Genomic DNA, 57,671 nt, shown 5'->3' with positions numbered 1-57,671 from the left:
TTGCGGCAGGCATGCGCTCGTCGGCCTTGGGTGGTACGTGCCGCATGCTCGCATCGTTGCCCTTTGCAGCGTGTGGAAAGACAGGTACGGCCCAGAACCGTGGTCACGACCACTCCGTCTTTATGGGTTTTGCACCTATGGACAATCCGAAGATTGCAGTGTCGGTTTATGTTGAGAATGGTGGATGGGGAGCCGATTACGGTGTTCCCATGGGAAAGGTCATCATGGAACAGTATATCATGGGTAAGTTGAGCGAGGCCGGTGAACGCCTTGCCACTGAAATGCAAAAACGTAGAATTGGATATGGAAATGCAGAACGATGACAAGCAGCAGCCCAGTGTGCTTCGCAGTCTTGACTGGTGGACGATAGGCATCTACCTTGCGTTGCTCGCGTTTGGGTGGATCAGTGTCTGCGGAGCCAGTTACACGTATGGCGAGACCGATATTTTCAGTTTCGCCACCCGTTCGGGTATGCAGATCATATGGATAGGCACGTCGCTCGTCCTGGGCTTTGTGTTGCTCATGCTCGACGACCGTTTCTACGACACCTTTGCCTATGTCATCTACGCCTTGTTGTTGCTGCTGCTCTTTGTAACCATCTTCAACCCTCATGAAATTAAGGGTTCACGGTCGTGGCTGGTGCTGGGCCCCCTTCGCCTGCAGCCTGCCGAGTTTGCCAAGTTTGCCACGGCGCTTGCTGTGGCCAAACTCATGAGCACCTACGGTTTCGACATCCATAAGCCCAAGCATCTCGCTACGGCTATGGCGCTCATACTCTTGCCCATGCTGTTCATTGTGGGGCAACGCGAAACTGGTTCCGCGTTGGTCTACCTTTCGTTCTTCCTGATGCTGTATCGTGAGGGCATGCCAGGCGGCATCCTCTTTACGGGAGTGGCCATGGTGGTTTATTTTGTGGTAGGCATCAAGTACGAACAGGTGTGGTTGTTGAATACGCCCACGTCGCTTGGTAAGTTTGTTGTGCTGCTCTTGGTGCAAATGTTCACCTCGGCCATGGTCTTTGTATATTGCAAGGAGAAGGAGCGTGCCATTCGTGTAGGTCTCATCTCGCTTTCCATCACGGTCGTAGCGTTGCTTTTCTCCCTCTATGTCATACCGTTCGATGTAGTGTGGGTCCAGTTGATCGTGTGTGCCTGCCTTGTGGGTTACTTGGTCTATGAGGGCTTGTCCACGCAAATTGTCCATTACCTGCTTATCGCTTTGTTCTCCGTGGGTTCCATCGCGTTCTTCTATAGCGCCGATTATCTGCTCAATAATGTGATGGAGCCCCACCAGCGTGTGCGCGTCAATGTGTTGTTGGGTCTCGATGAAGACTTGGCTGGAGCAGGCTATAATGTCCATCAGAGTGAGATTGCCATTGGTTCCGGAGGTCTTCGTGGTAAGGGTTTCCTCAATGGAACGCAGACCAAGTTGCGCTTTGTTCCTGAGCAAGACACCGACTTTATCTTCTGTACGGTGGGCGAGGAAGAAGGTTTTTTGGGATCAGCTGGCGTGTTGCTGCTGTTCTTGGCGCTTATCTTGAGGCTCATTCATTTGGCCGAACGGCAACCGTTCAAGTTTGGGCGGGTCTATGGTTACTGTGTGCTAAGCGTCTTCCTGTTCCATCTTTTCATCAATGTGGGCATGGTGTTGGGCCTAACGCCAGTTATTGGCATACCGTTGCCCTTCTTTAGTTACGGTGGATCGTCGTTGTGGGGTTTCACCATCCTGCTCTTCATCTTTCTACGTATAGATGCCGCTCGCAACCTTGTGCGCAGCTAAGAACGAGTGAGGGCCCCCTATCAAGTCATGAGGCCATTTGGGTTCAACCAACATGATCTTTACTAAAAGGCGACCTGCCGCATCGCAAAGTCATTCGACTTGTGGTGCGGCAGGTCGCCTTTAGTGCTATCTTTTATCCGGCTCATCCGACATTTGGAGTGATTTGAATTGCGCATCACATCTAATAGCTCTGGCCTCAGACGGCTTTCACAACGAATAGTTAATTTAGCCTCAGACGGCGTAACAACGAATTTCTCTCGAATTTTCGAATTTTTCCAAATTGCGTTAGCTAAATTCGTTCAAATTGGTAATCGTAAAACGATTATATCAATTCGTTAATTCGTTCAATTCGTTGTTACCGCGTCTGAGCGTAAATACTCACGTGTGATATTTTTCACTCCAAATGTCGGATGATCCTTTTATCCCCAATGATTGTTAGGGTTTTATTGCCTTCTCTCCAGTTCGATGCCAATGTCCGACACGCCTGGCAGTATTTCGCGCTTCATGTCGTGGCGAACGGTGATGTGCAACGAGTCGTTCTCATTGAGTTGCATGAGCGATACGGGGAAGTGGTATTGGTAATAGCTTACGCCTTTGCCCCTTACCTGTCCGTCCTTGCCCATCAGTGGGCAGTTGATGGTGTCTATTACCGTCTTGTTGGCGGGTAGCACCGTCTGCTCCACAATGAGCGTCATGCTGATGAAGGGAAATGCGTTGTTGATGCGCAGTCCCATGCTGGTGGCGTACAATCCTTGTTTGGCCAAGGGTGGAACTTCAAATTTCAGCGTGTCGATCTTCTCCCATCCGGCAATGGGCGTGTGGTTGTAGTGGTCGTAGACTTTGTTGCCCGTACACGCTACACATAGCACGCCTGCCATGAGGAATGCCATTATGTGTTTCATGCGTTCTCCTTTGGGGTAGGTTGTCCTTGTGGCTTGCTTGGCTGTGGATTGGCACCCTGCTGCGGCTTGGCACTTTGCTGGGCTTTGGCTGGTTGCTGCTGGTTGGCCGTTTGCTGTGGCTTGCCATTGGGTTGCTGTGGCTTAGCCCCCTGTTGGGGCTGCTGTTGCGCCTCGCCCTTGGGCACATTGGTACGGTTGGGCTTGTTGGTGCGGTTGGGCTTGTTGCGTCGTTTCTGTTGGTTTCCGTTGCGCGGAGCCTCGCCCTGCGGCGCATCCTGACGCGGCGCGTTTCCTTGTTGGTTGGTTTGTGCGGGTCGGTTGTCGGCTTTCGGCTTGTGGCTCTTCTGGCCGCCCTTCTTCTTTCGTTTCGACTTGTCGAATCTGCTCAGGTCTGCATCTGCCAGCAGGTCGATGGGCTTCTTGGCTTCCTTCGCCCTGTCGTCCTCTTGCAGCGAGAGCGGTTTCTCACCTTGTCGGTTCATGGCGATGACCTCCTTGGCGCGCTCGGCAGTTATTGTTTCGAGGTTTACAGCCAGGTTCTTGTCCGACGAGTAGGTGCAGAGCCCTGCCAGGATGTCGGTTTTGAAGAGGAAGAAATCGCAGTCTTGCGTTTGCAGTATAGCGTCCTTGGGCGGCAATTTGCGTCCAGCCTCCATGTAATCGTCCACCTCATAGTTGAGGCAGCATTTCAACTTGGCGCACATGCCAGCCAATTTCTGTGGGTTGAGCGAGATGTCTTGGAAGCGTGCGGCGTTGGTCGACACGCTCGAGAAGTTCTTCATCCATGTGGCGCAGCACAACTCGCGTCCGCAAGGTCCTGTTCCACCGATGCGTCCAGCCTCCTGTCGCGCTCCGATCTGCTTCATCTCAATGCGCACGTGGAATGTGGCAGCCAAGTCTTTGATGAGCTGACGGAAGTCCACACGTTCGTCGGCGATGTAGTAGAATATGGCTTTGTTTCCATCGCCTTGATATTCCACGTCGCCAATCTTCATCTGCAATCCGAGGCGTTTGGCGATCTGTCGGCTCTCGATCATGGTGTTGTGCTCGCGCGCCTTGGCCTCATGGTATTTCTCCATGTCCACAGGCTTCGCTATGCGATAGATGCGTCGTATGTCGTCGGCCGATTTGAGGTTGGCCTTTTTGATCTGCAAATGTACAAGGCGTCCGGTGAGCGTCACCACGCCGATGTCGTGTCCGGGATTGGCTTCCACAGCCACAATGTCGCCCTTTTGCAACCTGAGGTTATTGACATTGTGGTAATATCCTTTTCGCGTATTCTTGAACTGCACCTCCACCAAGTCGGTCGACTCGGCGTTGCCGGGTACATCGGCCAGCCAGTCGTAGGTGTTGAGTTGCTTGTCCTGTCGCCCCACAGCGGCGCTGCAGAGTCCACGGTCGCATCCCGTACATGTATTATTGTTCATGATAATTGTTTTTAGATGTGATAAAAGGTATCATCTCCTAAGGAGTATGATCATATTGAGAGCCAAGTTGAAGAACTGAATCTTCGCATTGGCGTTCTGTCCGATGTCGCGGTGTGTGCGTTGTAGCATTTCAGCCATTTCCACCACATTGCGCTCATTGATGAATCGCGCGAAGTGTTGGCTAAACTTTTCCTCTTCCTGCGTCATGTAGTTGAGCGCTGGTTGCTGAAAGTTGAACATGAAGTTCTCGCGCACCAAGTGCAGGAAATAGGTCAACATGCGCCGTTGCTTCTCTCGTCCCAGACCGGCCACATTGTCGCTCCAATTCTTCAGACCTTTCATTTCGCGCATGTACGCTTGTCGCATGAGGTTCACGAAGAGGTCGAAAAACTGTCGGTTTTCACTGTCGCTGTCGAGCTCCTCCATGGCTTTCAGCCAGTTGCCGCATGCCGTATGTGCCACGCGTTGCGCCATGTCGGCGTCCAGTCCGCGCCTGCTGATGAGCGCCTGCTCCATGTCGGGCGTGTCGATGCGGTGCACGTCGAATCGCTGCACGCGACTGCGAATGGTCTCCAGCAGCCGTTCAGGCTCCTCGCTCACCAAGAGAAACACCGTTTGCGAAGGCGGTTCCTCCAACAGTTTGAGCAGTTTGTTGGCACTGGTTATATTCATTCGCTCAGGCAACCATATTAGGCTTACCTTGTATCCGCCCATTGCCGACTTCATGTTCAGCACGTGTGCGAGCGCATCGCTTTCCGCCTCGAAGATCGCGGCTTGCTGGTTTTCGGCATCCATGGCCGTCATCCATTGGTCCATGGTGAAGTAGGGCGTCTTGCCGATCAGCGTTCGCCACTCCTTTGCAAAGTCGTCGCTGGTTATCTTTCGGTCGCTCGACGCGCCCTTGGGGCGTATCACGGGGTATGAGAAATGGAGGTCGGGGTGTTGCCATTTGCCCAGCATCGCCTCAGCGTTGGCCGTGGCGGCGTTGTTGGTCAGCAGCGAGTGGCCGTCGTGCCGCTCGCCCAGGAGGTAGGAGGCGAAGGCCAGGGCCAATGCCAGTTTGCCGCTTCCCGCCGGCCCGTTGAACATCAGGGCGTGTGGGACGCGTTGCTCCTCGACAAGTTGCAACAACCTGCCGATGGCTTCGCTTTGACCGATGACTTCGCTAAACTGCATATCTTATAGTAGGTTTTTGGTTATTTGTACCACGCTGTCCATGGCCGACACGGTGTAGAAGTGTATGTCTCTCACACCGTGCGCATAGAGTTCCTTACACTGTGTCGTGGTCCATTCCACTCCGAGCGCCTTGGCTTCCTCGTCGGTTTTGCACTTCACGGCTTCGGTAGCCAGCTCTTGTGGCATGTCGCAGTGGAACGTCTTGGGCACCTGTGTTATCTGTGTGAGTTTGGCAAACGGCTTAATGCCGGGCACGATAGGCATGGTGATGCCCATCTCCCTTGCCTTCTTCACAAACGCAAAGTATTTCCTGTTGTCGTAGAACAGTTGTGTCACGGCGTAATCAGCTCCGAGGTCTTGCTTCTCTTTCAGGTATTTCATGTCCATCTCGAGGTTAGGCGCCTCCTCGTGCTTCTCGGGATAAGCCGCCACGCCGTAGTGGAAGGGCTTTCCGGGGTTGCGCATCTCCGATCCGTCGATGAAGCGTCCGGCGTTGAACTCGTTCACCTGACGTATCAGGTCGGTGGTGTGCGTGTGTCCGCCGGGAGTGGCGGTAAACATGCGGTCCTCCTTGGCCTTGTCGCCACGGAGCAGCAACACGTTCGTGATGCCTAAGAATTGGAGGTCGATGAGCTCGTATTCGATCTTCTCGGCTGTCGTACCGCTGCAGATGACGTGTGGGATGACGGGCACCCCATAGCGTTTCTGAATGGCGGCGGCCACTGCGATGGTTCCCGGTCGGCGGCGCAAGCGCAACCGTTCATATTGTCCATCCTCCCGTTCACGATAAACATATTCGCTGTGATGTGTTGTGATGTTGATGTAGAGCGGGTCAAGATCGCCCAGCTTGTCGATGTTTCGAAACAGCGTTTCTGTTCCGTTGCCCTTCAGTGGGGGCAGCACCTCAAAGGAAAATCGGTGCGCATTTGTGTTGTCGTTGAGTAAGTCTATGACGCTCATGAACTTTTGTCATTGATGTATTATCCGCTACAAAGTTAACAAAAAAGTTTCATAATCATTCGTTTGTAGTCCATTTTTCCACAATTCGTCAACGCAAGCGCTCTGTGTGATTGGGTGGTTGCTCCTGTTGCTGTGGTTTTTCTCGTTGAAAAGCGGCGTAAATGTTGTGGTCTTCCGCAACTATTGCGTATCTTTGCATACACTAACCATTCCATAAATATGACAGAAGGATACAAGCAACAAGAGTATCATGGTCCGGTGAAGCGTTATTGCCAGACCATGGATTTGAAAGACAACCCCGAGTTGATTGAGCGCTATTGCAAGGCCCATAGCGAGCAAGAGTTTTGGCCCGTCATTGGCGAGGGTATCCGTGCGTGCGGCATCCTCGAGATGGAGATTTACATCTTGGGCAACCGATTGTTCATGATCGTTGAGACGCCCATCGATTTCAATTGGGACGAGGCCATGGCCAAACTGTCAACCTTGCCGCGCCAGCAGGAATGGGAAGATTTCGTGGCTGTGTTGCAAGGCTGCCAGGCCGGACAAACCAGCGATGAGAAGTGGAAGATGATGGACCGCATGTTCCATCTTTACTAAACCTCCATCCGACGTAAACACCCTTGTCTCACCCTCGTTCGGCATCCACCAGGTTGGTGAGCTGGCCGAAGTGGGTGATACGTGCGAGGCGTGGATGGTCGTACTCCTCTGTTTGCTCGTGTCGCCAGATGCTGGTGAAGGGTATATGCACGGCCCATCCTCCGAGCTGCAACACGGGCTCTATGTCCGACCGGAACGAGTTGCCCACCATGAGCATGTGGTCGATCTGCGTATCGAAGAGGCGGCATAGCTTGGCATATTCGGCCTGTGTCTTGTCGCTCACCACCACCACATCATCGAACAGCGGTGCGAGGTTCGAGCGCCTTACCTTGTTCTGTTGGTCGAGCAGGTCGCCCTTCGTAAACACCACCATGGCATAGCGCCCCGACTGCCGCAGCGCCTCCAGCGTGGGGCGCACCTCGGGCAGGGGTGTGGCGGGCAGTGTGAGCAGCGATTTTCCCAGTTCCACGATGCGCAGCACATCGGCCGCGGCAATCTGTCCGCGACTCACCTTTACCGCGTTTTCCACGAGCGATAGGGTGAACGCCTTGCTTCCGTAGCCCAGCAGTGGCATGTTGGCCGTTTCCGTTTGGAAGAGCATTTCGGCCACGGTGGGTTCATCGGCGTAGGGCGCCAGCAGTTGTGCGTATGCCTTTTCCACATTGTCGAAATGGCCTTGGCAGTCCCATAGTGTGTCGTCGGCGTCGAAGGCAAGGAGCCTGATGTCCTTGTCGGCCAATTGTTTGATATCTAAGTTGTTGTCGTTCATGTTATAGGGAGTGGAAGCGGGCGTTTGCCCAGGCTTGCTGAATGGTTATTACTTTTCCTTGTTCATCTTTGGCAGGAACACGGCGCCGATGCCTATCAGTGGCAGCAACGTGCTGATTTTCAGAACGCTGTCGATGCCCCATGCGTCGGCAATGTATCCGAAGAGGGCGCTTCCCACACCAGCCGCTCCAAACGAGAGGCCGTAGAACAGTCCGGCCACGATGCCCGTGTGATGGGGCATGAGATCGGTGGCAAATACGAGGATAGCCGAGAAGGCCGATGCCATGACCATGCCGATCACTACCGACAGCACGATGGTGGCCCAAAGGTTGGTAAGGTAGGGTAGGGCGATGGTGAACGGGGCGGCGCCGAAGATGGAGAACAGGATGACGCTCTTCCGTCCATAGTTGTCGCCTATCCATCCTCCCACCAGTGTTCCCACCACCTGCGAGGCGAGAAAGACAAACAGGCAGTATTGCGATGTTTGCACCGTCACGCCAAACTTGTCGATGAGGAAGAACGTGTAGTAGTTGGTCATGCTCGCCGTGTAGAAGTTCTTGGAAAACATGAGGATGAACAGCAGCACCACGAAGAATATCTTCCACCTCATGGTGTATGTCTTGGCGGTACTCCAGGTCACGGCGTTCACCTTGCGGTGGTTGGCCAAAGCCTTCACGTGCCACCGTCCCACGTAGTAGAGCACACTCGATGCCACCACGGCAATGATGGCAAACCAGCGCACGGCATGCAGTCCGTGGGGTATGATGATGAGTGCTGCCAAGAGCGGTCCGATGGCGTATCCGCCGTTGCCTCCCACCTGGAAGATGCTCTGCGCCAAGCCTTTCCTGCTTCCGGCTGCCACCTGTGCCACCTGCGACGCCTGGGGGTGGAATATCGATGATCCACATCCCATCAAGGCCACCGCCAGCATCACCATGGCGTAGCTCGTGGCCATCGACAGGATGAAGATGCCGGTGAAGGTGAACAGCATGCCCACGGCCAGTTGCCATGAGTGGTGGTGCTTGTCGGCATAGATGCCCACGAGGGGTTGTATCACCGATGAGGTGACTTGCAGGTTGAGCGTCAGCAGGCCGATCTCCACAAACGACAGGTTCAGTTCCTCCTTCAGCAGTGGGTAGATGGCTGGGAGCATCGACTGCATGGTGTCGTTGAGCAGATGGCAAAAGCAAACGGCGAACAGGATCATGAATGCGGTGTCGCCTGCCGTCTTGCTGGCTTGTGCTTTCGAAAAGAGCATAATCTGTTTACTGGTTGGGCTTGTTAATCTCTTGGGAAGGACCACCTTCAGGCGTTTCCCTCCCTATCTGTTTTTCACTGCAAAGTTATAAAGAAAACCCCAATGCCAAAAGTTTTCTCTCAACGAAAATGCTTGTTGTGGGCCCACCTGCAAAAGCGCGTGTCTTTCGTTTGGTGTAGCTTAAGGTAACGCCCCCAGCCTTTGTGCGATATGCTCTGTTCGATATTTTGGTGCAAAAGTTGTGTGGCGTTTTTTGTTGAACCAGCCAACGAAACGGTCGATTTTCCGTGTTCACCGTCCCTGCTCTGAGCCGTGCGCGTGCCGTTAGGCATCTTCCGTTTTGCGATACCTACCTAACCGCACCTCGAAAGGCCATGTTTCGAGGCGCGAAAGACCATGTTTCGTCCCACGGTTAGGCATGTTTCGCAAGAGAGAATGTTAAAAATAAGGCGACAAATATAATCTTGTTGAGATAACTTGTTAGCTGTCAGATTGTTATGTGATTGCGCTGAGAATGGCGTATTTCCGGTCAATCCTTCTGTCGTCGCCACCAACCATGTAGATTTCAATATAGATTGTTGCCATAATTCGCATCTCGCCCCCACCAAATGAGATCTATCCAACAATCCTGGTGATTTGAGTTTCATCTCACCTCTCATAACTTCTACCTCAGACGGCGCCGCTCGGCCTTAACAATTAAAATCTCATGACCCAATTGCGTTAAAGAGTGGGGGATAGGGCGTGGTTTCGATAAAAAGCCGTAATTTCGCAGATGGATGGAGGAAGCAATAGAATGAACGAAACAAAACCGACATGACGCCCATGAAAAAGATTACCCAATATGTTAAGAGAGCCTGTCTGCTAACGGTAGTGGCCGTGGCAGGTGGCCTATGCCTTTCCCCAGAAGGTGCCACAGTCTCAGCGCAGACTGTCGACGATGCGCCAGCGCGCTATAGCGTGGGCTATTACCGCGACAATGCCTTCCTACGCAATGACTCCAACTTCACCGTAGTCGACACCCAGTTGGAGTGGCCCGAGGCCATCGACTTTGCCGACCTCCGCCCGCTGCAAACGGCGCTCGACTCCATACTTTTCGAATCTGCCACGCCCGATGGACAACAAGCCTATACCCAATTCAAGCAGCGCATGGGCCAGCCCGTCACAGGCCAACTCGCATTTCTCCCAGACGACCGTCGCTTTTGCTATGTCACCACCACTGTTCGCGTAAAAGCCTATCAGCCCCGGCAATGGCTTTGCATGGAGCTTCATCAACGGGTGGAGCCCCAACCCTTGTCGCCTCTTGCAGCACGCGATATCTATCGCATCCTTACTTTCGACCTGCTGACCGACCGGGTGATGCAAACCGAGGATCTGCTGCGTGTGGCCCGACTTGGCAACCTCGACCAGGAGAGCTTTGCCATCCTCTTCGAGCAGCTTAGCGATCGTCAGTTCTATGGTTTGAAGAAGGCCGATGTGGATGGTGTTTGGATCGATGGCACCACGCAAACCGTGGGTATGCACATCGCTTGCGCCACCGACGATGAGGCGTTTGCCTATGAGCGTGTGCTGCCCATCCGCTCCATGACAACCCTTCTCACGCGCGACGCCAAGCGCCTTATGGGTCGCAAGCAATCGGATCGCCAGCCCGTCTTCACCCCGATGCGACTCACCTGGGAGGGCGACTCCATATATAATAAGGTGGATAAGATGCCGTCGTTCACAGGCGGGCGTGAGGCGCTCAACCATTACCTCACCACCATCAGCCTTTTTGATCGCTCCACCGACTCCACGGCACATGGTGAGGCCATTGTGGCTTTTGTGGTCGACAAGCAAGGCCACCCCTGCGATGTGCACGTGGTGGAGCCAGTCAGTCCTATGGCCGACCGCCATGCCGTAACCATCGTGAAGGGCATGCCGCGTTGGCAACCGGGTAGCCATCAGGGGCGTGCGGTGCCCGTCAGGGTCTACCAACGTTTCCAGTATTGATGAGGCTTGTGGAATTTCTTTCTCTTTATCCCAAATATAATGACCGATTTGGGCTTATTCCAACGCTAATGGCCGATTGACGTTTATTGGGTTAAGGGGAAAAAGAAAAGTGGCGAAGGTTAGAATCGACCTTCGCCACTTTTCGTTTTATGGTTCTACTTCACAACGAATTTCTTGTTTCGGGTGATATACACACCCGGCTTCAGACCTTCAAGCGATTCGCCCTCCGAGCGAACCTTCTTGCCTGTCAGGTCGTAGATATCCGATGCGCCTTCCGGCAGGATGTAGATGTTCTCAATGTTCGTCGACTCACCGCCAAAGTCGAGGCTCAGCATCAGGGCGTTGTGGCGCTCAGAGTGGAAGTATCCGCGATAACGCGTGGTGGGAACCGCAACGTCCATGTAATAGAACTTATTGCCACTGATATAGTAATAGCCCTCGTTGGCTGGCACATTATACACGCTATATGCTCCGATGAACGACACGCCGTTGTGCGTATCCGTAGGATGCTCGCCCTCGTAGTCCATGAGTTCTTGCAATCCCAGGTCGTAGAGCACCGTGGGCGACGCTACGTTGGCGTAGGCGGCATTGTTGATCACGGTGGGCTTGATGATATACGGAATGTTCGCCTCCATCTTGGTCACCTTCTCGAAGGTGAGCGACGTCGGGGTCATGCCCACCAGTCGAGCCACCTCTGTGCCAGTGCCAAACACCTTCTCGGGATCGTCGATGGCACACGGCAGACAGATGGTGTTCCAAGCGCCCTTGAGGAATGATCGGTAGAGCTTCACGTTTGTTCCGTTGGCCAGGCTTGCCGTGCTCACATAGTCGATGGGCTTCTGGTAGTCCTTGCGCTCGTCGAGGAAGATGTCGACCGGTGTGAGGTCGTGGAACAGCACCTCAATGTTGGTCAGTTCTTTCACCGTAAGCTCATAAGGATCGGAAGTCTCAATCGTTTCACCGTTCACCTTGTAACCGTCGAGGCGATAGCCCTCATTGGGCTTGGCGTCGAGTGTGAGCTGTGTGCCATACTCATAGAGTCCGGAGGCCACATCCATCGTTCCGCCATCCTCGTTGCAGGTCACCGTAACCTTGTACGTGTTGGCCTCAAACACTGCAGAGATGTCGAGCGTGCTACGCGCCTCCACGTGATAGTTGGCATCGGTCGACAGGATCTCGCCAGTGGCGTTGTCCTTCCAGTACGCAAACTTGTAGCCCTCGTTGGGCATTGCCTTGAAGGTCACGCCACGGCCGTACTTCTGCGCGCCGCTCATGTTGCCCGTCTTGGCACCCGTTCTCAGCACGCCACGCTTGGCGGTGGCCGGTGCTTCGGGATCCTCATCCGCTACGCATTCCACCTTTCCGTATGTGGCAAGCGGATAAACGTCTACATTGTAGTGCACCAGTCCATCCTTGAAGAGCATCCATCTCACCATCTTACCCTCAGCGCCCTGATAGCCCTCGGTGTCGGTGATGTTGTCGGTCTTCACTTGCAGCACATAGTAACCGTTCTCGTTCAGGCTGCTGGTGTTGAGCTTGAACACGCGCTTCGTCGTCTCGTCTTGTGCCGAGATAGGCAGTTCGTTGTTGAGCGTCTTGCCCTCGTAGCGCACCACGATGTCGTCGCGGGTGAACGTTGCGGGGTCGATGTCCTTGTTGAAGGTCACGGTAAGCTCCTCGATGGGTTCCTCCGCAATTTGCTCATCGCCAGGCACCGTCTTGATGCTCTCCACGTCGAGACGCACCTCGGGTATAGGCTCATACTCCACAATGTATGTGTTCGTTCCCTTGCCCGATACGATGTCGGCGATGTGCAGACGATAGTCGAGCAACGGGTCGATGCCATCCTTCATGGTGTAGTCGCTGGTCCAGAAGTTGGCTGGGTCGAGCGGTCGGTTGTGGGTCTCATCCGTGATGCTGAGAATCTTCGAGTACTTGCCCGCCGGATTCGTCACCTTCGTGTAGAACCAGTTGCGTGGCACATCTGTCGGCACCGTCACCCGGTAGTGGGTAGCGTCGATGCGCTCCATCTTTGTCTCGGTGCTCAGCGTCACGAGCTCCTCGTCGGTTCCGTTCGAGAAGTAGATATGGTCGGGCGCATCCTCAGCGTCGGCCACATCGTTGGTAATCCAAGCGCGGTACACCTTGTCGCCTATCGTAGCGTTCACGCTATGTATCAGCTCATGGATCGTTACGCGGTCGAGCAGCGAGAGGTCGGGGTTGCCGTAGTCGGTGACATGCGTCACGCTCACGTCATACTCGGTGAAGTGTCCCATGAGTGTTGAGGTGAGATCCCATGTGGCATACGACGCCTTGCCGGCGGCGATGGTGCCAAACTGGGTAGCGATCTCATCGTCGAGCGCCATGGTCTTCTCGCCACCATTCAGGCTTGAGCTGATGATGTCGAAGTCGATCAACAGGCCCTTCTCGTTCTCCACAATCTCAGGTTTCTTCGTAATCATACGCACATTGTTGGCGTCGCCAAAGCCCTTGTTGTGGATGAGCACCGTAAACTCGGCAGGCACGATTGGCTCCACCACATCGAGCGTCAACGGGTTGTCGCCATACACGTCGCGCTGCATGAAGTAAGTCAGGTCGAGCTCAGGTGTCGGCTTCACTTGCAAGCTCACCGGATAGAGCGATCGGTTCTGTTCACTGTTGCCATCGTTGAAGCTCAGCGTTCCGCCGAAGCTATAGGTGGTGAGGTTCTCAGGAGCCGCATACTTGGTGGGAATGAAGAGGATGGTTGCCACACCCTTCTGTCCAGCGCCCAAGGTCCATGCGCCGTCCTTGTCGCCTCCGAATCCCTCGATCTTCTCCACGGAAATTTGCATTTCGCGTGAGGTGGCCACGAAGCCCGTCTCCATGTTTGTGGCGTTCACGTTCACAAGGATGTTGCTCAGGGCGTTGCCCGAACCATTCTCGATGGTCAGCGTTCCACGGAAAGCCTGTCGTGTGAGCACCAGCTTCTGCTTGATCTCAAGCTTCACCTGTGCACATGTGTTCTCCGATTGCGTCTCCATGTATTGCAGCATGTCCTTGCGTGCGCTGCCCATGAGGTCGGTCCATGTGGGGATTCCCAGGTTAACCAACTTCTCCACACAGTTCTGGCGGGTCTTCAGAATGTCGGCCACCACCTCCTCGTCCATGTGGTTGTCGCTGTCATAATCCATGCCGTTCTCTTTGCGCCATGTGTTGCGCAGGCGCTCCACGTAGTTGCGCAGTGAGAAGTCGGCGATGTTTGCGCTCTTATTGGGCATGAGCGATGTGAGGTAGGGACCTACGCCTTCCGACTTGTCGTCCACCGTGGTGTTGTCGGGAATCGTCGACAGGTCGAGTGTCCATAAGGTGCCATTGTCAGCCATCGTCTTGAGTTCGAGGTCAATATCATGGATGGCCGACATCAGCTCCACGCCGAAGTCCTTCATGCTGATGGCCTCAGGCGCCTTCGTCAACTGTCGGTTATACTCCATGAAGGTGTCGAAGTAGCTGTAGAACAGGAACTGCTTGTAACCCGACGACTCCATCAGGGCGGGGATGGGCTTGTCGTCCTTGGCCTCCGCCTTCCGTTTGGGCATCTTGCTGAACAATCCAGCCAGTTGCTTGCCCCAGTTGCCGAGACAATCTATCATGTCTGGTCCGTAGTTGGAAGCTATTCCTTTCAGACAGTCGAACAATGGAATCTTCTCGCCAATCTTGCCGTTGATAAACTCCATCGCGCAGTCGCCTGCAAATTGCAGGGCCGATCCTTCCAGTGCATTGGTGATGGCGGGTGACATGCAGAGTGGCAGGTCGGGAATAGGCACACACTCTATTGAGGTGCACACCAACTTCATCAACGCCTCGGCGTCAGTCCTTCCACCGCTTGCCGTTGCATAGCCGCCAAAATCTCCGTGAGGGCCACCGCCCAGACCGGGTTGTGTGGGATAGCTTACAGAGTGGCCGCCACCTGCGGGTGGTGGGTCGGAACATTCGGCGTTGTCCTGCACATAACGGATGACAGAGCCGATCCATGCGAACTTGGCGTCTTCGCCGCAAGGCCACTCAAACCTGGTGCCCATGTCGCCGAAACATTTCTTGGCTCTGCTGTCGGAACGTCGCACCATGTGGCGTTTCACGTTTTGTGCGAAGTTGTCGCTGTTGAAGTCCTCTTCGTGCATCACGAGCACGGGGATGACGTAGCTCTGCTCAGGTGCGAGCGTGAAGCCCTCGTATTCCACCATTGGCATGAATACGAAGCCGTCGGCCGTAGGCGGTGTGTACTGCACGTTCTGTGCGGCAATCAAGCCGTGGTTGCGCAGCACCACATTGAAGAGGGCGCTTTTGCCGCGCTCAATCTGCGCAAGGATCAGCGACTCGGGAGCGTTCATCTCCACTACCGGCACCGGCACTTGCGTCTCAAACGTCAGTTTGGTGGTTATCTCATATTCGTCGTCAACCTCGGTCTCTTCCACCGTCCAGTCCACCTTGATGGCCTGGTAACTGATGGTGGCCAGATGTTCCGTTGTCTCGCCCGGGCTCACCAGCACGTTCTGGTCGTACGTGTCGTGGCGGTCGGCCGTCACATGGAGGTGGTAGTAGCCCTCGTTGAGGTCGTTGAAGGTAATGCTGCCATCGTCGCCCGTCACGTCTTGCATCACCAACGCTCCGGTGTTGTAGTCGGTGAGGCGCACGCTGGCATTGCTTACGTACGGATGTTCGCCATCCTTGTTGCCGTAGATGGTGTTCTCGTCGCGCACACGAATGCGCAGGTTGCCCTTCTCCTCGCTCACCACCTTCACGTTGAAGGTCACCTGCTTTCCGTTTCCTTCGCTGCAGTTGATGGCGATGCTGCCCTTCTGAATGATGTTCACGTCGCAGTTGGATGCGTTGAACTTCAGCATCACGGTGGCGCTGTCGCCTGTGGCCAACGATGGCATGGTGGCTGGCGTAGCCAAACTGATGAAGTCGGCTAATCCTGCTGGCAGCGATACGGTAATCTTGCCTGTCTCGGCAATGCCGGTGTTGGTCAGCACGACGGGGTAGGTGCGTACCTTGCCCTTCGTCACGGTGGTGTTGATGCTGTTGGTCGACACCACGAGCGTAGGCGTATGTTTGCGTGTGTAGTTGTAGGTCACGATGCTGAGCGTAGCGCCCTCATCGCTCGTTATGGTAAACGTGAGGCGTTCCCAGTTGGTTCCCTTCGTGAGTGCCAGGGGCTTGATGGTGTAGCCTATCTCGGCTGTTCCGCCACCAGGCAACTCGTCGGCGTTGGTGAACGTCACCTCATACTGCTCCGTTTGCTCGCAGGTGGCCTTGAGATGGTGAAGGGCGAGGTTGGTCATGTTCTTCAACTTGATGGTTCCCGTGGCGGGCTCGTCCATATACATCTCATGCTTGATATAGTCGGTCGTGGTGCGGCTCATGCCATACACGTTGAACGTTCCTTGCTGGGCGCTGCTGTTCTCGCCCGGTGTGCACACGCCGTAGGCATACTCGCCACCCATGCCCGCTTGCACCGTGTGCTCCACCGTGAATTTGCCTTCGGCGTCGGTGGTGGCATTCATGGCGATGCGCGATCCTGCGTAGATGATATACGGTTCCACGTCGACCTTTTCTGCCGCCGCTCCACCATGTTTCTTCACCGTACCGCTCAGCACCACCTTGTCGCCCATGAGGTATGTTTCCTTCGCGGCTTTAAGGGTGAACACATAAGCTGTGGTGACATTGATCTCGGTCGATGCGCTGTTGTTGATGGTTTGCAGCTCGGTGACGGTGCCGTTGGGGTTGATCTCTGCCGTCACTCTGTACTTACCAGGCACGCTTGGTGCGGTCAGCTCCACCACAGATGTGTAGGTCTCTCCCACGGCAATGTCCTTGTCGATCTGCGTCATGGTTGAACTCGATCCGATGCTTGTGCGTATCTGTGTGCCCTTGGGCATTTTAGTTGCGCCGATGTTCTTCACCGTCACCGTCACCTTGGCCGTGCTTCCTGCCTCCACGTCGGTGTCGCACGTCGGTGTCTGCATCTCTGCGTCGGGAAGAGTCTGGTCGGAGATGAGCATCCACACCGTGCCGGGACTGTAGCCCTCGCTGCTGGCCATGATCGAGATGGTGCGGTTGCCCTCGTTGGTCTCGTTGGCCAACGCCTTGAACGGTGTAGTCACACTCTCTTTCCCTGCCGGGATGGTCACGGTCTCAGCGAACTCCAGGTCGTCGCCCTTTGCCTTGAGCGTCACTGCGAGCGGGTGGGTCGTGGCATCGTTGCGGCTGATGGTCAATGTGGCGCCTTCGCCACCTTCCAGCACGGTTGTCTTGTCGGAGGTAACGGTGAGCGTCGGTCCATCGTTGTCGGTGATGGTGATGGTATCTGTCACCACGGTCTGCTTGTCGCCAATGGCCGAGCAGCCGCAGTCGGTGATGTAAATGGCCGCACTAAACTTCACCTCGCGTGTGCCGTCCACCTTCTGGTTGTCTTTCACACCGATGGGGAAGGTCACCTCTTCCGTGCCCTCGGGCATGGTGATGGGTGAGGTGTAGTAAATCTCGCCTTTGCTGTCGTCGCTGAGCTTCAGCGTAATCTTGCTGTTGGTGGCTCCTGTGCGCTTGATGGTGGCGTGGATGGCGTTGTAGCCTGCGGCCTCGCTCACGGTGGTGGGCAGGAGGGTCATGCTGATGGCCGGCACGTCGTTGTCTTTCAGTACGAAGAGCGCCGTACCCGTCAGGTGATGGTCGGCCGACACGCTGAGCTGTATCGTCTCGTCGTTGGCGGGAATGTTGTCGTCCACGATGGGTATGTCGATCACCGCCTCTTTCGCTCCGTCTGCAAAGGTGAAGCTCTTTGGCAGTTTGAATCGCTTCGGCTTTTCTACGCTGAAGTAGACCGTGAGCGGCTCATTGCCTATTCTGTAAGGCACGCTGACGGTTGCCTTGATGATGTTGCCCTCTTCGTATTCTTGCTTGTCGAGCTTCAAGGTGAGGGGCAGCAGCTCATCGTCCTGAATGGTGAATGTGGTAGCCACATCCTTGGGATAGTCGTGGGCCTTGGCCACGGTGATGGTGGCCTTTGTGTAGTTGTTCACTTTGTCGTTGTCGGGACAACTCACGTCGAACGACACGGCCGACTGGCCTTTGCCGATGGTTACCGTTGCGGGCACCACCACATGCTCGGCGAGCGTCGTGCTCACGTTGAACGTCTCGTCCATGCTGCGGTCGCCACTGCGCTTCAGGGTGAGGCGCATGCTCTGGCCTTCCTTCACCACGTCGGCGGGTGCCGAGAGGAATAGCCGCTTCTCCAACGGGGCTGTTCCCTCGCTCATGGTGGTGTTGTTGGCACGGTCGGTGTTATACTCGCCGCAACTGCTGTTGGGCTCCACCACCACTTTGGCTCTCACGTCGCCCTCCAGACCGATGGTCTGCGAGAGGTCAAACTCGGCGCTTCGTGTGATGTATCCGCCCTTTGTGAGCGTGTTGCTGAAGTATGTGTTGCCGATATGCACCTGCTCCTCGCTTTCGTTCACGAGGTACACACGCTCGGTCCATCCGCTTCGTGTGTTCTCACCGCCCACGTTGCTCACCTTCCATGTTATCGTGGCCTTTCCTCCGGGCACGAGCTTCGCCGTCTTGATGGTCACGTCGCTCGTTGCGAGGTCGGGGCTCGATTCACGCTGCACGGTGTAGCTGCCGTCGGCATGGCTGCCCGACTGAATGTTGTCGCCCTGCCGGTTGGTTATGATCACGTCCGACAGTTTGATGGGATGCACCGTCTCAGGGTCGAGGCCCGTGGGCACCGTCATGGGGAACTCGATGAGGCTGCCGGCGTTTCCTGCCAGCGGGCGGTTGCTCATGTTCACCACAACCACCCGGTATTTTCTGCCACCGAGGTCTCTCACCGACACGGTATGTCCGTTCACGTTACGTGTGCTGCTTAGCGTGGCGTCCTTCCGGTACGTCTTGTCGAATGGCAACTGCAGGTCAAACTGCAGTGCCACCACCTCGTCCGTGTTCTCCATGCTGATAGGTATCATCACGTCCTTGCCCTGTCCACCCGTCAGGCTTCCTACTTTCAGGGTGTTTTGGGCCATTGCCGTGACATACGCCAGCAAGAGCAGCATCATGGTTATATATTTCCTGGTCTTCATTTATTGATGTCTTTGTATTGCCTTTTTCTTTCCGTTCACGATATATACGCCGTTGGCTCTCACGCGGTTCACCTTGCGTCCGTCGAGGGTGTAGATGGCGTCGCGGCTGTTGCCTTCGGCCTCTATGCCTTCGATGTGGGTGGCCTGTCCGTCAAACGCCACGCCCACGGGCTGTGCGTCGATGTCGGCGGCCATCACCTGTTCCACGCTTGCCGTCTTGGCCAGTCGCAACAGTTTGCTGCGTCCGGTCAGCATGTCGCCGGTGGTGCTGATAATTACCACACGAACGCCATTGGCGGTGTTATGTGTCACGAGCTGATAACGCATCTTGTTGAGCGTGAGCTTCACATCGTTGGCTCTCACGCCTTTGAGCGTAATGTCGAGGGCTGCCACGCGGTCGGTAGCGTCGAGCCACAAGGCACCATCCTCCACGCTAAGCGTGTTGGCCTTTGCGGCCATGGCGTCAGCCTTCTCAGCCCATGCGCTGTGTGCCATCGTGTAGCTCTTGGCCTCAGCGCTCTCGTAGCCGATGAAGAGGTTGATGGTGGCCACCACGTCCTGCACATTGATGTTGTTGCTGGTGTAGGTGTCGGCTGCCTTGAAGTTGAAGTTGCCGCTATACGTGCCGAGGATGTAGTTGAGGGTCTGCTGCGCGTCGAGCACATCGACCGATGCGTCGGCGTTGACATCGCCCTTCTTCCATGCGAGCTTGGCGCGCAATCGGGTGTAGGCTGCGGGACCTTCCGAGGGTTGCACACAGAACTCCGTTTCGTTCTCGTAGTTGTACAGGCCGCTCAGGTAATAGCGGTATGCGCCATCCACGTATCGCATCTCTCCCACATAGCTGTTGTTGCTGGCCGTGTAGAGGCGTAGCGTGGGATGTGCGTCGAAGTTCTGGTTCTTGTGGTCGTAGGCAATCAGCGTTCCGAGCTCCACGGGTGCGTTCTTGTCGCCCATCGTCCAGTTTTGCAGCTTGAACGTAGCGAGGCTTCGTGCGTTGCACTGGTAGCCGAGGTTGAGCGTTGTGATGTGTGTAGGCAGGCATTCCTTCAACTCCTCAAGAAGGTTGTAGCTCATGTTGAGCGTCTCCAGTGCGGGCATCTGCTTGCTGAAGGCTGCCACGTCGCCCTTAAGGCTGTTGCTGCTGAGGTTGAGGCTCTTCAGGCTCTTGAACGCCACGCCCTCTGTGGGCAGGTTGCCAGTGAGGTTGTTGCTATGGAGGTCTATGGCGAGCACGTGTCCGGCCTCATCGAAGGTAACGCCGGGCCATCCCGTTGTCGACACGGCATTGCTGCCAACGCGCCACGTCTTGGTCCATGCGCCACCATTGGTGGCCTGGTAGAGTGCCTTGAGGCAAGCGTAGTCGTCGGCGTCGATGTAACGGTCGATGATGGCTATCAGTTCCGTTCCCTTTTGGTTGTTGCCTTCGTTCGACTCCTTCTCCTCGCTGTACCAGTCGGTTGCCACCACATAGCTCACGGGTTCGGCTGTGGCGTCTGCGCTTTGCACATTAAACGTCACGGTGTAGGACTCGCTTGGCGCCAACGCACCGTTATGGCGCTGGTTTTGTACCACGGTAGCCGAGCCGTCGGCTTTCACCTTTAACAACACGTCCATCCATGTGGTGTTGCGTGTTGTCTCCATGCCGATGTTACGTATCACGGCGCTGATCTCAAACGTGGTGTTGGCCTTCACCTCGACGGGTGCTGTGACCGATTCCACGGTCAGGTCTGAGCGCTTGCGTATGCTGAACGTGCGATGGGCACTCTCCACGGCCTCGCCACACTCGCCATGTGCGGTGACGTACCATTCGTATGAGGCGCCTTCGGCAGGTGTCAGCTGGATGGAGGGCGATGTGGTGCGCACATCGGTCCACTCTGCTGCGTCGCCGGCCTCGGTGTCGGTGCGTCGATAGTGGAAGGTGTAACCCTCCGCCAAGGCTCCGAGGTTGTAGCAGCTCAGGGTGAGCTGGCCATACTCGAGCTCCACCTTGTCGCTGGGCGAGTTGAGCGTAACGCTCTTCAGCAGGGGCTTCACATATACCTTATATAGATAGGAGTGCATCACCTGCCCGTTGAGTTCTACGTCGACATGATAGGTCACGAGATCCTTGGCGTTGCCGTCATTGAAGAGTGTCATGGCGGGTAGGTCGCCGGTGCCTGAGAGCGTAAAGCCGGTTACGGCGCATCCCTCCGCCACGCTGGCCGTCCATTTCACCTTCACGGCGTCGTTGCCGCTGATGCTGGTGAACGCCTCAGGCTGTGTAGCGTTGCCCGAGCAGATGGTTTGCTCGCTGTAACGGTCGATCTCGCCGATGTTGATGGTGGCGTCGTTGAGCGTCACTACCACGTTGTCGAGTCTGATGTGGCGGAAATAGTCCACCACCTTCTGTAGGTCGCTGGTGGCCGCGTTGGCCACAAACTGCAATTTGGAGGGCGTTTCGCCCTCATGCTTAAACGCCATGGTCAGACTGGCAGCCTTCAGCTTCTGCGTCATCGTGGTTACAAGGGCCAGCGAGTCGGCCTCGGTGAGATGGGTCACGAAGGTGGCCTGCGGTCCGGTCTTGATGTTGATGATGCCATCGGGAGTGCACTGCGAGAGCAGCTCAAACATTTCGTGCATTGAGCTGAAGGCGCGTGCGCCCTTGGCGGTGGGGTCGAGCGTGTAGTCGCCGCTGGCGGTCCATGTGCTGGCGGGATTGATGATGATGTTTTGCTCGGCCGTAACGGTCTTCACCAATCCGCGTGCGGTGAGTCGCACGGTATAGGTGCCGGGCTCGGCATATTGGTGCTTGGGGTTGCGTTCGGTGCTTGTGGCTCCGTCGCCAAACTCCCACTCGAACGAGCGTGCGCTCTCCGTGCTAAGATTGGTGAACTGTGCGCGGTTCATGTAGCGGTCTACCGAGAATTTGGCTTGCAGGTCGCCCTCCTCAAGGGTGCTCACCACCAATCGTCCGGAACGATGGGTAAACGTTATGGCCGTGTTGGCCGTGTTGGTGCCCGCAATGTCGCTAAACCTAACGGGGTATTCGCCATCCTTGAATCCCTCTTGGGTGATGACGGGTATGCGCACCACCACACCTCCATGCTCGCTGATCTGCGTGCCGCCTGTGAGCGCCACGGTCAGTACGCTGTCTTCCTGGCTGGCCTCAACGGTGTAGGCCGATGTGCGCACCGTGGTCTCAATGGCATTGGTGTTGGCCTTTACGTTCTGCGGCAGATGGAGCTTGAACGACAGCGTCGCTACGTTGCCCGTGTTCTCCAGATAGATGGGGAGCAGCGTGCTCTCGCCCTGATATAGGGCGGTTGTGGTGGCGTAGAGGGTGTGTCGCTGCTTGGTGTCGGTCGACGGCTCATTGGGCGACCCGGGGTTAAACTCAAAGTGCGCCACGAGGCGCATGTCGTTGTTGCCCATCGTGCCCTCGTAGGTGCGTGTGGTACAGATGATCTCATCGCTGCCTTCGTAGGTCCAACCCTTGAAGTTGTAGTTGCTTGCGTCGTAGACATAGAAACTGAACTTGGCGCCCTCCGACACAGAAAATCCGTTGCTTTGGCTGAACGAGGACACTTTATCAGGCACGCACCTGAAGTACACCTTGTGCTTGGGTTTGGTCTCATTGGGCTCCGCCGGACTGCTTGGGTCGAAACGGTAATGGGCGGTGAGGGTCTCATCGTCCTCGGTGGTGGTGTATTCCACCTTGCGGTTGGTCGACACCACCTCGCCTTTGCTGTTGGTCCATTTCTCAAACACGTAGTTGGTAAAGGCTGAAACAGTGGTCGAGAAGGCCGTTCCCACGGCATACTCGTAGGTCTTGCTTTCCCCGATCAATGATGGGTCGTAGGCAATGGTGAGACGGCTGGTCTTCACCTCCTCGAAGTTGGCCGTGAGGGTTTCGGCGCTGTTTGCCTTCTTGTGGGTGAACGAGCTGCTTGTGCTCACCTCCTCGCCCTCGGCGTTGGTCCAGTTCTTAAATCGCCAGTTGCTGCCTTTGGCCACAGCCTTCACGTTCACGTTGGCGTTCACCACGTAGAATCCGCCTCCGCTCACGGTGGCGGCCTCCGCTGGGTTAGCCTTCAGCGTGAGCTTATAGCGTGCTCCCGGTTCGGGTGGGCTGTCGGGATTGAAATCCTGTCCCCTCGCCACCATGCATAGTAGCATGGCGAGGAGGGTTAGTATGTATTTTGACTTAATCATGTCACTTCACAATTTTCTTGTTGTTCTGGATATAGATGCCCTTCTTTGCCGTGTTGCTTACGCGTCGTCCGTCGATGGTGTAGATGGCGTCGTTGGTCTTGGCGTTGTTCTCCACGTTGTTGATGCCTGTGGTGTTAGCGTCGAAGGCGAGAGAGAATCGGTCGTCGAGCGATCCCTCTGTAGCGTTGAAGGTGTAAGGCATGTCGACAGCCACTCCGTAGTCGAGAAGTTTCACGTTGACGTCGTCGCGCTCAACGCTGATGACGTATGTGGCGTCGGCGGGCAGGTACATACCCACTGCCACGTTGCCGCTGCGGTGCGCTCCCTCGTTGATGGCAAACTGGTTGTCGCCGTCCAGGGTGTAGAGCTGCGGTGTGCCCTCGTAGGCCATCATCTTGATGGCGTCGTTGTCGGCCGAGAAGTCGTCGGATGCGTTGGCGTTCACCACCAGTCGAGTGTGGTCGGTGCGTTCGCCGCTGGTCAGGGCAAGGTCGACGAGCTTGCGTGTGCAGCCAGCCGTAAAGCGCTTGGCCAGTCCCGAGTGGTCGATGGTCTTGTCGATCTGTCGTCCGCTGGCCTGGAAGGTGATGGCGTCGACCAATGCGGGCTTCTGTACGAAGAAAGCCTGCAGCGGTGTGAGCACCAACTCGTCGTCGGCCACGCTGTAAGCGTTAAAGGTGCGGTTGTCTACGTTCCATGTTGTGATCGGAGCCGTGAAGTCCATGTGATAGATGTCGTAGAAGCAGGGGTAGGGGTTGCCCACGAGGTTCCATCCTGCATTGGCGCTCTCCACGGCTGCATACTCCTTGAGTGGTGTGGTGATGGCGGTGCTGCAGAAAATGTCGTTGTGGGTCTCCTCGGTGGCGGGGAAGCCTACATTGCCTTCTTTATCTGTGCGGAAGATATAGCCTTGTCCCTTGCGCAGGATGCCGTCGGCAGCCACGTCTTTCCAGTTGCCCGAGGGTCCGTTCGTGGCGCGCGACTCAGCGTCGTAATAGCGCACGGCGATGCTGGTGCCTTCTGGCAGGATGATGTCGCTACGCTTCACGTCGTAGGGCATGCAGATATAATACCAATAGCCATAACCACTGGTTGAACCAATAAAGAAGTCGAATTGCGAAGCGGCGGACGTAATGGCCTCACAACGGCTGATGAGCGATGATGACACTTCGGGTTCTCCAATTGAAAGATGCTGTGAGAATTTACCAAACGCCTGTGGATTGTTTCCATTGACGATGAGCGATCCACCCTTGCCGATGAACATGTCGGGCGAGTTGGGGATGCGTGCATTGCTGGTCAGTTCCAACTTCTTATAGAGGTTGACCTTTTCGGGCATATTGGGGTTGGGCTCCACAGTTGTGAATTTGCTCCAATAGTTATCGAGCTTGTAGCTCACCATGGCATACTCGGGAACGTACAGCGTTACGCTTGTGGGAGAATAGAAAGGAAGGTAATTGCTATTTATTGAAGGCGGTGCCGGTGCATTGATATAAAAGCGCTTTAACGAACTGCTTGAAGAATAAAAGCTACGGGAACCAATCTTGTTGATTGATGAACCGACGATGACTTCCTCAAGCGATCCGCATTCTTGGAAGGCGTAATCAGAAATCGTGGTTACCTTATCTCCGATGATTACCTTTCTCAGCGACGAATTGTAAAAGGCATAACTGCCCATTGTTTCAAGGGTGGTGAGATTGGCTTCGGTCAAAAAATAACAATCCCAAAAAGCACCAGATTCAATCGTCTTAATACGTGAGAAATCGATGTTTTCTAATTTTCGACAACCACGAAAAGCATATTCGCCAACTGTTATCACCTTTATATTTCCAATGCTTTTCAGCTTGCTGCATTCATAAAAAGCATTTGAATAGATAGACTTTATGTTTTCTCCACCATAAACAGTGACAAGGTTGCCACAACTTTGGAAGCACGAACTCGAAAGAGACGTCAGACCACTTCCTAATGTTACACTCGTTAAGTTTCCATTGCTTTCGAAAGCATCGTATCCCATATAGTTCACACTTGCAGGGATCGTAACCTCTGATATCAGATTTCTATAGAACGCATATTGACCAATGCGCTCTAATCCCTCAGGAAGCGTCAATGTGCCCACCAGATAACGATCATAGAACGCTTTGTTGCCAATCGTTTTAAGAACCTTAGGCAAGGTCACAAAGCGCAACGCTGTTTTTTCAAATCCATTATCGGGAATGTCGGTTATGTCGGCTTCTGACATGTCGATGGCATAAAGCCCCGTCATGTTACTGATGGTTGTCCAGTCTTCTTTGTTCATTTTGCCCGTGAGACGCAGGTAACGCATTTCCGGCAAAGTGCTGACATGCGACAACACCTCGACGCCCAGTGTGCCTGGCGCAGCGAGGTTGATGGTCATATACTGGCTCTCCAAACTACGGATGCGAATGTTGCCGAGGGAGATAACTTCGGTGGCATTGGAGTAAGTATAGTAACCGTGTCTATGAGAGAAGGTTAGCACATGTTCTCCTTCTTTAAGAGCAAGAAACTCAATACGCTGCGAAAGAACTTTTTTTGATTCGTAACTTGCCCACCACAGTTTGCCATCGACAGCCACCTTCAGGGAATCATAGTTGCTATAACCATCGAGCGTATAATCAAAATTCAGTGTGGTTCGTCCAATGGTCTTAAACTTAATGGTAATGGTAGATGTGGTGTACTGCTGCTTACCATTGGTACTCGACGCCATTCCGTCCGCTACGGTCCACGGGTATGCCTCGTCGTTGGTTACTTCCGTCACCTCGATGTCGTCGGAGGTGGTGATGAGCGCTCGCAGCTGCTCGTCGATGGCAGCCACGGCAAATTGCAGCCCTGACAATAACAGAACCGCAAACATGAAAAGTCTTTTCTTCATATCTTCGATATTTTTGTTGATAATGCTAATGGGTTAGAGAGTTTGATGGCTGGTTTACCAGAGGCGTCCAAACATCGTGTTGTCTTCTTCCTCCTCCTCGGAGGGATCGTTCAGTCCCCAGTGGGGTCGTGAAGGACTCTGCATGGGTGGAGGGGTTCCTGTGCCACCACCGCTGGCGTTGCCTCCGCCAGAGATAACGATGGTGCAGATGGATGCCACCTCCACACATTCGCTTGTGGGTTTGAGATACTTCTTCTTCTTAATTTTTTTCATGTTTTATCTATTCGCTTTTTTTTGATTTCATTTCCTATGCCTATCTCCCCCTCGCATCGTCGACACCAAGAGGGCACTTTTGGGCGCAACTTAATCTGTGCAAAGAAAGTTAAAAATATCCCAAAGGAGTAGGATATTTCTTACAAAAAATAGCCAATTTCTTACAAAATGCCCCTTCCAACACGGTCTTCTCCTTGTTTTACCTCCCCCAAGTGGGATGAAGGGTAGGGACAACCCTAAAAAAACGAGAAGTGGGGAAAAGGGTAAAAATATGGGCCGGGAAAAGGCGAAAAGATGGACATGGAAAGGAAACGCCATGCTTAGCGAATGTATGGTAATTTCGCAAGAAGAGGCAAGGTGACGCCATCTTGCCAGCAAGGTTTTAGAAACGCAAAACGGCACCGCCCGTCCTTGTTGCTTTCATGACGAGAGCGGCAGGGGCGAGCGGCGCCGTGTGAGGCCAAAGGCCAGAGGCTTTTGGTCCGTAATGGATGTTGTTAGATGTTGAGCTCCAACGCTACGGGGCAATGGTCGCTGCCCATGATGTCGGTGAGGATGGAAGCGCTGGTGACGTTCTCGTTGAGCCTCTTTGACACGAGGAAATAGTCGATGCGCCACCCTGCGTTCTTCTCGCGTGAGCGGAAGCGGTAGCTCCACCAGCTGTAGGTCACCTCATCGGGGTGCAGGAGACGGAAGGTGTCGGTGAAGCCACTATTGAGCAGATCCGTCATCTTTTGCCGTTCCTCATCGGTGAATCCCGCGTTGTTGCGGTTTGTCTTGGGGTTCTTCAGGTCGATCTCCTCGTGCGCCACGTTGAGGTCTCCACACACGATGACCGGCTTTTTCTTGTCGAGCTCCATGAGATAGGCACGAAAGTCGTCCTCCCACTTCATGCGGTAGGGCAGTCGACGCGGCTTCAGCTCGCCCTCGTTGGCGTTCTGCGCGTTGGGCGTGTACACGCTGACGATGTAGAACGCCGGCATCTCCAGGGTGATGACCCGTCCCTCATGGTCGTGCTCATCGATCCCCATGCCGTAGGTCACGGCCAAGGGATGCTGTTGCGTGAAGATGGCCGTGCCGCTATACCCTTTTCTGTCGGCGTAGTTCCAGTAGCTCTCATAGCCCTCAAACTGCAGGTCGAGCTGCCCAGCCTGCAATTTCGTTTCGTTGAGGCAGAAAAAATCGGCATTGAGCTCGCGGAACACCGCCTCGAATCCGGGCTTGTTCTTCTCGGCGTCGGGCTTCATGCACGCCCTCAGGCCATTGACATTCCAAGAGATGAACTTCGTCATGGTTATTTGTCGTTGGGTGACAACTGGAAGTAGACCGTCTTGTAGATGCCCACCTGCTCCTGCCTGTTCACCATCAGGTTATAGGTGCGCATGTTGATCTCCAGGGTCTTGCGCTCATTGTTGAAGTAGCCCATGGAGTTGGGGTTGTTGTTGAGGAAGTTCACCTGCAGCTCATACTTTCGAGTGTTGATCTCCGCATTCTTGATGAAGATGCTGTAGGGCATGATGTTCAGCAGGCAGTGGGGATTGAGAAAGTTCTCGTTGTAGTAGAACGCGATTGCGCACACCAAGTCTTGTGCGGGGGCCGCCTTGATGGCGTTGCGCAGCGAGTCGTTGGCGCTTCCCTCGAGCACACCCGCGGCCAGCGAGCTGACGGGGAAGTTGTGGATGATGATCGCCGTATCGTTGACCGTGTAGCTCACGTTGTTCAGACTGTCGTATTTCACTCCGCTTGTGGCCTGCCATTTGAGCTTACCCGTGTAGGTGCCCTTCATGGCCTTCATGGCCTGCTTCATCTCGTCCTGCGAGAGTTCGTACTTATCATCGTCGCCCAGGCACGATGTGACGGTCAGCATGGTGCAGAGCGCCATGAACACTACCACCCATTTGTTCCATTTCATATTGCTATCCAGTTTATTTGTTGGTTATGTTGTTGTCTTTGTTGTTGGTCGATGCGCCCCTTGCGGGCGCTATGTGGTTAGATGCGCTTCGACTCGCCTCTGAGCAGGCTCATAAACTCCTCGCGCACCTTCATGGCCTCGAACACACCGCTGTAGGCCGATGTGGTGGTGATGGAGTTTTGCTTCTCCACCCCTCTCATCTGCATGCACATGTGCTTGGCCTCGATGACCACCATCACGCCCTGCGGCTTCAACGTGTCGTTGATACACTCCATGATCTGGTGTGTGAGGCGCTCCTGCACTTGCAGACGGTGACTGAAGATGTCCACCACGCGAGCGATCTTGCTCAGGCCGGTGATGTGGCCGTTGGGGATGTATGCCACGTGCGCCTTTCCGTAGAAGGGCAGCATGTGGTGTTCACACATGGAAAAGAAATCGATGTCCTTGACGATGACCATCTGGTCGTAATCCTCGGCAAAGAGGGCGTCGGTGAGCACCTTGTGTGGGTCTTGCGTGTAACCACGTGTGAGGATCTGCATGGCTTTTGCCACGCGCATAGGCGTTTTTTGCAGACCTTCGCGTGTAGGGTCCTCTCCCAGGAGGGTGAGCACCTCTTTATAATGGCTTGCGAGCTCGTCGAGCCCTTCTCTAAATTCTGTTTCTGGATTCATATTGGTTGATTGACGTTTTTGTTGGAAATGTCAGTAAGGATGTTCTTCTTTAATACTGTACGGTGATGGTTCCCTTGACGATTGTGGCGCCCTTGTATCCCATGGCCCGTAAGCTGTGGAGCATTTTCTGCGCCTCCCCATAGGTGCGATAGTTGCCCACTCGGCAAATCCATCGTGGCGAATAAAAATGCACGTAGACCGGCTGGTCGGGATGCTTCATCTTGATGGCATTGCCGATTTGCTGTGCTCGCTGCTTGTCGTTGCGCGTGTTTCCTCCGGCGAAAGCCTGCACCCTGTATCCGCTGATCTTATGGCTGTTTCGCATGACCTTCTTCGACATATCGACGGTAGGTATGCTCATTTCGCCCGTCTCCTCGGTGGTTCGTTCGGTCTTATGACCCTCCGCTTTTCTCTCCGAGGCGTTTTCTCTTTCGTGCTCTCTCTCTCGTTCCTTGTAGAGCGCTTGCGCTTTGTCCTTTGCCGCGTTGTCTTTGTTGTGGTTAGGTTTCGGTGCAACCTTCGTCTTCTCGCCGACGGTCTTACCCACGGTGGTCTTCGGTGTGGTGGTTGTCGTCGTGATGCCTTTCACACCGTTTACCAGGTTGTCGATATCCTTGCTCTGCGTCACGGTGACCTTACCCTCTCCCGGCTTCGATTTCTTCAGTTGGTCGAGGAAGGTCTGCGCGTTGGCGCTCGTGGTGGCGCACATCATGAACAGCAGTGATAGGATGGTATTGCGCATGTTGGTTGTTTGGTGAATGTTGTTAGATAATCAAAAGCCAATGAGAGCTTCCCCCTTTCGTAGGGGAAGCCTCATTGGTAATGGTTTTCGTTGGTATGAATTACTTCTTCCAAGCGTCGATGATGCCCTTGAAGTCGGCAGCCTTCAGCGAGGCTCCACCGATCAGACCACCGTCGATGTTGGGCTTGGCGAAGAGCTCAGGAGCGTTGCTTGCCTTGCAAGAGCCACCGTAGAGGATGGTTGTGTCGTCAGCGACCTCCTTGCCATACTTGTCGGCAACGATCGAACGGATGTAAGCCAGCATCTCCTCAGCCTGGTCGGAAGTGGCGGTCTTGCCGGTACCGATAGCCCAGATCGGCTCGTAAGCCAGCACGATGTTCTTCCACTCCTCAGCGGTGAGGTTGAATACGCTACCGTCGAGCTCAGCCTTCACTACCTCGTTCTGCTTGTTGGCCTCGCGCTCCTCGAGCGTCTCACCGCAGCAGAAGATAACCTTCAGGCCGTTGGCCAGCGCCAGCTGCACCTTCTCCTTGAGGATCTCAGCGGTCTCGCCGTAGTACTGGCGACGCTCAGAGTGGCCGAGGATGACATACTGAGCACCCGTAGACTTCACCATGGCGGCGCTCACCTCACCGGTGAAAGCACCCTTCTCCTTGTCGGCGCAGTTCTCTGCACCCAGGGCCACCACGTTCTGGTCGATGACCTGAGCCACGCTTGCGAGGTGGATGAACGGTGTGCAGATGATCACACCGCAGTTGGGTTTGTCGGCAACGAGTGCCTCGTTGATCTCCTTGGCCAGGGCTACGCCCTCCTGGAGGTTCTCATTCATCTTCCAGTTGCCTGCAACGATTTTCTTTCTCATTTGTTTTACGTTTTAATGGTTGATATGATGTGTTGTAAACTTATCGGTTGTGCATGATTTTCTGCTCCTCCTTCTTGAGCAACGCCTCGCCCTTTCGTATCTTCCGCCTGATGTAGAGGCTCCACGCCCACGTGCGGTCGGCGATGATGAGCAGCAGCAGGGGGATGAAGAACCATAGCGCCACCTGCGTGATGGTTTTTGCCGCGCTCTCCTCGGGCAGGTGTCCTATCTCGAGCTTGTTGAGCGGTCCTTGCAGCGCGTCGGCTGTGGGCAGGTCGTTGTGGCTCCACTTGCGGATGATTGTTCCGTCCTTGATGAGCAGCAGCCCCGGGTTGCTTCGGATGATGGTCTTCAGCGTTGTCTCGTCGGTGAGGCAGAACGGGTATTCGGCCCCCGTGATGTCCTCCCAGTGCTGTATGGCCCCCTCGGTGGAGGCCGTCAGGCAGTAGAAGGGTATGTGTTGCTCCTGCGCGTACTCGTAGATCTGGTCGATGCTTCCGAAGTTGGAGTCGTCGGCCACCTCGAGATGAGGCGATATGAGCAGGAAGGTGTAGCCCTTGTGGCCGAGCACCTCCTCGGTGATGTCGTCGCCGTCGGCCAGTTGGATGGCGAAGTCGTGGATGGGCGGCACGTATCCCTCTTTCACCACGACCGTCTTCGAGTCGATAAACTGCCATGTGGAGTCGGGATAGTTGTCGACGTTGAACGTCTTGCGCTTTCCGTCCTTCTCCATGACGAACGTCGTTTCAAAGACCGGTTGCTCCGCCCCTTCGGGAATCTCCATTCCCTTGGGAATGTTGGCGCCGATGTGGTAGGGCCTGAAGTCGAACAGTGGCAGGTACCACAGGCAGTAGACGCTGGTCATCACGATGAACAGTATGGTGAAGTTGATGGCTATCCATTGGTTGGGCTTCGACACGAATCGGTACATGGCGTGTGGGAATCGTGCCGTGAGGGCCGCGCAAGCCAGCAACGCCACGTTCTTGAGCAGCGTCTGCGTGTTGGTGAGGTGTATGGCGTCGCCAAAGCATCCACAGTCTTTCACGGGGTTGGCGATGGCTATCCATACGGTGATGAGCGTCATGACGGCCATCACCGCCAACAGCAACCTTGCCACCACCCTGCGCCTGATGGCAAGCATGGCGAATGTGCCGAGGGCAAACTCCACAGCGGCCAGCGCCACGGCGGCCATGAGCGTGAGCCAGTCGGGGATGGCGTTGGCCAGTCCGAGCGCCTCCAGGTAATCGTGGATCTTATACTGCGTGCCCAGCGGGTCGATGGCTTTGACGAAGCCCGAGAACACGAAGGCCGCTCCGATGAGCAACCGGCAGGCGTTCACCGCCACGCGCGTTGTCCATCTGTAGGAGGTGGTGCGGCTGTCGGCCGTGGCCTCCGGGCTGGTGGGTGCGTCTTTCAGGCTTGTCGTGTTGGGCGTTTCGCTCATGCTCGGATGTGATCGGTGCCGTTCTCCTTGAGGCGTATGGCCCCAAACACGGCATAGTTGATGATGTCCATATAGTTGGCGTCGACACCCTCCGAGGCGATGGCCTGTCCGTGGATGTCCTCCAGCTCCTTCACCCGTTCAATCTTGGTGAGGATGAGGTCGGTGTAGCTGCTCACCCTCATGGTGCGCCACGCCTCTCCATAGTCGTGGTTTTTGCGCTTCATAAGCTCAAACACCTCCTTTGCGTGTTGGTCGTAGAGCTCCAGCGCCTTGTCGGGTGCCATGTCGACCCTGTCGGCGAATCCCTGCTCGAGCTGTATGAGCCCGGCGATGCCGTAGTTGATAAGCGCCAAGAATTCCGGACGTATGCCGTCGCCCACCAGCGACTTGCCCGTTATTTCGAGGGTGCGTATGCGCATGGCCTTGATGAACAGCTGGTCGGTCAGCGATGAGGGGCGCATGATGCGCCATGAGGCTCCGTAGTCGTGGAGCTTGGCGGCGAACACGTTGCGACACTCGCTCAGGGTGTCTTGAAACTGCCTGTCCGTATCTTGTTGTTTTGTCATAACGTATGCAAAGTTACACATTATTTATGATACTACGTAAAAAATGGGCGAGAAATGATGTTGTCGTCACTCCTGTTGGCGCTGGTGGATGATGCGCACGGTGCCGCAGAGGGCGTCGTAGCGAATCTGCAGCGAGTCGCGCTTGGCGCGCAGCATGTTCTGCCGGTAGAGGTTGTGCTCCTGGTCGATCTGCATGAGGGTGGCCTGCAGGGCCGAGTCGGTGCGCGCTATGTCGGCTTGCGCCATCTTGACCGATGCCTCTTGCCATATTTTCAGGGCGCGCTTGCGGCACTCGGTGGCCTTGGGGTGCTCGGCGCGCAACTCGCGTATGGCGTTGAGCGTTCCCTGGTAGTCGTTGTGCTGGTAGAGCGAGTCGATGCGTTGCATCAAGGGCTCCGCCAGTTCGTCGGCCGAGGGTTGGCAGGCGGTGAGGCAGGCGAGCGCTGCAAGCAGTAAGAGTTTTCTCATGACGTTATGGTTTAGCATGATGTGATGTGCGTTTGAAAGGGGTGGGGCGCCTTGGATGGCTCCCATCTAAAGCGCAAAGGTATGAAAAAATATTGGCATGGGCGTTGATTGGTGTGCAATTAAGTTTTTTTATATCGGTTTTGTGGATGAAACAAACGAACAAAGAGCTTCGTGAGAAGGGCCTCGTTCCGAACCACGCTCCAACTTTTTGGAAATGCGCGATTCTCAGCGATTTTTGCAATCACCTGATACTCAGAGTCTTGTGGTAAAATGTTGTGTTTTGTTAAATATTATGCGCCGTTTTGGCTTGCGAAACATGCCTAATCGAGTTGCGTGAGCTTAGAGATGGCGCTTCGAAACGTGGCCTTTCGTGCCTCGAAACATGCCAAATGGTGCCTCGATAGATGGTCTTTCGCACGACGGGCGCTGAAAAACCGAATTTCCGGAGGATAATTCTCGCAATTTCGTTTCTATTTCATCCCTCCGCCATGATGCAGATTTTGACCAATAAACTTGACGAAATGAGGCGTTTGGTAGGCTTTGGATGAGACTTGCCCTTTGCCCGCTTTTGCCGGAGAGAACAATGAGGTTCGTTGAATTACCGAATCTTTGGCCTCAGTCGAGCGTCCGCGCCTGAGCATAAAAAATTCGCGCCAAATGGTTTTCTTTGGCCTCAGACGGCGAAACAACGAATTTCCCGAATTTGCGAATTTGTGTAATCGTCAACGATTACCAATTTGAACGAATTTAGCTTACGCAATCAGAAGAAAAAACGAAGATTAGGGATATTTGTTCTTTCTTTCTCCGTTGGCGCTATGAAGGTTTAGCTCGGTGGCCGAGGGGCAAGTCAACGCGGCAAAGCCGAACGGCCGCGCCTGGGCGTAAAAACCATGGGTTCGGGGGTGCAAATCATAGCCTTTGGCTGTGGGATGGACGCGGCTTATTTTGTTATCTCAATAATAATGCGTACCTTTGCACCGCTTTTTTAATATAGGACAACAAACTATGCGGATACTTAGCGACGACCAACTGGCTCAACTGCTCGACAAAGACATTTTCCATAAGATATCGGAGGCTGCCGACTCCCTGCACCTGGAGTGCTACGTGGTGGGCGGATATGTGCGCGACCTCTTCCTGGAGCGCCCATCGAACGATATCGATGTGGTGGTGGTGGGCAGTGGCATTGAGGTGGCCTCACGCCTGAAGAGCATGCTGGGTAGAAGAGCCCACCTGTCGGTGTTCCGTAACTTCGGCACGGCGCAAGTGAAATGTGGCGGACTGGAGGTGGAGTTTGTGGGCGCCCGCAAGGAGAGCTATAGCCACGACAGTAGGAAGCCCCACGTGGAAGACGGCACCCTCGAAGACGACCAGAACCGTCGCGACTTCACCATCAACGCTATGGCCGTGTGCCTCAATGGCGACCGCTTCGGCGAGCTCGTCGACCCCTTCGACGGTGTGGCCGACCTGGAGGATGGCATCATCGCCACCCCCCTCGATCCCGACATTACCTTCAGCGACGACCCCTTGCGCATGATGCGCTGCGTGCGCTTCGCCACCCAGCTCAACTTTGAGATTGAGGAGGAAACACGCGAGGCCCTCGCGCGCAACGCCGACCGACTGAAGATCATCAGCGGCGAGCGCATACAGGAGGAGCTCAACAAGATTATTCTGGCACCCCATCCCAGCACAGGATTCTTCTACCTGCGCGAGTCGGGACTGCTGCAACTCATACTGCCCGAACTGGTGGCGCTCGACCAAGTGGAGACGCGCAACGGAAGGGCACACAAAAACAACTTCTACCACACCCTCGAGGTGCTCGAAAACGTGGTGCGCGCGCAGAAGGCCAAGGCCAACGACATGCGCCTCAACGGACTGGCCGACAAGGCGGCGGCGAAGGAAGGTGAGCCCACCTTCGACCACACCCTCTGGCTGCGCTGGGCAGCCCTGCTCCACGACATCGGCAAACCCAAGAGCAAGCGCTGGGAACCCGCGCAGGGATGGACGTTCCACAACCACAACTACCTCGGCGCCAAGATGGTGCCCGGCATCTTCCGTAGGCTCAAGTTGCCCCTCGACGCCAAGATGAAATATGTGCAGAAGCTCGTGGACCTCCACATGCGACCACAGGTCATCGCCGATGAGGAGGTGACCGACTCGGCTGTGAGACGAATGGTGAACGACGCCGGCGACGACATCGACGACCTGATGATGCTCTGCGAGGCCGACATCACCAGCAAAAACCAAGTGAAGAAGCAACGGTTCCTCCAAAACTTCCAACTGGTGCGAGAGAAGATCGTGGACCTCAAGGAGCGCGACTTCAAGCGACTGCTGCAACCCTGCATCGACGGAAACGAGATTATGGAGATGTTCCACCTCCAGCCCTGCCGCGAGGTGGGCGTGCTCAAGCAGACCCTAAAAGACGCCGTGCTCGACATGAAGGTGCCCAACGAGCGAGAGCCGCTTATGCAGCTCCTCATGGAGAAGGCCAAGCAGATGGGACTCATCGAAACGTAAAAAGATGGTAAAAGATAGCCTTTTCAGGAATAAATAGTGTTAAATGTGTAACCCTCCGAGAGCGAGTTACACATTTATTATATAACTTTGTGCCGTGAAAACTAAAGGGAGGCTTTGAGTTTTCCAAGCGATCTTTCATCCACCCGTCCCACTTCAGTGGAGTGGACGGCGATTTTATTTGTAGGATACAACATTCAATAGACAAAAAATACATTATTTATAGGTATGACAAAGAGCAAAATTTTATTGTTTGCAGCTTTGGCTGCAATGCTTGTCTCGTGTGGAGGCAAGAAGTCATCAGGTAAGCCCAACTTTGGTGACAACGAGTATGCTGTGAGAACCATCGGTGCTCAGAGCGCAGAACTCCAGACCACGTACCCCGCTACCATCAAGGGTATGCAGGATGTGGAGATCCGTCCGAAAGTGTCGGGCTTCATCACAAAGCTGTGTGTGAAGGAAGGTCAGGCCGTCAAGGCAGGCCAGCTCCTCTTCGTGATCGACAACGTGACCTACGCCGCCGCCGTGCGCCAGGCCAAGGCCGCCGTCAACTCAGCCAAGGCTCAGCTCAACACCGCCCGCTTGACCTATAACAACAACGAGAAGCTCTTCAAGAACAACGTGATCGGTTCTTACGAGCTCCAGTCGGCCAAGAACAACATGCAGGCTGCCGCCGCCGCCCTCGCACAGGCCGAGGCCAGCTACGTGTCGGCCAAGGAAAACCTTAGCTACTGCTACGTGACCAGTCCGGCCAGCGGTGTGATCGGCGACCTGCCTTACCGTGTGGGTGCCCTCGTGAGCGCCAGCAGTCAGCAGCCATTGACCACCGTGTCGAACATCAGCACCATGCAGGTCTACTTCTCCATGACCGAGAAGGAGCTGCTCGACATGACCAAGACCGCCGGTGGCCTGCACACAGCCATTAAGGACTATCCTGCCGTGAAGCTCCAGTTGGCCGACGGAACCATCTACGACCATCCGGGACGCGTGGCCACCGTGAGCGGTGTGATCGACGCCACCACGGGTAGCGTGTCGATGCGCGCCGATTTCCCCAACCCCCAGCACCTGCTGAAGAGTGGCGGTTCGGGCTCTATCGTGGTGCCCCACGTGTCGAGCTCGGCCATTGTCATCCCCCAGGACGCTGTGGCGCAAGTGCAGGACAAGCACTTCGTGTATATCGTAGGCAAGGATAACAAGGTGAAATACTCAGCCGTGACCGTCGATCCCCAGGACGATGGCAAGAACTTCATCATCACCAGTGGCCTGAAGGTGGGCGACCGCATCGTGGTCAACGGCATCTCATCGCTTACCGACGGTGCCGAGATCAAGCCCATCACCGAGGCACAGTACCAGGAGAAGCTGAAGAAGACCGAGAAGTTGGGCGCAGCACAGGGCGACCTGAAGGAGCTCAAGAAGGCCTTCGGTAAGTAAACACACATATTTCTTAGGATAGAAACAAAAGAGATAAATCCATGAAGTTAGATAAATTTATCAAGCGTCCGGTGCTCTCTACGGTGATCTCCATCGTGATGGTGATCCTCGGATTCATCGGACTCATATCGCTGCCGATTGAGCAGTACCCGAACATCGCCCCGCCTACCATCATGGTGCGTGCCTCGTACACGGGTGCTAACGCTGAGACGGTGCTCAACTCCGTGCTTGCCCCGCTGGAGGAGCAGATCAACGGTGTGGAGGGCATGACCTACATGACCTCATCGGCCACCAACAGTGGTTCGGCCTCTATCACCGTGTTCTTTAAGCAAGGCATGGACGCCGACATGTGTCAGGTGAACGTGCAGAACCGTGTGTCGCAGGCGTCGGCCCTGCTGCCCGCCGAGGTAACCAAGGCCGGTGTGCAGGTCATGAAGCGCCAGTCGTCGACGGTGATCCTCTTCGGTCTTACGGCCGACGACGACCGTTACGACGATGAGTTCCTCGCCAACTACGCCAACATCAACGTGGTGCCAGCCATCAAGCGTGTGAATGGTGTGGGTGAGTGCCAGTGCTTCTCACAGAAAGACTACACCATGCGCCTCTGGATCGACCCCGTGAAGATGAAGAGCTATGGACTGATACCGACCGACCTCACCGGTGTGCTCGCGCAGCAGAACATAGAGGCCGCCCCGGGATCGGTGGGTGAGAACACCGACAAGCAATACGAATACACCTTCCGATACAAGGGTCGTCTGAAGACACCTGAGGAGTTTGGCGACATGATCATCAAGTCGACCAAGGACGGACAGACCATCCGCGTGAAGGATGTGGCCCGTGTGGAGATGGGCGCCCTCTCTTACTCTGTGTCATCTGAGCTCAACGGCAAGTCGTCTGTGACCATGATGGTCACACAGACCGCCGGTTCGAACGCCACCGAGATTGCCAGCGACATCAAGCAGCTGCTCGCCGAGCAGGAGAAGACCTTGCCCCCTGGACTCCATTTCGACGTGATGCAGGACGTTACCGAGTTCCTCTTCGCCTCGATCGAGGACTTGGTGAAGACCCTCTTTGAGGCCTTCGTGCTCGTGTTCATCGTGGTGTATATCTTCTTGCAAGACACCCGCTCAACGCTCATCCCGCTCATCGCCGTGCCGGTGTCGTTGATCGGTACGTTCTTCTTCCTCTATGTGTTCGGCTTCTCGCTCAACCTCTTGACGCTCGCCGCCCTCGTGCTCGCCATTGCCATTGTGGTGGACGATGCCATTGTGGTGGTTGAGGCCGTGCACGCCAAGCTCGACTTGGGATACAAGTCGGCACGCCTGGCCTCTATCGACGCCATGAACGAGATTTCGGGAGCCATCATCTCCATCACCCTTGTGATGGCCGCCGTGTTTATCCCCGTGTCGTTCATGGGTGGTACAACCGGTACGTTCTACCGTGAGTTTGGTATTACGATGGCCATCTCCATCGTGATCTCGGCCCTTAACGCCTTGACCCTCTCGCCGGCTCTCTGCGCCATCCTGCTGAAGCCGAAGAACGAGGACGGCAGCGAACGCAAGATGTCGATGGTCGACCGCTTCCACGCTTCGTTCAACGCCGCCTACGGCAAGGTGCAAGACCGTTACCGCAATGGTGTGCGCCGCATCGTGGAGCGCCCCATCATCGCCATCGCATCGGTCATCGTGGGTATCGTTGCCATGGGCGTGCTCATGGCAACCACCAAGACCGGTCTGGTGCCTGATGAGGATACGGGTACCGTGTTCTGTACCGTGTCGACGCCTCCGGGAACCTCTATGAAGAAGACCCAGGAGGTGATGGACCAGGTGGACCGCATGCTCGCCACCAACCCCGCCATCGAGAGCCGTATGCGCATCACCGGTTACAACTTCATTGCCGGTCAGGGTTCCAACCAGGGAACGTTCATCGTCAAGCTGAAGTCGTTTGAGGAGCGCCAGAAGATGGAGGGTCCGCTGAAGTATGTGGGTGTGCACAACCTCGGTTCGACCATGGTGCTCGGCATGATCTACAAGCAGACAGCCGCCATCAAGGGCGCACAGATCCTCGCCTTCCAGCCGCCTATGGTGCAGGGATTCTCGGCCACCAACGGTCTGACCTTCTCTATGCAGGACCGCACCGGTGGCGATGTGAACAAGTTCTTCGACGTGACGCAGAGCTTCATCGCAGAGCTCAACAAGCGTCCGGAGATCTCGAACGCTATGACCTCCTACAATACCAAGTATCCGCAGTATAAGATCGATGTGGATGTGGCCAAGTGTAAGCAGAGCGGTATCGATCCCTCAACGGTGCTCACCACCATGCAGGGCTACTACGGAGGTATGTACGCCTCCAACTTCAACTCTTACGGTAAGCTCTATCGTGTGTATATCCAGTCGGATCCCAAGGATCGCGCCGACCTGAAGAGCCTCGACAACATCTACGTGCGCACATCGGCAGGCGAGATGGCACCCATCAAGGAGTATGTGTCGTTGACCCGTGTGTATGGACCGCAGGAGATCGACCGATTCAACCTCTTCACCTCTATCAACGTGAACGCATCGGCCGCCGAAGGCTATTCGACCGGCGACGCCCTGAACGCCATGGCTGAGGTGGCCAAGACCTCGCTGCCCGCGGGCTATAGCTATGAGTTCTCGGGTCTGACACGTAACGAGCAGGAGTCGAGCAACTCTACGGCGATGATCTTCATCCTCTGTCTGACCTTCGTGTACCTCATCCTCGCAGCCCAGTACGAATCGTACCTGCTGCCGTTGTCGGTAATCCTCTCCATCCCCTTCGGATTGGCCGGAGCATTCCTGTTCACCAACATGTTTGGTAACAACAACGATATCTACATGCAGATCGCCCTCATCATGTTGATGGGTCTGTTGGCCAAGAACGCCATCTTGATCGTGCAGTTTGCCTTGGAGCGTCGACAGACCGGTATGGCCATCTCATGGTCGGCCGTGCTCGGAGCCGCAGCCCGTCTGCGTCCTATCCTGATGACCTCGTTGGCCATGATCATCGGTCTGCTTCCTATGTTGATGCCTTGGGGTGTGGGCTACCACGGTAACATGACCCTGGGCGCCGCCGCCATCGGAGGTATGCTCATCGGTATGCTCTGCCAGATTATGATTGTGCCGGCCCTCTTCTACATCTTCCAGACATTGCAGGAGAAGGTGAAGCCCATCGAGTTTGAGGACGACAATGCCGACGTGGCTACGGAGCTCAATCAGTATACCAACCCGCTGGCTGCCAACTTCCGCACAGGCGAGGAGAAGCTTGCAGGCGACAAAGCCAATCCCAACATGTAATATTCAGCGTCAACATGTCAATATAACAGCATTAAGATGAAAATTAAGAATATCATTCCGATAGCATTCGCAGCTGCTCTGATGAGCAGTTGCGGAATCTACACCAAATATGAGCGCCCCGACGTGAACACCGCCGGACTGGTGCGCGACTCGGCCTCGGTGGCCGATACGCTCGCCGTGGCCGACACCGCGAGCTTTGGCAACCTGCCTTGGCGAAGCGTGTTTACCGACCCGCAGCTGCAGGCGCTCATCGAGAAGGGACTGGAGAGCAACGTCAACATGCTCAACGCAGCCCTTAACGTACAGATGGTGGAGGCACAGTTGAAGGCGGCCAAGCTCGCCTTCGTGCCCTCGTTCACCTTCTCGCCCCAAGGCACCATCGCTTCGTGGGATGGAAACAAGGCCACCAAGACCTACTCGCTGCCCATCACGGCCAGTTGGAGCGTGGACCTCTTCGGAAACCTGCTCAACCAGAAGCGTAGCGCACAGATGAACCTTCTGGCCACCAAGGACTATCAGCTCGTGGTGAAGACCAAGCTCATCTCCAACATCGCCAACATGTACTACACCCTCCTCATGCTCGACAAGCAACTCGAGGTGGTGGACAACATGGCGTCGCTGGTGAAGGAAACGTGGAACATCATGAAGATTCAGAAGGAGTTGGGACGCACCAAGGAAACCAGCGTGCAGAGCGCCGAGAGCAACTACTACTCTGTGCTCGCGCAGGCCACCGACCTGAAGCGACAGATTCGCGAGACCGAGAACTCGCTCTCGCTGCTCCTCGGACAGTCGGCGCAGCACATCGCACGTGGCAAGCTCGACGCACAGTCGCTGCCTTCAACGTTCTCAACGGGTGTGGGCATTCAGTTGCTCAACAACCGTCCCGACGTGCACTATGCAGAGATGGCTCTCGCACAATGCTTCTATGATGTGAACACCGCCCGTTCGCGCTTCTATCCCAACATCACCATCAGCGGCACGGGTGCCTTCACCAACAGCGGTGGCATGGGCATCGTGAACCCGGGTAAGATGCTTTTCAACGCCGTGGGTAGCCTGGTGCAGCCCATCTTCCAGCATGGCGTACTCATCGCCGGACTGAAGGTGGCCAAGGCACAGCAGGAGCAGGCGTTCAACACATGGCAGAACGCGGTGCTCTCTGCAGGCAGTGAGGTGAGCAACGCCCTCGTGCTCTACAACTCATCGGAGGAGAAGAGCCAGTTGGAGGCCAAGCAAGTGGAGAGCCTGAAGAAGAACGTGGAGTACACCAAGCTCCTCTTCAACGACGGAAGCAGCACCTATCTCGAGGTGATCACAGCCCAGCAGAGCCTGCTCAACGCAGAGCTTGCGAAGGTGGCCGACGACTTCTATAAGATGCAAGCCGTGGTGAACCTCTACTACGCACTTGGTGGAGGACGCGATTAACGTTTCATTCTTTATATTAAAGCATTCAGATTATGAACAACATAAGTCCACAAGCATACGTCGACCCTAAGGCGAAGATCGGCAACAACGTTACCATCTATCCCTTCGCGTACATCGAGGGCGACGTGGAGATAGGCGACGATTGCGTCATCTATCCCTATGTGAGCATCATGAACGGCACTCGTCTGGGACGTGGAAACAAGGTGTACCAGAACACGGTGCTCGGCGCTGAGCCACAAGACTTCAACTACAAGGGTGAGATTACCACCCTTGAGATTGGCGATGAAAACATCATTCGCGAGAACGTGGTGATCAACCGTGCCACCTTTGCCACAGGCAAGACACACATCGGAAACCGCAACTTCCTCATGGAGGGTGTGCATATCAGTCACGACACCGACGTGCACGACTATTGTGTGTTTGGTTATGGTACCAAGATCGCTGGCGACTGCGAGATACACAGTGGCATCATCTTCTCATCAGGCGTGATCGTCAACGCACAGGTTCGCGTGGGAACAGCTGCCATGGTGACCAGCGGATGCCGTGTGAGCAAGGATGTGCCGCCTTTCATTGTGGCCACCGACAACCCCGTGCGCTATGCCGGCCTGAACCAAGAGATGCTGCGTAGTCATGGCATCAGCGACAAGGTGCTCAACCACCTGGCCAACGCCTACCGCCTCGTGTTCCATGGACAGACGTCGGTCTTCGACGCCGCCATCCAAATCAAGGAGCAGGTGCCCGACGGATCAGCCGTGAGAAATGTGGTGAACTTTATTCAGAGCACGAAACTCGGAATCATAGGAAAATTATAATTCATACCTATAATTATTATGTAACAGGGGTTGGATGGTTGTGAAACCATTCCAGCCCCTTTTACAATGGTGGGTATGATGTGTGCGAAAGCCCCTGGTGGGGCGGACCTGGACTATGCTTGCTCTTGGAGTCGGTTGAGGGTCCAGGCGTAGGCTTGGGCGGTGCGAGCATCATCATGTTATTCTCTATTCAGCGTTTTTCTTCTTCGGATTGACATTGAATCTCCAGGAGAGTGAGAGCATGGCGTAGCGTGGGATGCTGTTGTGCCAGGTCTCGGTGCGGCCCTGGGCGTTGACGGCGTAGGAGGTGTTGGACAGCTGGCGGAGGATGTCGAAGCCCTGGAGCTTGGCCACCAGGTGGCCCTTGACGAAACTGCGGGTTAGCTCGGCGTTCCACACCCAGTCGGTGGTGTTCATCTCGCTTTGCTGGTAGCCGCGACGCGCATACATCGTCATGTCGGTGCTGAGCTGGAAGTGACAGGGTAGCGACACGAAGGCATTGAGGCCCAGGCTGTAGTTGCCAGCATGGATGTCGCTGAAGTCTGACCGCTCGCCATGGATGTAGAAATAGTTACCGGCACCATGCAATGATAATTCATAGCCATCGTTGGGACGCCAGGTCAACTTGACGTTGTCGCCCGCCTGCCAGTTGCTCACCACGCTGCGTATGCTCGAAGACGAGCTCGCGACTGTAGCCATGTCGATATTGTGGTTGTAGCCTGCTGTAAGTTGGTTGTCGATGCTCCATCTGCTAGCCTTGTCGAGTCCTCGCGAATATCCAACGGAAGCGTCTGTGTGCCAATTGCCATTGACGCTGACGGGTTGTACGGTGGAGACGCCGTTGGCCTCGTCGAAGGTCAGAGACCACGCCACGGCATGGTCTGTCTGGTGGAAGCCCCATTGGACATGGAACAGACTTTGGAGCGCACCTCCGTGGCGCGTTGACCAGGTGACATCATAATGGTGCAGGTCTTTCAGCGTTCGGTTGCCCCTGCGGATGTGCAATGGATCGGCATCGTCCTCATAGTCTGCCATCGACACGAGATCGGGCATTGTCGAGGACATCGTCGCACCCAATGACCACCGCCACTTTCGGCCCCACTCGAAGGTCATCTTCGGGTTGAAGAACACGCGGCTGCGGTTGACGTCTTGGTGGTTTCCCCTATCATAGTGAAGCCATTTCTTGCTGAAGGCGACGGGCAGATGAACGGACAAGTCACCCCTGAACGACGGCCAACTGTGATAGAAGACAAGATAGGCCACGTGCTCATTGGCGTAGTCTCTCGATCGGTAACTGTTCTTGGTGTCAATAGCCTCATCCAGTGCCAACGTCGTTGAGGGCAACACGTCATAGCGACTGCTGTCGGCTCCCATGACACGGTCGAGACGGAACAAGGGATTGTTGGTGTTGTGATACTCATGGTTGAAGGAGTAGCCCAGTCGAAGGTCGGTCTTGCCCAGACTGTAAAGATAGCTCAGGTCGGCGCCCATCGCTGCATTCTCCCGCATCATCGGGCGGTAGTTGTTGCGATAGTCTGTCGGTGTCGAGCTATCGTGGTAAAAGAAATGGTTGGCGTTAAATGATTTGGCATCCAGATGATCATAGCTGCCGCTCAGCTTCACCCGCAGCATGTCGGCATAAAGGCGTATGTCGGTGTTCATGTCATACGACAGGTTCCATTGCGTGTTGTCTTGTCGGCCCTGAGTGAGCAGGCCATTGAGAAGCCTGCTGCCCAGCAACGTCTCGCCATGGGTCTTGTTCCAAATCTTCGTCCGGTCATATTGCAGGAATAGGGTGTTTTCCGTGTTCCATCCACGCTTCAGCATCTTGAGCACTTCTTTTGTCAAGAATGAGGTCTGCTTGTCACGGCTCCATGCCGCGATGTTGCCATATTTGTCTCCACCGTTCAGGAAGGTCTGCGAGTTGGTCGCTGTCTGGTTGTCGGCATCCGTGTGCTTGAGCAGGTTGTTGGTTGCGAAGAACGACGCTTCGTTGCCCAAGGTGTGGAGATAGGTGACGCCCGCCTGCTTGGAGGCCAGCAAGCCTTGGGGCGCATCCGCCGAATCCCAGTCGCCATCCATTATCATGTTGGCCGTTGCGTCATTGTTCATGTTGTTCACGTTGGCAAAGGCCAACAGACGGCTCATGGGCGAGAAGCGCATGCCGAAGCCTCGCGACAGATAGCGGCGGTCGGTGCCTGCTCCTGCTTCTATATTGCCCAGGTAGCCTACGGAGTATTCCTTTTTCAGCTTCACATCCATGACATATTGTTTGTCGTGCATGTCGCGTCCCATCATCCTTGAACTAGCCCCTGCGCGGTCGAACACCTTGATGCGGCTGACGGTGTAGGCGGGCAGGTTCTCTAGGGCGAGCTTTGGGCTGCCCGAGAAGAAGTCCTGCCCGTTGACGAGCAGACTCTCCACATATTTGCCGTTGACATAGATGCGACCGTCTTTTGTCAGTTGGCAGCCAGGGAGCCGTGAGACCAGGGCGTCGAGCATGGAGCCCTCCGCCAAGTTGAAAGCGTCGGCATTGTAGATGAGAGTGTCGCCACGCATCACCATCTTCACCTTCGTGGCACGCACAGTCACCTCCCGTAGGACATGGGCCGCATGGGGCAATAGAATGTCCTCGGCCACGATGTCTGTCTCGCGCAGGGAGTGCAGGGCCACCCTCACGCTGTCTTCGGAGTAGCCCACGCATGAGGCGCGAACGACATAACGTCCTTTGTCAGGGATTTTCAAGCGGTAGAGGCCGTTACGATTCCAGTATTCAGACGAGTCTGTGACAGCTGTGGCAATCTGGCTGCCGTCTTCGCGTGAAAGGATAACCTTGGCTCCCACGATGCCGTCGCCTGTGATGTTGTCCACCACACGCCCCACGACGTAGTGGTCCGCCTTTTGTGCATAAGCCATGCAGGCGAGCAACAGCATGAGTATGATGAATGAATACCTTTTCATTGTTTCAACCTTTTGGAACAGGCTCTTGTACGCAAAAGCTTGTTGTTATTTCTTGATTTGTGAGCAAGCCGTGTAGGGAGCGACATTTAGGTCTGAGCAATACAACGTGGCCTTCCATGCCAAAGCATCATATTGGCAACAACCAGTTAGCGTGTGGCCCGTAGAACTGACAAAAGAACAATCGTCAAGATAATTTTTTCCCTCGCAGGCTTTAATCTTAGGATACTTCTTGCTTCCATCTTGCCCTGTGCTTCCTGATCCGCCGCCAAAAACGAATTTCAAGTCTTCGCGAGACAAGACCTCTCCAAATTTGGTCTTGCTGAATTTAAACTTCTTCATGATCATTAAGTTTTTAGTTATACAAAATATTTCTGGTCTCCAACTGTGTTCTTTTATTGTGGTTTGAATCCATCTATTCCTTTGATAAATTTGTTGATCAATCTCTCGTTGCTGACGACAACCTCACCTTTTCCTCTCTGCATGGGGTGAACAGGCATAGCACAGTTTGTGTCGGAAGTAAAACCATGGGGCAATCTTATCATTACTGTGTATTCATTGTCCTGGTTAGGAATGTCTGACACACCAATGACATACCCCGTTAAGTGACCATACGTGGAAGAAGGGTATCGGTCAAGGGAAATCATAACCTTTTGTCCCGCCTTAATCTTCCAGACCTCGGTGTCGACAACCAACATCTGTGTTCTCATTTTACGATTGGCAACGGCTATCATGACCTTGCCGTTCACAGTCTCTGGTGAGCTGAACAGAAAGCAGCCAGCAAAAAGCACAATAGCTACCACAGCTATGACCAAGGTGCCCCATAGCTGGATTATCGATGGCATTTCTCCCATGATTTCTTGCACCTCCTCACAGTGAAGTTCTGTGTTGTCTTTGTGTATGTCCTTCATTTGCCTAATTCTAGTTGATTCTTAACCAAGGTATAGTATGCACCTTTCTTCTTTGACAGTTGTTCATGTGTTCCTTGTTCCACCACCTGTCCTTTGTCAAGCACAATGATGTTGTCGGCGTCCTTCACGGTGCTAAGCCTGTGGGCGACTATCAGGACAGTCTTGCCCCTATAAAACTCATGAAGGTTCTCCATGATGATTTTTTCATTGTTAGCGTCAAGCGAATTTGTAGCCTCATCAAGGAAAATATATTCGGGATTTTTGTAGACGGCACGCGCTATCAGCAGTCGTTGTCGTTGCCCCTGGCTTATTCCGCTACCTTCCATTCCTATTTTCGTGTCGTAACCCATTGGTAAGGAATAGATGAAATTCTGAATGTTCGCAACCCTTACTGCGTTTCGTAGGCGGTCTGCGTCTATTTCATCCGTGCTAATAGCAATGTTTTTTGCTATGGTGTCGGAGAAGATATAGCTCTCTTGCATGACGGAACCTGTTGACGCTCTCCACACATGGGGGTTGATCATTGCGAGAGGTGTGTTCCCAATTTTGACGACACCGCTATTTGGAGCATAGAACCCCTGGATAAGCTTTACCAGTGTTGTCTTTCCGCTACCGCTTGCACCGACAATTGCGGTCACTTGACGTGCTGGTATCTTGAGGCTGACACCCTCAAGAGCAAAATCCCTGTTAGCCCCACTGTAACTGAAATATACACTTTCGATTGTTATGTCGCGGACATCTGGAAGGACTTTCAACTTAGAGGTGACACCAAAGTCCTCATCACGCCGATGATGTATTTCATTGAGTCGTTCAAGACTTATTTTAGCATCCTGGTAGTTGCGGATAAAGCTGACAAGCTGGCTTATAGGAGCTGTAACTTGCCCTATGATGTAAGTGAGTGACATCATCATTCCCAAAGTCATTTGTCCTTCAACGACCGACTTTGCAGCAATGAATGAGATGATGATGTTGGTCCCCTGTGTGAAGAAGGTTGAACCCACTTCTTGTATCTGTCCCACTGCGAGACCTTTTAAGCCAATTTTATAGAGCTTTACTTGTATACGTTCCCACTCCCACCGCTTTTGTTTCTCACAGTTGTTGAGTTTCACTTCCTGCATGCCCTGTATCAGTTGTATGAGTTTGTTCTGCTCTCCCGCAGACTGGTTGAAACGCCTGATGTCAAGAATGCGGCGGTATTTCATAAAGATGGAAATCCAGGCCACGTATAGCAGGTTGCCAAGAAGTGATATGCCAAGGATGACAACATTGAAATAGGCGAGAATGATGCCAAACACTACAAAGTTGAATGCTGAGAACAGGATGTTTATCGAGTCGCCCATGAGAAAATCCTTGATGCGCCCATGGTCACCTATCCGTTGCATGATGTCACCAGTATTCTTGGTGTCGAAGAATCTTAATGGTAGCCTCATCAGTTTTGCCAAGAAGTCTGAGATAAGTGAAATGTCAATTCTTGTATTGACATGCAGCATGAGCCAGCTTCTGACAAACTGCAGAGACAACTGCGAGAAGAAAATCACAAGTTGAGCTATTAAGACAAGAAAGATGAAGTTGAGATTCCGGCCTTCTATACCCTTGTCAACTACAGCCTGGGTCAGCAGTGGCGCCATCAGTTGTAGACCGCTTCCTACCATCATTCCCAAGATGAGTTGACCAAATTCTTTTTTGTAAGGCAAAAGATACCTGACAAAAAACAAAAGGTCATGTCTTGCTGAACTACATTCCTCATCTGAGATGCTGAAGGTTGGAGTAGGCTGAAGCATTAAGGCTATGCCTGTATCTTTCCCGTTTGCTCTTTTTGAGATCCAACATTTCAAGAAATCATCTTTGTCGTATGTTAGCTTCTTCGACGCTGGATCGGCAATGTATATGGTTGCTTTATTGTTGCGATGAAGTTTGATGCGGTAGCAGACCACAAAGTGATTTTGGTTCCAGTGGAGAATGCAAGGCAATGCTGTCTCTTGGGAGAGCTGTTCGAATGTGATGCGTACACCGATGGTGCGAAAGCCTATTGTTTCAGCGGCATCGCTTATTCCCAGCATCGATACTCCTTCGCGAGTGATGAAACATCTCTCACGAAGCGTCTGCAATGTGTAGGTCTTGCCATAATATTTGGCAATCATGCGCAGACAAGACGGACCGCAATCCATGGAGTCGAGTTGGGAGTAATATGGAAAGCTCATTTTCAGTTTGTTTCTTAATTATTATCACATTGAGTGCTCGATATTTAGCAGGCCCTTCATACCCCACAACCAGTTGATGCCATATTTGTATAATGGCGTTTTCTTGCCATTAAGCAAGGTGAGTGTATCACACTGGTTGAGCCTGTCTTTGTAAAACTCCCATGGAACATCAAACAGGGGGACGGGGGAGTATTTGTTGGCTCCAAGAATGAGTAGCATCGCTCCGGTAAGCCCGTCGGAGAGGGCGAGCTGATTGTTTGCACATTCTTCGTTGAACAGTCGTTTAAGCGAAAGACTATCCAGTAGTAGCTTTTGGTATTCTTTCCAATTCGGATGTTTTGCACATCCTAATGAAATGAGTCTTATAACCAAGAAACACCTTTCGAGTCTGTTGAAGTGAAATATGGGCACGTTTGCGCCAAGCTCATATATCAAGTCGTCGCAAATGTGCTCTATCCGCTGCCTGCCTATATTTTGCTCATATAGATTTCCAATGGCATATAGTAAAAAGAAACTCCGATTGAACACATTACATGGAATGGGCTCCTGAAAGAAATTGACCGGCAGGGTGATACAGAGGTCATTCAAAAGTTGCATAGCCTTGTCGGCATAAATTCTATGTTTGGTCGTGTTCCTTATGCCATATTTCAGATGCATGGACAGGTAGAACAGTCCTTCTACTGCCAAATTCTCATCCAAAGGCTTCCTGTCCCTGCCTTTATCCAAGCTCTTATAGATAAGCGCATCCATATCATCCAAAACATAATCTGGGTTGCCTGGCTTGAAGTAATGCATGATGATGTCTAAGGCGAAGGCTATGCCAAGAAGGCCGCGCGAGAACTCCACAGGTGTCTTGTCGCTGACCTTGGTAAGGACATCATCAACAAGTCTGTTATAAATTTTCTTGTATGCTGTATCTTCATTGCTCAGTCTGGCATAATATAGGGCCAGCCCAGCCTTGCCATAGACCAGTCCGCCTTCCAGGCTGTCATACTGTTGGTCAATTATGTTCAGCAGTGCAGCTTCTGTGGGGAAACTATTCAAATCTGTCATTGTTGCCTGTGTATTGAACATCATCTCGAAGAGACATGTATAAGGACTTGTTCAGTTGGTTGAAGCATAAGTCCTGGTATAGTTTTGTTCGGGGACCACCATTGATGTCACGTGGATGGTTAAGATGAAACATCGGCCCCTCTGAGCGATGAATCCTATAACCATGTGCCTCCCAATGCTGAACCCTGTCCAGATCTTCCGGTCCCCAACCATAGAAGTTCTCGTTCTCTCCTCCTGCAGCCTTATATTTCTCGGTGTTGATAAGAAAACCGCCACCGACAAAGTTTTCTCCATAAAGATAGTTGAAATAGTTTTTGTATTTCAAGAGCATTCTCATATCATGTTGCTTTAGGTATTCCTTACGAAAAGACTCGTCCGTGTTCAGGAACAAGCCATCATAAGGGAATGACGCCTCATAGTCGCCAGACAGTATGGCTTCGTAAGAAGAGCGCAACTGTTTCTTGTCCACCAGTACGTCGGCATCCCATACCGAGACGACGTCGGTATCCACTTCTTTCAAGGCGACGTTGATAAAATGTGTCCTGAAAAAGACGGGGTCATCATCCTCTATATGAGTAAACTTCAGTTCCTTACCGCGCGGGAGCATCTTCCGGATCTCATAGCCATAGCAGGTGCTTGCCTCTATGATAAGGATTTGTGCGGATGTCGACTTTAGAAAGTCTATGACCGCCAGTAAGTTTTCCAATCTTATTATGGAGTCTACTCGTATGGGCAAGATAAATGTCAGTCTCTTCATTCTTCAGCGTTCTTCTTCTTCGGGTTGACATTGAATCGCCAGGAGAGCGAGAGCATGGCGTAGCGTGGAATGCTGTTGTGCCAGGTCTCGGTGCGGCCCTGGGCGTTGACGGCGTAGGAGGTGGTGGACAGCTGGCGGAGGATGTCGAAGCCCTGGAGCTTGGCCATTAGGTGGCCCTTGACGAAACTGCGGGTTAGTTCGGCGTTCCACACCCAATCGGTGGTGTTCATCTCGTTTTGCTGGTAGCCGCGACGCGCATACATCGTCATGTCGGTGCTGAGCTGGAAGTGGCAGGGCAACGAGACGAAGGCATTGAGGCCCACATGATAATCACCGGCATTGATGTCTGCGAAGCCTGTGCGCTGACTGTAGATCAAGTAATAGTTGCCTCCGCCATAAAGGGTGAACTCATAGCCGTCGCTGGGACGGAAATTCAAGCTTACGTCATCGCCCATGGTCCAGTTGTTCACGATGCTTCGCTGGCTGATAGTCATCCCCTCCACGGTGGCCATGTCGACATTGTGGTTGTATCTCACGTTGAGGCGGTTGGAGATCATCCACCGTTGCGCACTGTCCAGGGCCGCCGTGTATTCAGTGCCCAGGCCTGCATTCCAGTTGCCATTGACGCTGACAGGTTTTGTCGTCGATCGACCAGCCTGCTTATCGAAGGTGAGGGCATAGGCCACGGCGTGGTCGGTCTGGTGGAAGTCGAGACGGGCATCAAAGATCTTCTGCCGTTCGCCCTGGCGATTCAGCGACAGCGACACATCATACAGGTGGATATCCTTCAGCTTGCCGTTGCCCAAGCGGACGTACAGCGGATTGGAGTCATCGCGATAGTCCACCATGGAGGTGAGGTTGGGTAGGGCTGAATGCATGGAGGCGTCTATGCGCCAGTCGAGATAATTGTGGTTCCACACAGATAATCGAGGTTCCACGAATAACCTGTTCTTGAACACGTCGTGGCGTCCCTGGCGCTCATAATAGAGATTGCTGTTGACCACACGCAATGGGACGGCGATGACAAATCCTGAGTTGCTGCCAATGTTTGACTTGCTGAAAGAGGGTGTAAGGGTGTGCTCGTTGGTATATTCGTGAAAGGTGTAGCTGTTGCCCTCGTCCAACACGCTGGCCATGGCATCTGTGGCCGACGGGAGCATGTCGAAGCGAGAGCTGTCGCGTCCGGCAAGCTTGTCGAGGCGGTAGAGCATGTTCTCCGCCTTGTTGTAGGCATATTGGTATTGGTAGCTGAGCGACAGCGTGCCTGCGTGTAGGGAATAGTCATACCCCAGGTTGGCGCCTATCTTGAGGTCGCGGTTGGGTGATGTGATATAGTTGTTGCGATAGTCGCGCGGGCTGTCGCTGTTGAGGAAGTTCACGTCGTAGAGTGAGTATTGCTTTTGCGAGAGATTGTTGTAGCTCATGTTGAAGCCCCAGTGCAATATGTCCATCTTGAGGATGTAATAGGTATAACTGGTGCTGAAGTTGAGGTTGAAGTCGTGTGCCTCGTCACTGTTGCTCAGCAGCATGCGGTTGAGTGTGGACAACGAGTCGCTGGTCTGCGACACGTCGTTGCCCCATCCTTTCTTGTCCACGTAAGAGAAGTCCGCCTGGTTTCTGATGTTCAGGTTCTTGGCGCCCAAGCCCACGCTGAAGTTTCCTTTCAGCAGGTCACTCTTTTGGGTACCCTTCGACACGCGCGTAGACCAAGCGTCGCCCATGGGCAGGAAGGTCTGTGTGGCATTTCGCTCCTCGTTGTCCACTCCCGTGTGGGTGTAAGACAGGTCGCCGCTGAGCTGGCTAAACTGTCCATGTAGGTAGTTTTGGTAGGAAATGCCTGCTGTCTTTGTGGCCACGAGCCCGCTTGCGATGTCGTCCGACGACCACTTGCCGCCAATGTCGCTACGGTCGGTGTTGTTGAGGTTGTTCATGTTGAAGAAGCCCACCACCTGCTCCTTGTCAGAGAATTTGAGACCGAGGCCACGGGCTATCCAGCGATGTGCGGTGCCCATCCCCCCTCCAAGTTTCCGATGTAGTTCTTGGCGTATTCGCGCTTGAGGGCCACATCCATCACGATCTCCTTGTCGCCCTTGTCAAGGCCCGTGACCCGTGAAGCCCACCCCGACCGGTTGTACACTTTCACTTTGTCCACGATGTAAGCAGGCAAGTTTTGTAGGGCTATCTCTAGGTTGCCCGCGAAGAAGTCGCGCCCGTTGATAAGCATGCTCTCCACCTTCTTCCCGTGCACGAAGATCTGTCCGTCACGTGTCAGCGTCGTGCCAGGCAACCGGCTGATGAGGGCGTCGAGCATCGATCCGTCGGCCAGGTTGAAGGCATCGGCATTGTAGATGATGGTGTCGCCGCGCATCACCATCTTCACCTTTGTGGCCCTCACCGTCACTCCTGGCAAGTTTTGGGTGGGCATGATCTTGACCAGACGGACCTCGTTTACCCACACCTGCGACTGTCGGTTGCTCCAGATGTTGCAGTGGGCATAGCCATCCACATACCCCGTTTTGGTCACGCGGACAATATATTTGCCCTTCGATAGGGCCTTCATGTTATAAAATGCCAACTCGCCGAAACTTCCATACATCGTCTGGGTGGTCATCGTGTCAACGACGGTGCTGTCTTCGGTCATCAGAAAAACCTTGGATTCGAGGGGCTTCCCTGATAGGTTGTCTGTGACATAGCCAGATATGCTGAAATTCTTTTGGGCAAAGACGGCACAACTGACCATCATGAATAACGCCATGGTCAAGAGTCTAATTCTTCCATTCATAGCTATCACACTTAAAGGGGTTGATTTTACTTGATGAAATTGTGGAAAGGCGGATAAGCCTAAGGCTATTTGCATCTTGTCCTTCCAGAACTTCCTCCCCAGCATAACATGCTGGCCCCAATACCCGTAGGCATCCAGTTGCAATGGCCTAGGTATTTGTTGACATCACCAACCTTGTACCAACAACTTTGCCCGATTTGTGAACAATTCCCGCCAAAAACGCTAGGACAATCTTTAACGGAGCTTGAATGTTGAGATCCGCTACCGCCTCCAAGAATCATCTTGAGCTGTTCGCGCGATAAGGATTCGCTGAAATCCGAGTGAACGAATTTAAACTTCTTCATGATCATTAAGTTTTAGTTATACAAAATACTTCAAGTCTCCAACATGATACAGGTTGGGCAATTCATGCCCATTTATGAAGAATGTTGGAGTGTGAGTGATCTCCATCGATTTACAGAAGTCGGTCATCTTCCTGGCTTCTTCATCATTTTCTTTATTCCTGCGCATCTTGACTGCATGCTCCCTGCCAAACACGGCCGCATCTTTTGTGGCCTGCGCATACCAATCTGTAAGGGCCGAGGTCATGTTTTTGCCCTCCTTTGACAAGGTGAGGAACATATCTATCGGTGTCTGATCGTAACCAGTGTCATCAGGCCCTATGACAAACATAATCTGCAAACAAATATTGGAGTTTCCCTCCATGAGTTTGCTGAGCACTTCGTGGACTATGCCGCAATGCCCGCAAAATGGATTACATGCTTCTATGATGTGGACAGAACCTTCGGGATTGCCCAATATGAGGCCATAACCATCTACTGGCACTTTCACCTTCTTTTCTTTCTGTAATAATGCTTCAAATGTACCTGTATTATATTTGATTGTCCTATAAGATACTGCTGAGTTTTCGAGTTTCCTGGACATAATCCCTTGACGCCAAATCATGTACGTTAGCAAAGCTGATATGGACATGCTTACAACGAAACAGATAAAAGAGGGCAATAATTGAAGGACAGAGAAGGAAAACGCTCCGCCAATAAGTGAAATGACAAACAAACACCAAGTAATCGCCAAGACTGAAAGACACAAGGGGCACCATTGCTTGACAACTACTTTCTGATAATAAAGTGAGTAGCCAGTATAGGGCAAAGTCAAAAGATTTATATTACTCAAGGCTGTAAAAGCCATTATGTCAAGACAAGATTCAAGGATGAAAATCAAGGAACCAAGGAAATAAGCCCCTCCAATTACAGACCAAGGAATGCCAGCGATGGCAGAACCTGGTGAAGACAGAACGGCATCGCAATTCATTTTCCGGCCTCCTCCACACACACTTCTCACTACAGGATTGTAGGCATTATACTCGTGCATCAGCAAAAGGCCACATACTATGCACCCTACAAGCAACAGTGTGGCATATAGAAATGAATAGAGGTTTAACGTACCCGATAGTATCCTATAAATGGCGATAAGGATTAAGCATATAGGCAGGAAAGCAACGTAAACGTACTCGCCCAACTTCTGCAAAGTCTCTTTTCTCCAGTGTGAGACAAAGATTTTGTCGCCTGCTTTTGGCGAGGCAGAGAATAACATGGCATAATTTGTGCTCTTTTTCTTCAAGTCAATAAAAGAAATGCATTCGCGCCTGTGGCTGATAGGATTGAACCAATCAGCTGTTTCCCCATCGTTTCCATACACAAGTGCAAAAAATGTATTCCCGTTTTCTTTTTCTGTTTTGACTTGCAATAAGAATGGCTCTTTGATATCCAATATTCTTTCGAACGGTTCCAGTTTATATGCTTCCGATACGATGCCGAACTCTTCAAAGACGTCATGAATGGCAAGCATGCTTGGATAGAATGGGTGGTTCTGAAGATGACGGCATAGCGTGTCTTTTGTAAGCTTCAGATTTAGGAGATCACAAATCAAGGAAGACACTTCCTCTACATTGTTCTTGGGATGGAGAAAATCTTCAATCAGTGCCATACGCTTATATTTCAGTTAGACAAAGGACTTTCATTTCATTAAAGAGCCAGCAACTGATCAGCCGTTCGGCCAAGAAAGACATGGCGCGACATTGGTAATCCACATCGTCGTAACGAAAGTCCTTACGTGCCTTTTCCATGTAGTTGTCGTATGTGAAGTCAAGGTGATGCATGCTGTCGAAAGCAAACAATATCGGGAAGAGAAATCCGCACAAGCGCTGAAAGTCATCCCAATGCATGATGAAGCAACAATAAGGTATAAACATGTCGCCTTCTAACAAATACTTGGAGTATTTGTTCCCCTTTCCATATTTTTCGTTGAGTATGTCAACGATGTCGTCAAAGTCTTGATAATTGTGGGCCTCCTTATAGTGTGATTTGAGATCAATGCGCATGTTGACATACAGCACTTGGCAATTTCCTGGCTCTAAATCCAAGATATTGCTGAACACACGCCTGTAATGGCAAAAACCGACGGTCTCGCTTTTCACATTGTTCTTCCATACCCAATAAAGGGTGACAAGTTCTGAATAGAACTTGTTTAGATGGTTGATATTCTCGCCATCCACATTTGTGTCATTGCCTTTAAAAAGATGAATGGTGCCTGTCTCTTTCAGATGAAACTGCTCTATTTGGGCGTCATCATGATAGGTCTGCCAAATAATTATGTCCTTCATGCTCTTTCTTTCTATGTTATACCAATGATTTAAAATGGGTTATAGTTTTATGGAGTCCTTCATCCAATGAGATTTTTGGATGCCATCCATCAAGTAGGCGTTGAGCTCGAGATATATCTGGACATCTTCTAATGGGGTCATTCTCAGGGCGTGGCTGATAGGTAAGGGTGGAAGAAGAATGAGTGAGTTGCAGGATTCTTTCCGCCAGATTTCTGATGGTTCTTTCATCAGGATTGCCAAGGTTTAAAGGCGCATAGCAGCAACTGCAGGCCATGGTTTTGACTAATCCCTCTATCAAGTCATCTATATACATGAGTGAACGAGTTTGTGCTCCATCCCCATAAATTGTCAGGCTTTCACCTTTTAAGGCTTGCGAGATAAATGTGGGCACAACGCGTCCGTCGTCCACGCGCATCAAAGGGCCATAAGTGTTGAATATTCGCACAATCTTTGTGTCAAGTCCATATTTACGATGGTAGTCACAGAATAGAGTTTCTGCGCCTCGTTTGCCCTCGTCGTAACAACTCCGTGGCCCATTAGGGGTGACATTCCCATAATAGCTTTCGCGTTGAGGCGTTTCTAATGCATTTCCATACACCTCACTGGTTGAGGCAAGTAAAATGCGTGCATGATTTTCTCGTGCAAGTTCCAAAAGATTGATGCTTCCAATGATGCTTGTCTTGAAGGTTTTTACAGGATCCTTTTGATAATGTATGGGGGAGGCTGGGCAGGCGAGGCTGTAAATCTCATCTACAGCATAATCGACATGCAAAGGCTTGACCACATCATGTAGAATGAAGTCAAACGAAGGATTTGCTTGCAGCGCCTCGATGTTAGTCGCCTGACCAGTGGAAAGGTTATCAATACAGACAACCCTTTTGCCATCTGCAAGAAGCCTATGGCATAAATGGGAACCTACAAATCCGGCTCCGCCAGCTACTAATGTGGTATACTTTCGCATAATCTTTAGTTTACAATATAGAATTGTCCATAATAAATATTTGAATCCGTTATCACTCGCAAAGTATAGGCTCCCAAAGAGTTTTGTGGCAAATTCAGCAAAAGATTCCCTGCATCAGAGATGTTACATTTATTGGATGTCATAACCTCACCTTTGGCATCTAAAACATAAGCTTTGACAATTCCAGAATAATGGCTAATATGAATTGTTATTTCATGGTTGGAATAGTCTGCTAAAATTTTTTCAGCAGATGGCATACGCATACCAGAATGCTGAAGCACCTGTTCCCTTTTAATGTCAATACCTGTTGACATGCTAGGCATTGCAATGATACCTAAAATGATTAGCATTAACAACTTTCTCATATGTGTCTCCTTTAAATTAAAGTTCTTCGTTGCAAAAGAAGCAAATAAAACAATAAGCTCAAAATAAGTTGGGCCTAAAATTACAATTCGTGAAAAACTTGTATTTGATTGTTTGACAGATGTTTACAGGTTTGTTTGCTAGCCATGAGAAACGAAATTGTCTAATTTTATGGTTTTAGACCTTAGAAATTCTCGATGAAATCTCTCAAAGACAAGTTTTCACCCTCGATGCCGACTTTAGATTTATACAAGTATAATTTTTGCTTGATACCTTTTACGCTTATAGAATAGATGTCTGCCATGATTTTCAATGATGCCTTTAATCTTAGCAAGATCATAAGCCGGACATCCGCCCTCTTCAAATTGGGAAATTGGGTTGTCAGCCTATTGACAAAATTGTTGTCTACATTGTTTAAAAATAAAGCCAACTCTTCCCAGTCTGTTTCTGTGAGCAGGATTTTATTTTTCACTAGGTTCTTATTATCTGTTATTACTAGTGATGCGATATTAATCGCTTAACTATAGTTATATATTTGATATTT

General features: G+C 53.2%; 37 protein-coding genes and 1 pseudogene (1 of these 38 running past the window's edge). 9 read left to right on the top strand and 29 right to left on the bottom strand.

The annotated features are described in order from the left end of the window. Positions 1-323, top strand: the 3' portion of a protein-coding gene (locus tag WKK33_RS02030) for a penicillin-binding transpeptidase domain-containing protein (protein ID WP_337932250.1). Its footprint begins 1,528 nt before the window's first position; the window shows 323 of its 1,851 coding nt (coding positions 1,529-1,851); its start codon lies beyond the left edge, outside the window; it ends in the stop codon at positions 321-323. After that, positions 304-1,779, top strand: a complete 1,476-nt coding sequence (gene rodA / locus WKK33_RS02025; RefSeq protein WP_215759362.1) for a rod shape-determining protein RodA — start codon at positions 304-306, stop codon at positions 1,777-1,779. The genes WKK33_RS02030 and rodA overlap by 20 nt, the downstream gene beginning before the upstream one ends. A 443-nt stretch (positions 1,780-2,222) precedes the next feature. On the opposite strand, the gene WKK33_RS02020 is transcribed toward rodA, so the two are convergent. Genes WKK33_RS02020 through WKK33_RS02005 form a run of 4 tightly spaced genes read right to left on the bottom strand, consistent with a single transcriptional unit; the run spans position 2,223 to position 6,244 of the window. Then, positions 2,223-2,681: a gliding motility lipoprotein GldH gene (locus WKK33_RS02020; protein ID WP_215759361.1), complete on the bottom strand. Its 459-nt coding sequence runs from the start codon at positions 2,679-2,681 to the stop codon at positions 2,223-2,225. Beyond that, positions 2,678-4,108: a regulatory iron-sulfur-containing complex subunit RicT gene (ricT, locus tag WKK33_RS02015; protein WP_337636491.1), complete on the bottom strand. Its 1,431-nt coding sequence runs from the start codon at positions 4,106-4,108 to the stop codon at positions 2,678-2,680. Before ricT ends, WKK33_RS02020 begins: the two co-directional genes overlap by 4 nt. 30 nt (positions 4,109-4,138) lie before the next feature. After that, positions 4,139-5,284 (bottom strand): DNA polymerase III subunit delta, encoded by a 1,146-nt coding sequence (locus tag WKK33_RS02010; protein WP_215759359.1) that lies wholly within the window; start codon positions 5,282-5,284, stop codon positions 4,139-4,141. A gap of 3 nt (positions 5,285-5,287) precedes the next feature. Then, entirely contained in the window at positions 5,288-6,244 is a 957-nt protein-coding gene (locus tag WKK33_RS02005; protein WP_337932249.1) for a methylenetetrahydrofolate reductase, read from the bottom strand. A 219-nt stretch (positions 6,245-6,463) separates the two neighbouring features. Here WKK33_RS02005 and WKK33_RS02000 point away from each other — a divergent pair, with 219 nt between their 5' ends. Next, positions 6,464-6,841, top strand: coding sequence for an L-rhamnose mutarotase (locus tag WKK33_RS02000; RefSeq protein WP_215759357.1), 378 nt, complete (start codon positions 6,464-6,466; stop codon positions 6,839-6,841). 28 nt (positions 6,842-6,869) lie between these two features. Here the strand turns inward: WKK33_RS02000 and WKK33_RS01995 are convergent, their stop codons facing one another. Both WKK33_RS01995 and WKK33_RS01990 read right to left on the bottom strand, forming a co-directional pair. After that, positions 6,870-7,610 (bottom strand): HAD family hydrolase, encoded by a 741-nt coding sequence (locus WKK33_RS01995; RefSeq protein ID WP_215759356.1) that lies wholly within the window; start codon positions 7,608-7,610, stop codon positions 6,870-6,872. A 48-nt stretch (positions 7,611-7,658) separates the two neighbouring features. Then, a complete protein-coding gene (locus tag WKK33_RS01990) occupies positions 7,659-8,867 on the bottom strand; it encodes an MFS transporter (protein WP_337932247.1) in 1,209 nt (402 codons plus the stop codon). Between the two features lie 822 nt (positions 8,868-9,689). On the opposite strand from WKK33_RS01990, the gene WKK33_RS01985 reads away from it, so the two are divergent. Next, positions 9,690-10,853, top strand: a complete 1,164-nt coding sequence (locus WKK33_RS01985) for an energy transducer TonB (protein ID WP_337932245.1) — start codon at positions 9,690-9,692, stop codon at positions 10,851-10,853. 155 nt (positions 10,854-11,008) lie between these two features. Here the strand turns inward: WKK33_RS01985 and WKK33_RS01980 are convergent, their stop codons facing one another. The 11 genes and pseudogenes from WKK33_RS01980 to WKK33_RS01930 all read right to left on the bottom strand — a co-directional run bounded on the left by WKK33_RS01980 (position 11,009) and on the right by WKK33_RS01930 (position 32,992). Then, entirely contained in the window at positions 11,009-18,973 is a 7,965-nt protein-coding gene (locus tag WKK33_RS01980; protein WP_337932243.1) for a CARDB domain-containing protein, read from the bottom strand. Then, positions 18,974-23,167: a PKD domain-containing protein gene (locus WKK33_RS01975; protein ID WP_337932241.1), complete on the bottom strand. Its 4,194-nt coding sequence runs from the start codon at positions 23,165-23,167 to the stop codon at positions 18,974-18,976. A gap of 1 nt (position 23,168) precedes the next feature. Continuing rightward, positions 23,169-26,054, bottom strand: coding sequence for a leucine-rich repeat domain-containing protein (locus WKK33_RS01970; protein ID WP_337932240.1), 2,886 nt, complete (start codon positions 26,052-26,054; stop codon positions 23,169-23,171). 54 nt (positions 26,055-26,108) lie between these two features. Continuing rightward, entirely contained in the window at positions 26,109-26,327 is a 219-nt protein-coding gene (locus tag WKK33_RS01965) for a hypothetical protein (RefSeq protein WP_337932239.1), read from the bottom strand. A 497-nt stretch (positions 26,328-26,824) separates the two neighbouring features. Then, positions 26,825-27,619 (bottom strand): exodeoxyribonuclease III, encoded by a 795-nt coding sequence (locus WKK33_RS01960; protein ID WP_337932237.1) that lies wholly within the window; start codon positions 27,617-27,619, stop codon positions 26,825-26,827. A gap of 2 nt (positions 27,620-27,621) precedes the next feature. Next, positions 27,622-28,239: a DUF4840 domain-containing protein gene (locus WKK33_RS01955; RefSeq protein ID WP_287768256.1), complete on the bottom strand. Its 618-nt coding sequence runs from the start codon at positions 28,237-28,239 to the stop codon at positions 27,622-27,624. 77 nt (positions 28,240-28,316) lie between these two features. Continuing rightward, entirely contained in the window at positions 28,317-28,910 is a 594-nt protein-coding gene (gene folE / locus WKK33_RS01950) for a GTP cyclohydrolase I FolE (protein ID WP_215759352.1), read from the bottom strand. 49 nt (positions 28,911-28,959) lie between these two features. Further along, the gene (locus WKK33_RS01945) at positions 28,960-29,652 is read right to left on the bottom strand and encodes an SPOR domain-containing protein (RefSeq protein ID WP_337932235.1); all 693 of its coding nucleotides are present in this window, start codon (positions 29,650-29,652) and stop codon (positions 28,960-28,962) included. A 100-nt stretch (positions 29,653-29,752) separates the two neighbouring features. Continuing rightward, positions 29,753-31,859 (bottom strand): annotated as a pseudogene (locus WKK33_RS01940) (BT_3928 family protein). 95 nt (positions 31,860-31,954) lie between these two features. Continuing rightward, the gene (locus WKK33_RS01935) at positions 31,955-32,524 is read right to left on the bottom strand and encodes a DUF1599 domain-containing protein (protein ID WP_337932234.1); all 570 of its coding nucleotides are present in this window, start codon (positions 32,522-32,524) and stop codon (positions 31,955-31,957) included. Between the two features lie 66 nt (positions 32,525-32,590). Next, positions 32,591-32,992: a hypothetical protein gene (locus tag WKK33_RS01930; RefSeq protein ID WP_215759349.1), complete on the bottom strand. Its 402-nt coding sequence runs from the start codon at positions 32,990-32,992 to the stop codon at positions 32,591-32,593. 1,005 nt (positions 32,993-33,997) lie between these two features. On the opposite strand from WKK33_RS01930, the gene WKK33_RS01925 reads away from it, so the two are divergent. The 5 genes from WKK33_RS01925 (at position 33,998) to lpxA (ending at position 42,479) form a co-directional block, all read left to right on the top strand. Next, positions 33,998-35,506 (top strand): HD domain-containing protein, encoded by a 1,509-nt coding sequence (locus tag WKK33_RS01925; RefSeq protein ID WP_337932232.1) that lies wholly within the window; start codon positions 33,998-34,000, stop codon positions 35,504-35,506. A 225-nt stretch (positions 35,507-35,731) separates the two neighbouring features. Continuing rightward, positions 35,732-36,934 (top strand): efflux RND transporter periplasmic adaptor subunit, encoded by a 1,203-nt coding sequence (locus WKK33_RS01920; protein ID WP_337932230.1) that lies wholly within the window; start codon positions 35,732-35,734, stop codon positions 36,932-36,934. A 41-nt stretch (positions 36,935-36,975) separates the two neighbouring features. Beyond that, positions 36,976-40,245, top strand: a complete 3,270-nt coding sequence (locus WKK33_RS01915; protein ID WP_337932228.1) for an efflux RND transporter permease subunit — start codon at positions 36,976-36,978, stop codon at positions 40,243-40,245. Positions 40,246-40,281: 36 nt separating this feature from the next. Next, a complete protein-coding gene (locus WKK33_RS01910; protein WP_337468316.1) occupies positions 40,282-41,667 on the top strand; it encodes an efflux transporter outer membrane subunit in 1,386 nt (461 codons plus the stop codon). Between the two features lie 29 nt (positions 41,668-41,696). Then, positions 41,697-42,479, top strand: coding sequence for an acyl-ACP--UDP-N-acetylglucosamine O-acyltransferase (gene lpxA, locus WKK33_RS01905; protein ID WP_337932266.1), 783 nt, complete (start codon positions 41,697-41,699; stop codon positions 42,477-42,479). A 186-nt stretch (positions 42,480-42,665) separates the two neighbouring features. On the opposite strand, the gene WKK33_RS01900 is transcribed toward lpxA, so the two are convergent. From WKK33_RS01900 to WKK33_RS01845, 12 genes are all read right to left on the bottom strand, one after another. Further along, complete coding sequence (locus WKK33_RS01900; RefSeq protein WP_337932227.1) at positions 42,666-45,440, bottom strand: carboxypeptidase regulatory-like domain-containing protein; 2,775 nt, start codon at positions 45,438-45,440, stop codon at positions 42,666-42,668. A gap of 45 nt (positions 45,441-45,485) precedes the next feature. Beyond that, positions 45,486-45,779 (bottom strand): hypothetical protein, encoded by a 294-nt coding sequence (locus WKK33_RS01895; RefSeq protein WP_337569877.1) that lies wholly within the window; start codon positions 45,777-45,779, stop codon positions 45,486-45,488. 53 nt (positions 45,780-45,832) lie between these two features. After that, the gene (locus WKK33_RS01890) at positions 45,833-46,348 is read right to left on the bottom strand and encodes a hypothetical protein (RefSeq protein WP_337569879.1); all 516 of its coding nucleotides are present in this window, start codon (positions 46,346-46,348) and stop codon (positions 45,833-45,835) included. Then, positions 46,345-48,555, bottom strand: coding sequence for a peptidase domain-containing ABC transporter (locus WKK33_RS01885; RefSeq protein ID WP_337932265.1), 2,211 nt, complete (start codon positions 48,553-48,555; stop codon positions 46,345-46,347). The genes WKK33_RS01890 and WKK33_RS01885 overlap by 4 nt, the downstream gene beginning before the upstream one ends. Before the next feature lie 18 nt (positions 48,556-48,573). After that, a complete protein-coding gene (locus WKK33_RS01880; RefSeq protein WP_337932225.1) occupies positions 48,574-49,602 on the bottom strand; it encodes a hypothetical protein in 1,029 nt (342 codons plus the stop codon). Next, positions 49,586-50,308 carry a galactosyltransferase-related protein gene (locus WKK33_RS01875; protein WP_337932223.1) on the bottom strand — a complete coding sequence of 241 codons (723 nt, stop codon included), beginning with the start codon at positions 50,306-50,308 and terminating at the stop codon, positions 49,586-49,588. Before WKK33_RS01875 ends, WKK33_RS01880 begins: the two co-directional genes overlap by 17 nt. Positions 50,309-50,355: 47 nt before the next feature. Beyond that, positions 50,356-52,371, bottom strand: a complete 2,016-nt coding sequence (locus WKK33_RS01870; protein ID WP_337932221.1) for a hypothetical protein — start codon at positions 52,369-52,371, stop codon at positions 50,356-50,358. Continuing rightward, positions 52,347-53,141, bottom strand: a complete 795-nt coding sequence (locus WKK33_RS01865) for a carboxypeptidase-like regulatory domain-containing protein (RefSeq protein ID WP_337932219.1) — start codon at positions 53,139-53,141, stop codon at positions 52,347-52,349. The genes WKK33_RS01870 and WKK33_RS01865 overlap by 25 nt, the downstream gene beginning before the upstream one ends. Before the next feature lie 360 nt (positions 53,142-53,501). Continuing rightward, entirely contained in the window at positions 53,502-55,127 is a 1,626-nt protein-coding gene (locus WKK33_RS01860) for a vitamin K epoxide reductase family protein (RefSeq protein ID WP_337932218.1), read from the bottom strand. Between the two features lie 4 nt (positions 55,128-55,131). Then, on the bottom strand, positions 55,132-55,803 hold the full coding sequence (locus tag WKK33_RS01855; protein ID WP_337932216.1) for a DUF4422 domain-containing protein: 672 nt from the start codon (positions 55,801-55,803) through the stop codon (positions 55,132-55,134). Between the two features lie 16 nt (positions 55,804-55,819). After that, positions 55,820-56,764: a UDP-glucuronic acid decarboxylase family protein gene (locus WKK33_RS01850; protein WP_337932215.1), complete on the bottom strand. Its 945-nt coding sequence runs from the start codon at positions 56,762-56,764 to the stop codon at positions 55,820-55,822. Between the two features lie 5 nt (positions 56,765-56,769). Further along, a complete protein-coding gene (locus WKK33_RS01845; RefSeq protein WP_337932213.1) occupies positions 56,770-57,129 on the bottom strand; it encodes a hypothetical protein in 360 nt (119 codons plus the stop codon). Positions 57,130-57,671 lie beyond the last annotated feature (542 nt).

It is taken from the genome of Hallella sp. (genome assembly GCF_037460745.1).
GTDB classification, from domain to species: domain Bacteria; phylum Bacteroidota; class Bacteroidia; order Bacteroidales; family Bacteroidaceae; genus Prevotella; species Prevotella faecis.
This window is presented reverse-complemented; position numbering and strand designations above follow the sequence as displayed.

Excerpts from the sequence above, each read along its gene's own strand:
- WKK33_RS01915 (WP_337932228.1), top strand. The coding sequence starts at position 36,976 with ATGAAGTTAGATAAATTTATCAAGCGTCCGGTGCTCTCTACGGTGATC.
- WKK33_RS01965 (WP_337932239.1), bottom strand. The coding sequence starts at position 26,327 with ATGAAAAAAATTAAGAAGAAGAAGTATCTCAAACCCACAAGCGAATGT.
- WKK33_RS01930 (WP_215759349.1), bottom strand. The coding sequence starts at position 32,992 with ATGAGAAAACTCTTACTGCTTGCAGCGCTCGCCTGCCTCACCGCCTGC.
- WKK33_RS01895 (WP_337569877.1), bottom strand. The coding sequence starts at position 45,779 with ATGAAGAAGTTTAAATTCAGCAAGACCAAATTTGGAGAGGTCTTGTCT.
- WKK33_RS01880 (WP_337932225.1), bottom strand. The coding sequence starts at position 49,602 with ATGACAGATTTGAATAGTTTCCCCACAGAAGCTGCACTGCTGAACATA.
- WKK33_RS01975 (WP_337932241.1), bottom strand. The coding sequence starts at position 23,167 with ATGATTAAGTCAAAATACATACTAACCCTCCTCGCCATGCTACTATGC.
- WKK33_RS01850 (WP_337932215.1), bottom strand. The coding sequence starts at position 56,764 with ATGCGAAAGTATACCACATTAGTAGCTGGCGGAGCCGGATTTGTAGGT.
- WKK33_RS01865 (WP_337932219.1), bottom strand. The coding sequence starts at position 53,141 with ATGAATGGAAGAATTAGACTCTTGACCATGGCGTTATTCATGATGGTC.
- folE (WP_215759352.1), bottom strand. The coding sequence starts at position 28,910 with ATGAATCCAGAAACAGAATTTAGAGAAGGGCTCGACGAGCTCGCAAGC.
- rodA (WP_215759362.1), top strand. The coding sequence starts at position 304 with ATGGAAATGCAGAACGATGACAAGCAGCAGCCCAGTGTGCTTCGCAGT.
- WKK33_RS01970 (WP_337932240.1), bottom strand. The coding sequence starts at position 26,054 with ATGAAGAAAAGACTTTTCATGTTTGCGGTTCTGTTATTGTCAGGGCTG.
- WKK33_RS01860 (WP_337932218.1), bottom strand. The coding sequence starts at position 55,127 with ATGGCACTGATTGAAGATTTTCTCCATCCCAAGAACAATGTAGAGGAA.
- WKK33_RS01990 (WP_337932247.1), bottom strand. The coding sequence starts at position 8,867 with ATGCTCTTTTCGAAAGCACAAGCCAGCAAGACGGCAGGCGACACCGCA.
- WKK33_RS02010 (WP_215759359.1), bottom strand. The coding sequence starts at position 5,284 with ATGCAGTTTAGCGAAGTCATCGGTCAAAGCGAAGCCATCGGCAGGTTG.
- ricT (WP_337636491.1), bottom strand. The coding sequence starts at position 4,108 with ATGAACAATAATACATGTACGGGATGCGACCGTGGACTCTGCAGCGCC.
- WKK33_RS01985 (WP_337932245.1), top strand. The coding sequence starts at position 9,690 with ATGAAAAAGATTACCCAATATGTTAAGAGAGCCTGTCTGCTAACGGTA.
- WKK33_RS01995 (WP_215759356.1), bottom strand. The coding sequence starts at position 7,610 with ATGAACGACAACAACTTAGATATCAAACAATTGGCCGACAAGGACATC.
- WKK33_RS01845 (WP_337932213.1), bottom strand. The coding sequence starts at position 57,129 with ATGAGAAAGTTGTTAATGCTAATCATTTTAGGTATCATTGCAATGCCT.
- WKK33_RS02005 (WP_337932249.1), bottom strand. The coding sequence starts at position 6,244 with ATGAGCGTCATAGACTTACTCAACGACAACACAAATGCGCACCGATTT.
- WKK33_RS02000 (WP_215759357.1), top strand. The coding sequence starts at position 6,464 with ATGACAGAAGGATACAAGCAACAAGAGTATCATGGTCCGGTGAAGCGT.
- WKK33_RS01910 (WP_337468316.1), top strand. The coding sequence starts at position 40,282 with ATGAAAATTAAGAATATCATTCCGATAGCATTCGCAGCTGCTCTGATG.
- WKK33_RS01900 (WP_337932227.1), bottom strand. The coding sequence starts at position 45,440 with ATGAAAAGGTATTCATTCATCATACTCATGCTGTTGCTCGCCTGCATG.
- WKK33_RS01980 (WP_337932243.1), bottom strand. The coding sequence starts at position 18,973 with ATGAAGACCAGGAAATATATAACCATGATGCTGCTCTTGCTGGCGTAT.
- WKK33_RS01890 (WP_337569879.1), bottom strand. The coding sequence starts at position 46,348 with ATGAAGGACATACACAAAGACAACACAGAACTTCACTGTGAGGAGGTG.
- WKK33_RS01870 (WP_337932221.1), bottom strand. The coding sequence starts at position 52,371 with ATGGGCACCGCACATCGCTGGATAGCCCGTGGCCTCGGTCTCAAATTC.
- WKK33_RS01925 (WP_337932232.1), top strand. The coding sequence starts at position 33,998 with ATGCGGATACTTAGCGACGACCAACTGGCTCAACTGCTCGACAAAGAC.
- WKK33_RS01960 (WP_337932237.1), bottom strand. The coding sequence starts at position 27,619 with ATGACGAAGTTCATCTCTTGGAATGTCAATGGCCTGAGGGCGTGCATG.
- WKK33_RS01935 (WP_337932234.1), bottom strand. The coding sequence starts at position 32,524 with ATGACAAAACAACAAGATACGGACAGGCAGTTTCAAGACACCCTGAGC.
- WKK33_RS01855 (WP_337932216.1), bottom strand. The coding sequence starts at position 55,803 with ATGAAGGACATAATTATTTGGCAGACCTATCATGATGACGCCCAAATA.
- WKK33_RS01945 (WP_337932235.1), bottom strand. The coding sequence starts at position 29,652 with ATGCGCAATACCATCCTATCACTGCTGTTCATGATGTGCGCCACCACG.
- WKK33_RS02020 (WP_215759361.1), bottom strand. The coding sequence starts at position 2,681 with ATGAAACACATAATGGCATTCCTCATGGCAGGCGTGCTATGTGTAGCG.
- WKK33_RS01920 (WP_337932230.1), top strand. The coding sequence starts at position 35,732 with ATGACAAAGAGCAAAATTTTATTGTTTGCAGCTTTGGCTGCAATGCTT.
- WKK33_RS01955 (WP_287768256.1), bottom strand. The coding sequence starts at position 28,239 with ATGAAATGGAACAAATGGGTGGTAGTGTTCATGGCGCTCTGCACCATG.